The organism is Pseudoalteromonas sp. SCQQ13, from assembly GCF_015864415.1.
Classification (GTDB): Bacteria; Pseudomonadota; Gammaproteobacteria; order Enterobacterales; family Alteromonadaceae; genus Pseudoalteromonas; species Pseudoalteromonas nigrifaciens.
Window position 1 is genome coordinate 1 of sequence record NZ_JADYXG010000017.1, and the last position, 57,671, is coordinate 57,671.

Sequence of the window (57,671 nt, forward strand, 5' to 3'; positions counted from 1 at the left end):
CTATGTGAAAGTAGGACATTGCCAGGCTCCAAATTGTAGAAAGCCCGACTAGAAATAGTCGGGCTTTTTTACGTCTGTAGAAAAGTGAAATGTGGGTGAATAATGTACACAAGTCTCCCGCGTAGGTCGGGCGAGCGTAGCGACACCCGACACTCAAATCATAAAAACATCACCACTAGCGAATGAATGTGGTGCATTTGCACTGTGATTTTCCACCGCTGTGGGCACCACGACATTGCCAGGCTCCAAATTGTAGAAAGCCCGACTAGAAATAGTCGGGCTTTTTTACGTCTGCAGAAAAGTGAAGTGTGGGTGAGTAATGTACACAAGTCTCCCAAGTAGGTTGGACGAGCGTAGCGATACCCGACGATAAAGAGCATCAAAAATAGCTCAAGGAGCCTGTAGCCTTTAACAATCGTTGTATTCTCAAGTTAGAAATTCATTTTTAAAATCATTTTGTTGCAACTTCACTGTTGGTTTAATAAGTGACCTGTGTAAAACTACTGAGGTTAATTCAGTAAATCAGGTGACATGAATGTCAAATATAAAAGCGTGGAAACTTCTCAGCCTGTTTTGTTTGTTTGCGGTGCTTATGGGTTGCCAATCTAAAGAAGAGCAACTGCAAAAAACAATTCAAGAATCGATTAAAAAAGCGGAGGTTGAGCTATCACAGCTAGGTACTGCGCTTGATAATGGTAGTTTGCGTAATGCATTATTACTTAAAGAATACGGTGTTCAGCTTAAAAATCAGCAACCAGAACTTTCAAAAGTTGTTGATGTCATTACCCTTGACGCCACTCGTCAAGGTGCACTTTATAGTGGTTTAACACAGCGACTTAAAGATATTAAGGGCACCTACCTTATTCCTCCTTACGAAGATACTTTGCACAGTATTGACTTATTGCGCGAAGCTGCAAAGCCTACGTTATTTTCAGATGCGTTAACCGATCCTATTAATATGCTTGCGGATATGTCTAAAGGTAATTTAGCGCGTATTGGTGCTATTAGTCAGCAAGCTGAAGGCGCTGGAGTTGGTAACCAAATGGTGGGTAATCCTAATTATGGTAACTGGCAATCTAACAGCAATGGTACTAGCTTTTGGCAATGGTACGGTATGTATCGTATTTTAGGGGATGTATTCAATCGTGTTGAATATGGTAGCTGGAGCCGAGGTCGTAAATATAGTTATTACAATGATTACGGCCGCACGCGCTACTCAAGCCCAAAACAAATTAAAGCGCAGAGCACGCTAGAAACACGTACGCGTCAATCATATCAACGCCAAGGTAAGCAGTTTACTAGCCCTTATGCGAGCAAAAAAACGGGGGCGTCAGGCTTAAGCCGAAGTAGCTACACACCACCTAAAAGTCGCAGTAGTTATTCTCGTTCGAGTAGTTATAGCAATAACTCGGGCTCAGTTCGTAACAGCGGTAGTAGAACCTCTCGTGGCGTGAGCCGTGGTAAGTAAAAGAATAAAGTTGGAGTTAGAGTAATATGTATGAATTTAATGGAATAACAATGTGGTCACTACAAGCGCTGGCGATTGATTTTGCAATTATTGTTTTGCTGTTTGTGAGTCTTAAATATATTAAGGGTTGGGTATCTAACCTGCATGCTAATGATGAAATTACTGAGCGTGATAACTTTGCATTTGGTATTAGTTTTGCTGCGGGTTTAGTTGCATTGGCGATTGTGCTTACAGGTGTAAGCAGCGGTGCTTTTGCAGTGTCATTACAGCAAGAAGCTCTGCAAATGTTGGGCTATGGTGCACTGGCTATTTTACTTATTAAGCTTGGGCATTTCTTTCAAGATAAAGTTGCGCTGCGTAAAGTGAGCTTACATAGCGAAATAGTTAAAGGTAACGTGACTGCGGCTGTTATCGACTTTGGCCACGTTGTTAGTGTCGCCATTGTAATTCGCTCGGCATTGCTGTGGGTGGCTACCGACGGTTGGCATGGTTTACCAATTGTGGTTGCTGCTTTTGTTATTGGCAGCCTAGTGCTGTTGTTAGTGAGCCAATATCGCGTACAGCTGTTTAAGCGCACCAATAAAAGTGGTGATTGCTTACAGCAAGCAATTATTGATGGCAACTTAGCCGTGGGTATTCGTTATGCCGGTTTTTTAATTGGCAGCGCATTAGCCATTACCGCAGCAACGGGGATTGCGCCTTATGTAGCCGATAATATTAATGCGAGTTTGTTGTACTGGGCTATAAGTGCAGTAGTGAGTTTACTGGTATTTATTATTTTGCACTTAGTGACAATTAAAATAATTTTATCTGGCTGTGATATTTCAGATGAAGTGAACCGTCAAAAAAATGTGGGTGTAGCCGCTATTTCTGCAGCGTTATCATTTGCGGTAGGTATAACTATGGCAACACTATTAGGCGCATAATCGAGTGTCATCAACTATAAAAAGCCCAAGTAAATTTAGTTTACTTGGGCACGATATTTTACTTATTACCGTTATGGCCGTACTCGCAGGGTGTGGCCTTATTTATGAATACTTACTGTCTCATTATGCGGGGCGGGTACTTGGCTCAGTAGAAAGCGCTATTTATGCGATGATCGGCACTATGATAGTAGCAATGGGCATTGGCGCATTTTTAGCACGTTGGTTTAAAGATGCATTTACCGCCTTTGCTTGGCTAGAAAGTATAATTGCTTTGATTGGTATGGGCTGTATTTTAGCCATTGCCGGCGTTATTGCTGTTAGCTATTCACTGCCGCATATGTTTTCGAGTATTTTTAATTTACCTCCCGACGTAGTACTCAATGGCTATGTATTTCAAAAGCTACAAGAGTGGTCGCGTTTTTTACCCTATGTATTTGGCCTTATACTTGGCTTGTTTATTGGTATGGAAATACCGCTTATTGCGCGTATTCGTCAGCATGTTTATGGCCGTTTTTTAGAAAATAACGCAGGAACAATTTATGGTGCCGACTATATAGGCGCCGGAATTGGCGCGGCTATTTGGGTTAGCATTATGTTGTCTATGCCCATAATGCAAGCAGCCGCGTGGACTGCGCTGTTTAATATAATTGCTGGGCTTGCTTTTTTATGGCGGTATCACACCTATGTACGCTTTGCCAAACTGTTATTAGCGTGTCACCTGTTATTACTAGTATTATTTGCGTTTATATTGGTATTGGGTAGTAGTTGGATGGATAACTTGAGCAATGTTTTATACAAAGACAAGGTTATTTATTCTCAAGCCACTAAATATCAACATGTGGTACTAACCGAGCGGTTAAGTAAAAATCAGCCGCAGCCAATAACCGATTTATACTTAAATGGGCGCTTACAGTTCTCTAGTGTTGATGAGCAAATATATCATTCAATGTTAGTTTACCCGGCTATGTTGGCGTCAAACCGTCATGAGCGGGTACTGATCATTGGCGGTGGCGATGGGCTGGCACTTAGAGATGTTTTAAAGTGGCCGGTGAGCAAAGTAACCCTGATTGACCTTGATGGGCAATTGCTTAATTTGTTTGGCCATAAAGATGCTGAATTTACTTCGCCTGAAGATATTAGCCAGCGGTTGTTAAGCCTTAATAGCAAATCTATGCATGATCCGCGTGCAGATATTATTGTTGGTGATGCCTTTTTAGAAGTTGAAAAGTTGCTCGATCAGGCAAAGCAATTTGATACTATTTTAATTGATTTACCTGACCCTAATCATCCCGATTTAAATAAAATGTATAGTGACTACTTTTATAATCATGTACGCCAATTACTAGCACCAGATGGCGCAATGGCGGTGCAGTCAACTTCGCCTTATCATGCTAAAAAAGCCTTTTTAAGTATTGCTAAAACGGTTAAAGCGGCTGGATTTGAATATGTAGAGCAGTATCAACAAAACATTCCTTCATTTGGACAGTGGGGCTGGACTATAGCTACCAAAATGGGGCAATCGGCTAGTGGGCGAATCAACGATGTAACCGCAATGCCGATACCATCAAGGTGGATCAGTAAAGAATATTTACTGGCTAGTTTTATTTTTCCGAATAATTATTTCGAACATATTAAAGATATTGAAGTCAATAGGTTAGGCTCTGGCCAACTGTACGATTATTACCGTACAGCATGGCAAATAGAAAGCGAATTGTATAAAAACTAATAAAACATGGTTGACATAATATGTCAGTCATGAGAATCTTAACTCAGACATAATATGTCAAACGACAAAAGGCAGAGACATGGAATTAAATGAACTTTCAATAAAATTAGCTTCTTTTGAAACAGAAGGCGCTAACTTTGAGTCTTTCTTGATTGCTAATCCAGGTGAGCAAGATGTATTACAAGTCATTGTTGATGAAAATGATGAGCTTCCAATTTTTGTTACGCAAACACAAGAGCAGTTATTATGCATTAGCTACTTGTTTGACGAAGATGAAGTTAAGCCGGAATTACGTAACGAGTTAAACGAAACATTACTACGTTTAAACGTGCCAATTCCATTAAGTGCATTTGCTAAAATCGATAATAAATACGCGATTTTTGGCGCACTGTCGGTAAATTCATCATTAGATGACATTACCCACGAACTAGTGACATTAGCCGATAATGCTATTGATGCACTAGAAGCCGTGACCATGTATTTAAACGATTAGTAGCGATTTAGTGGAGTTAAGATTATGAGTATTTTAAAAAAATTATTTACAGCAGTACGTGGCGGCGCGCGTGAAGCAGGCGAAGCAATTGTAGATAAAAACGGTATCCGTATTTTTGAGCAAGAAATTGCAGATGCACAAAATGCTTTGCACCGTGCTAAAAAAAGCTTAACAGAAGTTATGGCGAAAGAAATGCAAACTAAGCGTAAAATTAGCGCTGTAGATGCATCTATTGCTGAGCATGAAGCTTATGCTGGGCAAGCGCTGGAAAAAGGCAACGAAGCTTTAGCATTAGAAATTGCAGAAAAAATTGGCGAGTTTGAAGCTGAAAAAGCAGAGAACGAACAAGTATTATCTGGTTTTAGCAATCATATTGTAGCGCTTAAACAGCAAGTTAAGGAAGCTGAAAAGTCGATTAAAGAAAACCAACGCCAGCTAACTATGGTTAAAACCACAGAAAGCGTGCAACAAGCTACTATGGCTGTAAACAGCACATTAAACACTAACAGCTCGTCTATGACATCGGCTCGCCAATCACTTGAGCGTATTAAGCAACGCCAGCAAGACCGTCAAGATCAGTTAGGTGCAGCTAAAGAGCTTGAAGCCGATGTAAACGGCGACGATTTAAAAGCGAAAATGGCAGAAGCCGGAATTGGCGACAGCAGTCCAAAAAGTGCTGATATTTTAGCGCGTATTAAAGCCAAGCAAAATAGCTAATAATTACGTTCATATTTAAAAAGGTAACCAGGCTTTAGCTTAGTTACCTTTTTTGCTTAGAAGGCAGCCTTCCTATGTTTAATTTTTTCAAATCTAAAAAAGAGCCAGAGCGTCAGCTTAATCATGCCAGTGAGCTTAAAAAAGGTGACATGTTTACTGTCATCGATTCATTTGCTTATCCAGCGTGGTTAAAAGGGCAAACTCTTCGCGTTATTGATATACAAACTTACCAGTATCAACACAGTAGTGACACTGAGTTTGTGTTGGAAAGTGACAGCGGCCAAGTGGTATTTTTACAAATAGAGCAAGAAGATGGTGAGCAATGGGCTAACTTTTCTATAAAAGTACAACGTGATGAAGTAGAAGATATATTTGGCCTTGATCAGTTTGCGCGTATTTTTGATGAAGAGTCTTTAACGCATATCACAGTGCAAAATATACCAGAGCGTTTTACGCAGTTTTTAGCTAACAACTATCAGCAAAGCGAATCGCCATTTGTGTGTTATTTTCATAATAAAGACTATCGCAATCAAGCTCTTCCACGTTATGAGCAAGAAGGTGGTGAGCTGTGTGAAATGATTTGTTTAGAGTCTGATGATAAAGGCTTTGGTTTAAATATTGAGATTTGGGATGGTGGCGAAACCGAAGTATCGCTTACCTTAACGCGGCCAATTACCGACATTGTTGACTTGTTTCCAGGAGACGCTAAGTGAGTGATGCTAAAGAAAAGTGGTTACGCCAAGAGCAGGCAGTGCGTGCCACGCAAATGGCATTTGATCTAAGTAGCGAAGTACAAAAGTCGATAAAAAAGCAAGCGATTGATCAAGAGCTAACACCTTCAGATATGATCCGCAAAATACTCGGTTTGGATGTAAAGTCTAAAAAAACCCGACAGCGTCTATCGTTTAATTTAAACGACGATGAAATAGCACAGCTTGCAAGCCGTTTTGATGTGCAAAGTGATGATAAGCGCGTAGTAAAGCAACGCGTTGCAGAACTTTTGATTGCTCATACAAAAAAAATTAAGTAGTTTTATGTTATAGACGCTATGCCCTTAAACTAAAACGATAAAATAACGAGTTGCCGTGAATATAATTTTAATTGCTTACTTACTAATTTTTGCATTATTTGGTACTGCGGCAAGCTACTTTGTGCGTTTTATTTATGCGTATTGGGTGCTTAACAAAATGCCAATGCACTATATTATTAAGGCGGGGATTTGTTTAGTAATGGTGGTAATTATTTCAGCGTTAATCCCATATTTAGGATAACGCTGAAATTAAATTGTTTGCAGCATTATTTTATTTCAAAAGGTTGGCATTGCTGATTAATACATAGTGATTGTACTTCAAGCACTGATGGGCAGTCAGTTAAGCCTTGTGCCTTATTTAGCGTGTTTTCTTGTGCTGTTATTTGCTGTGCAATCTGCTCAGCTTGTTCTTGTTGGGTATTAAGTGTTGAGTACACCGTATACTTACTTGGCCCACCGCACGCACGGGCACCTACTTCAAGCACTTTACATTGAAAGCTAGCTGTACAGCTATTGTTACTAACAATATCGTTAAGTTGACTATTAAGACTCGCTAAACTCGTTCCGTGATCATTGCTTGACGATGTTGTGCTAGCACAGCCGCTCAGTAACAAAATACTAGTAGCAATACTTACAATTGATAGTTTAATTGCTGATGGCAAACAACTCATAACCTTATCCTTAAAATACACTTACTGCTGAGCCTTCAAGTTTAACACATTTATTTTCTACACACTGCGTGCTTGGCGCAGTTAAATGTTGGCAAATACTGACCATTTGATTTTGGGCATTATAGTTACTTTCAAAAGTAGTGATTTTTTTACTTAATGCAGTGACTTGCTCAGTTGTTGCTGTTGTCGTTGAATACACTATATAACTACTTGGGCCGCCACATGCTCGGCTACCTACAGCTTCTACTTGGCACTGCGTACTGCTATCACATTGTTTATTAGCAATGAGCGTATTTAATTCATTTTTAGCTGTTTTAATGTCATCAAGAGTAACTGTTTTCATGGCAGTATTTGATAGTTTTTCGGCTGGGGCATGTAATTCTGCTTTGTTACTTTTTTGCAGTTGTTGTAGTTTTTGCTGCGATGGCGTTGTTGCTTCGCTGGCAGTTGTTTTTTCTGTTTCTGCTACGGGGTTATCTAAACAAGCGGTTAAACACAGTGGTAAAAATATAGCTAGCAATGGTGTACGCATAACAAATCCTGATAGTGGTGAATTATTCACCACTATCATACACTGTGCATTTGTTACGGCAATAAAAACTCTATTATCAAGCAATTAAAGCCGTTATTAATTACTGTGAATATTTACAGCCCGCCTTGGGTTAACTTGCTGGGGTTAAGTAGCTTTTCGAGCTCGCTGCGCGATAAATCAGTTTCTTGCTCGGCAACATCAATAATTGGGCGAGCTTCTTTATATGCTTGTTTCGCTATTTTGGCTGCTTTTTCATAACCGATCACCGGATTTAGCGCGGTTACTAAAATAGGATTTTTAGCCAGTGCCTTATCAATATTTAGCTGATTTACTGTAAAGCTAGCAATGGCTTTATCTCCCAGTGCTTGGGCGCTATTAGCGAGTAACTCTATACTTTGTAGAATATTATAAGCAATTACCGGCAGCATTACATTTAGCTCAAAATTACCTGCTTGGCCGGCAACGGTAATTGTAGCGTCGTTACCAATTACTTGGGCGCTCACCATAGCTGCCGCTTCGGGGATCACTGGGTTTACTTTGCCGGGCATAATAGATGATCCGGGTTGCAGTGCTTCAAGCTCTATTTCACCTAAACCAGCTAATGGACCAGAGTTCATCCAGCGCAAGTCGTTGGCTATTTTCATTTGCGCTACAGCAAGTACTTTTAATTGCCCTGAAAGCGCGACAATGGCATCTTGCGAACCAATATTGTAAAAAAAGTTACTGCTAGGCGTAAATCTAATACCTACGTTGGCACTGAGATTATTAGCAAATAGCGGTGCAAATTGTGGATCGGCATTAATACCTGTTCCTACAGCGGTACCACCTTGCGCTAGTTCGCAAACACGCTCTAGGCTATGCCTTATACCAGCCGCGGCATGGTTAATTTGCGTTTGCCAGGCACTTAGAGTTTGCCCAAAAGTAACCGGCATAGCATCCATTAAATGAGTGCGGCCGGTTTTTACTATAGCGCCAACCTCGGCTTTTTTGTGTTCTAAATGCTGTGATAGTTTTTCTAGTGAAGGGAGTAATTCGTACACCACATTTATTGCGCTGCTCAGGGCAATGGCAGTAGGGATCACATCGTTAGAGCTTTGCCCCATGTTTACATCATCATTAGGATGAATGCTTTCATCGCCTAGCCGGCTTGCTAAAGTGGCAATCACTTCATTGGCATTCATATTTGAGCTAGTACCCGAGCCAGTTTGAAATATATCGACCGGGAAATGCTCATAATGGCTACCATCAATAATTTCTTGGCATGCTTGCTCTATTGCTTTAGCTTTAGTTTTGCTTAGGTGCCCAAGCTCAAAGTTGCTCTGCGCTGCCGCTTGTTTAATGTAAGCAAGGGCGGTTATAAACTGCTTAGGCATAGCTAAACCACTGATGGCAAAATTATTCACAGCGCGCTGAGTTTGCGCTTGATATAGTGCATTAGCAGGGACTTGTAACTCGCCCATGCTATCTGATTCTGTTCTAAACTGAGTCATAATATTCTTCCTTAAAAGGATTAAACCAGCGGCTGAGAATGCTCATTACGCACTCGCTTGGTAATTATTTATTGTAAGTAAACCTTGTACTCTATCTGTAGGCTGGTGTGGTAAATTGCAAGGGTTATTTGATAATAGTTGTCATTACATTTTGAGCTAGGTGTTTCAATGTAAAGTACAGCTATAAAAGTATAGATTAATTAACTGGCTTTAAAGCGTACATTAGCGCACGACAAAATACGCTAAATTTGTTTTACTGTTGCGCATCAGTCTTTAACCTTGAGAGTAAAAATGATCAAGCCATTCTCACAAGCGTGTGAAAATAATAAACAGCCTATTTTAGCGCAGTTAAAATCTGTGTTAGCGAATGCCAAAACGGTGCTCGAAATAGGCTCAGGTACAGGTCAGCACAGCGTGTACTTTGCTCAGCAGTTGCCGCATTTACAATGGTATAGCAGCGACAGAGCGATTAATCATGAAGGTATTAATTTATGGCACCGCGAGGTTAATTTAACCAATTTACATGCTCCCCTTGAACTTGACTTAAACAATGCGTGGCCAATAGATAAAGTGGATGCTATTTACACGGCTAATACTTTTCATATTGTAAGCTGGCAACTTGTAGAGCATTTTTTTGCGGGTGTAAAACAGCATTTAAATGACCAAGGCATAGTATGTATTTACGGGCCATTTAAATATAAAGGCGAGTTTACTAGCCAAAGTAATAACGACTTTAATCGCTTTTTAATAGAGCGCGACCCACTTAGCGGTATTAGAGATTTTGCAGCAGTTGAGCTATTAGCAAAGCAAGCAGGGCTAACGTTAATAAGTGATATAGCCATGCCTGCTAATAATCAGTTACTGATTTTTAAACGGCAGTAATGCGCTGCATTGATCTTTATAAATATTAATATGCTGGCGTTCACGTTTTAAGTAATCGCTAATTGCGTTGCTAAAGTTATTATCAACTATATGGTGAGCTGAGTAGGTTAATACAGGGGCAAAACCGCGTGCTATTTTATGCTCACCTTGTGCCCCTGAATGAAAACAGCTGAGGTTATGCTTTATTGCAAACTCAATCCCTTGGTAATAGCATAGTTCAAAGTGCAGAGAATCTACCTCTTCGCTTGCCCCCCAATACCGCCCATACAGTGTGTCTGCTCCTATTAGACTAAGGGTTGCGGCAATAATAGCGTCCTCTTTTTTGGCTAGCATAATGACTAGCTTGTCGGCCATTAGCGCATGTAAAAGCTTAAAAAAGGGCATATTTAAATAGCCTAAGTGGCCAGAGCGTTTTAAATAAGTACGTTGATAAAATTCGCAAAATAGCTGCATAATTTCAGGCGTAATTTGCATCCCTTGCAGCCATTCAATAGTAATGTTTTGTTGAGTTATTTTGCTGCGTTCTTTTTTTAGTGATTTACGCTTACGTGAATTAAGCGTATTTAAAAAATCGTCAAAGCATGTAAAGCCTTTATTAAACCACTGAAATTGCACACCCACTCTAAGCATAGCGTGTTGCTCAGTGAGGTGTGTGGCTTGGGCTAAGTTGCAAAAATTAACGTGCCAACCAGACCAGCCTTGCTCTTTGCTGTGCAGGTTTAGTAACTCTGTAATGTATTTATACACTAAACTAGGATTGCTGTGCTCTATAGCAATACGGCTACCTTCAATGGGGCAAAATGGCACACCGCATAACCATTTAGGGTAGTACTCTAAGCCATGTTTCTCGTATGCTTCTGCCCAGGCCCAATCAAACACATATTCACCGTAAGAGTGGCTTTTTAAATAGCCAGGTGCCAGCGCAATAATATTTTCGCCCTCAAAAATAGCTAAGTGATAAGGCTGCCAACCACTTTGTTGATTAACACACTGACTTTGCTCTAATGCGTATAAAAAAGCATGTTGGGTAAATGGCTCGTCGCCAAACAAACGTTGCCAATGCGCTCGCTCTATTTGATTAATACTACTAAACCATTGATGCGAAAATGTCGCCATTACTACTTACCTTGTGCGTGTTCTACGTTTTTTATAAAGGTGCTTATTTGTTTTTTAAGCTCAGGAAAAAAGGGGTTATAGGTTAATCGTTGTAAGGTGGGATATTGCTTTAAGTTAGCAGCTGTACGTTCTCCAAGTTGCGGGCTTTTTGTGGTTTTACAGGTTTTATATAACTTTTCGCCGCCAATAAAACTGCCGCAATTACGATAAGAGGCACTAATACCATAATGCGGATTTTGTGGTGAGTTAACAATGGCAATATGCGATATACCATGGATTTTTAGACATGCTTCGCTGGCACACTGCGGATTTAATACTCTGTAATCTGCTGCAAAATTTGGGGGTAAAATAGTGCTGCTACCATAAAGCACTAGGGTATCGAGTTTTTTATAGCGACTTAAATTAGTATTATGTAGTGCATTTAATAATTTAAGGGTGGCATGGCTATCAATTGTCGCGTCAATATCGCTTATTACGCTAAATACAGGCAATGCCAAAGCAGGGCGCTTACTTAAGTGTTTAATGCTAACCAATGACATTGCATCATATGAGGCTGCTGCAGCATTGAGTGGAAACGACTCATACTTAGCAAAATCAACATCGGCGTCTTTATCTATCCAATTTAAAAATGGGATTAAATCAAGCCACTTGGCTATCCAACCTTGTTTATTATGCGGCTCGGAGCCCGGTGAAAATAACATAAGCGCCGTTATTTTTGATGAAAGCGCTTGCGTGATTGCATAGTCTATAAGTAGTGCGGCCCCCGTAGAGTAGCCCCCTAAAATAACCTCATCAAAGTCTTGTGTTGTGCGCTCTATAGCGTAACGCACAGCTTGTTGCCATTGCTGTAGGTCTACATCTTGTAACGCACTAGCAGCACTGCCGTGGCCGGGTAACAAAATAGTGCGTACGGTATAACCTTGCTGATAATACACTTGGGCTAAATCGTGATAGGTAAAAGGAGAGTCGGTAAGGCCGTGCACGAGTAATACCGCTTTTTTACTTTGTGAATGTTTTAACTCAAAAGGAGCAATAATGTCGGCAATAGTGGGGTTAGGCTTACGACTGCCTTGAGTAACTAGTTGCTGATACGTTTGAGTAAATACAGGGCATGGCATAGCAGCGCGAGGATTAGCTACACTAATATACTGATACGCATGATTGAGGTAGCTATTAAATGGGGCACCCGCTTGGTAATCAAAATACGCTTGGTGGTGATCCTTTGTATAGCGTAATAGGCCTTGCTGTTTACTCTTTTTAATAAATTCAAAATCGCTTGCCTGCGTAATACAATTTTCAGCGACAGCTAAGTGAGGCAAAAAGCTAAGCATACAAGTTAAAAATATTTTTAAAAACACACTATTATTGTTCATAAACCACTGCATATTGAGCAAGACACTCGGTTAGCTTAATTAGTTCAAGCGGTTTTGCAAGGTGTTGATTAAAACCAACCGCCTGAGCGTGTGCTTTGTCTTCGGGCATAACGTCGGCAGTTAAGGCAACAATTGGCAGTTCCTCAGCCGTTTTAAATTGCCTGATCAGTGCCGTTGCTCTATAGCCATCCATTACTGGCATTTGGCAATCCATAAGCACTAGGTCAAAATGCTGTTTTTTTATAATATTAACTGCAAGTTCACCATTTTCAACAACCTGTGGCACAATTTTTAGTGAGCCAAGCATGGCTTTTATAACCATTTGATTAACCGGGTTATCTTCGGCCACTAAAATTTTTAAAGCGGCTATATTAGTATTATCTGTAGGTTTTATAAGGGGTTCTTGCGCTTTAACCGTCTCTATTTCTAATGTAAATGTAAAAGTAGAGCCTTTATCAAGCTCGCTATGTAGCGCTATATTTGCATTCATTAATACACTAAGCTCTTTGGCTATGGCTAACCCAAGGCCGGTGCCACCAAACTGCCGAGAAGTAGAGTTATCGGCTTGAGTAAATGCACTAAATAACTTTTCATGTTGAGTTGCTTTTATACCTATTCCGGTATCAATAACGGCAATTGTTAGCTGTGCTTTATTGGGCGCAATAAGTTGCGTATCTACATTTAAAGTAACACTGCCAGCGTTAGTAAATTTAATAGCGTTACTGCATAAATTAAGCATTATTTGCTCTAATCGCATTGGATCGCCAACAAACCAAGTGTCTTTAGGGATGTTGCTATTTATTTTCCACACAATTGCTTTGCTTGCAGCACTTTGTTCAAACATAGTATTAATGCGCTGAATAAGTGCGGTTAAATCAAATGGAATACGTTCAAGCACTAGCCGTTTTGATTCAATTTTAGATATATCGAGAATATCGTTTATCAAATTTAATAAGCTTTTAGATGACGAATTTATTTTATCTAAATAATCAATTAGGGTATTGGCGTCGTCTTCTTTACGGGCAAGCGAAGAAAAGCCAATAACAGCATTTAGTGGCGTGCGTATTTCATGGCTCATATTAGCTAAAAATTGACTCTTAGCCCGGTTAGCCAAATCAGATTGCTTTTTTGCTTGTGCTAACGAATAAGTACGCTCTGCTACTTGGCGAGTAAGTGCAATTTGCTGCTGATTAAACAGTAGTAAAATCAATAAAATTAATGAGCATACAACTACTTGAAGTATCAGCAGCAGTAAGGTGAGTTGATTATTATGTTGAGCTAAAAAGGCATCTTTAAGTGCCAGTTTTACGATCCATTGTTGCCCGCCAAAATCGACATTAAACGATATTAGCTTACTGCCTTGTGCAACATTAAGATTGTTTGAGTTACTGTAAAATGCGGGTTTGTTTATATCTTCATAAATAGCAATCGAAAACATTTTAGACTGCTGCTCAGTAATGGCCTGCTTAATAATTTGAGGGACTAAAAATACGCCTGTGGCATAGCCTTTAATAGTTTCTTTTTCATTGGATTGAGAATATACAGGCGCAAATAATAAGTAAGCAGCATCAGAGTGCTCAGTTTGTACGAGTTGAATTATTTTAGTTCCCACTGGCTGATACTTTATTGCGGGGTTGAGTAAGGATGCTTTGCGATCTGGGTTTGAATATACATTAAACCCAATTGCTTTTTGGTTGCTATTAAACGGTGCTATATATTTTACAATAACGAGTGGATCGTTTGGCTCTAAAGGTTCACCAATAACATCATAATTTAAGTTATAAATGCTTGAAATTTCTTTAGAGAATGCTTGGCGTTGATGAGATGGGATTTTTACATTCCATGATAAAGCTTTTATAAATGAGTGCTTAGCAAGTAGGGTGTTGGCATATTGATTAAAGTCTTGCTGGCTTAATGTTGGCGATGACTGAACTTGGCTAGCTAAACTTTGCACTGCAATAATGCTGCGATTAGTATAGCGGTACAGGCTGTTTTCTATCACTTGCACTTCGCGCTCAGCAATTTTTATCGCATTAATACGGCTTTCACTATCGTATAATTGTGTGGTGGCCGCTACTGATACAAATAAAATGCAACATACCGAAAGTGTCGGTAGCACCGAAATATTATAGTTATCAGACTTCTCTGGTAATAACGAAAGTAAAAATGGAGTGGCAATTAACACCCCTAAAATATCACCTAACCACCAGTAAGTTGTGTTTTTCCAGTGATTATCTGCACTGTACATTGCATTAAATTGGCTTAGTGCAAACACGCCAAAATTAGCCGAAATTAAACTGACTAAAACACCTACAACTACAATAAAATAAATAATGTTTTGGCGCTTTTTAAGGCGCAGAGGGTGGCCTAACCAAAACTTTAATATTGCGGCCCCAACCATGGCCTGCAATACCACCCCAAAGGCAATATACATAGCCTCGTTTAATGAATTTCCTACCAATACCATTTCATGAGTTGTATTAGCAAAAAAATTTAAATTAAATGCGAGAGCCGCTAAAAATAGCGCAGGAATAAATCGCCACCACCACACAAAGCAGCCAACTAAGGCTATACCAGCAGGTAACCAAACCGGAATAATTTGCGAGTTAAAGGTTAGCTTGGTAAGTATTACTCCTACAAAAAAATAGGCTAAAGAAAAAATAATGTAAAAAACACTAGAGTAATACTTGGAGTTAAAATTTTTCACATAAATCCCTGTACAAGTAATATTCCCAATTTAAAATATCAGTATAGCTAACAGTAAGTTATTTGCGGTATTTTTTATAATGGTAATTGTTTTTTGCTAAAAGACTGCTTTAACACCACGGTTGATTCTATATTAGCGATACAGCTTAAGCTCCCTAGTTGATGCTTAACAAACTGCTCATAGCTTTCTAAATCATGCGCAATTATTTTTAGTAAATAGTCGTAACTTCCCGATATTACCGAACACTCTAGCACATGAGTGAGCTTTTCTACGTGTTGCTCAAATTGCCGGGCAGCACTGGCCGAATTTTGATTTAAACGTACAAATGCATACACCAAAACGTTTAGTTTAAGTGCCTTTGGGTTAATAGCAGCGTGGTAGCCGGTAATAATACTAGCTTGTTCTAGCTTTTTAATTCGTCTAAGGCAGGGCGTATCTGAGAGGCTAATATGACTGGCAAGATCTGCAACAGACATTCTGGCGTTGGCTTGTAAGGCAATGAGCAATTGCTGATCTTTTTTATCGAGCATATATAGATTCTTATTAATTATTTTTATATTTGTAGTGATTATTGCTAATGATGTTGATAATTACTAATTTTTTTAGCGTTTTACCCTCATTAAACTCTGTTAGCATTTAGTGATAACTATAATAACAGGAAACAATAATGAGCACCCATACAGCCATTTTTGATCGATGGATAAGAAGCGCCTTCCCACAGATAAACAGCGAGCTTGAGCAACTTTACTGGCAACAAGATGATAAAGCCAATGTAGAGGGGTTGGGAGAGCCTTTAAAACAGCAATTAAAAGATGAAGGTAACGCATTAATAAGTAATTTATTAGCGGAGGGAAATACCGATGAAGGTTTTGATAGTGCGTTTGATTTGCTCGGTAATGTAGGGCTTTTTATGGCGGCGTGTCGTCGTCATGAAATTACCGAGCCAAGCCGTGAGACCACATCGCCATTGGTAGAAGCGTCGGCACTAGCAATGCATATAGGTGCCTCTATTGGAGTAACGCCACGCTTTGCGACTGCCCATTTAACCACGCACAATAAAGCGCTAAATGGCACGTATAAACGTTTTACTAATTTACCCGACGAAAAACTATTTATTGATTACAACACCCAAGGTATTTTGGCATATAAACGCGCCAGCGATGCATTATTAAAAATATTACCATTAGGTATTTCGCACCCCACCTGTGCCGAGCTATTAAAAGTAGCAAAACAAGCGTTAATAGATGTAATTGAATCGAATAATGCACTTTATACCCAGTTAGACACAGAGCGCTTTTTTAATTGTGTGCGCCCTTATTATAAACCGCATCGAGTAGGCAATGAGATATACAGAGGTGCTAATGCGGGAGATTTTGCCGGCATAAACGTTATCGATATGCTACTTGGGCTGTGTAGTGCCAACGAGCCAAGTTATTCACAAATGCTGGTGGATAAGTTTTTATATATGATGCCAGAAGATCAGCAAATATTGCGCGAAGCAATGCGCATGCAAAGCTTTATGGATGACTTTTTACAGGCGCAGCAATATAAAGACAATGACTGGTTTAAATACCACGCAAAGCTATTTATTCAGGTGTGTAAATTACATGGTGACACTGCAATCGGTCATCATAATCAATTGGTTGAAAAATTTATTGCGCAACCGTCAAAGCAAATGCAACAGCAACATATGAGTAAAGTAACAGCCAGTGGCCCACCATTACATGTTTTGCTCGATTCGTTAGAAAAACTCCGTGATAAACGTGCCAGCGCTAAACGCGACGATATAAAAACACGTTACGACGATATAAACTTGCTAAAACAGTGGATTAAATAAGATGAATCAACACGATTTTTGTATGGCCGAAGGCTGTTATTTATTAAGCCACTCAGTAGGGCGTCCACTGAAAAATAGTCAGCAGCATTTAGCGGCTCATTATTTTTCGCCGTGGGAATCGTCAAATAAAGAACCCTGGCAGCAATGGTTACCTGCAGTCGAGCAATTTAATACCGCATTAGGGCAGTTATTTAATGCGCCTAGCGAGCAATTTTGTCCACAAGTTAACTTATCCAGCGGCTTAACCAAATTGTTAATGTCGCATCCGCGATTACAGCAAAAAAATTGCAAAGTATTAATGACGCAAAGCGACTTTCCAAGTATGGGCTTTGCGATGCAAAAAGCTTTGCCAAAATGCGCGCAAATAACATTTATTCCTGAACATGAAAACTTAACCGATATTACCGTTTGGCAGCGTTATTTAACGGATAACATAGATTTAGTTTTTATCAGTCACGTATATTCAAATACAGGGGTACAAGCCCCTGTACACGATATTGTTGCTTTGAGTAAAAAAACGAATAGCTTATCAATCATTGACGTTGCGCAATCTGCAGGGGTGATACCGCTTGATTTAACCGCCTTAAATGCTGACTTTATGATTGGCTCTAGCGTTAAATGGCTATGTGGCGGCCCTGGTGCTGCTTACTTATGGGTTAACCCACAGCAAATAGCTGTTTGTGAGCCTAAAGATGTTGGCTGGTTTTCTCATCAAAATCCCTTTGAGTTTGATATAAATCATTTTATTTATAACAAGGGAGCGCTTAAATTTTGGGGCGGTACTCCCTCAGTTGTACCTTATATTATTGCAGCCAATAGTATTGCCTATTTTGCCGCATTGGGAATTGATAAAGTTAGGTCGCATAATTTAGCAATGCTTGCGCTTATTCAGCAACAGTTGGGTAAATATGTTGTGTCGCCCACGCTGCAGCATCAATGCAGTGGTACTGCTATTTTAAACTTTAACATGCAGCAACAACATGTATTGAATGAGCTTAATAGTGCAGGGATTAGTGTGGATGCCAGAAAGCTTGGTATACGAGTTTCACCGCATATATATAACAGCGCCGACGCAATACATAAGTTTATAGCGGTTATAAAAAAAGCGATTAAGGTTGTTGATTAAGTTGTTCTTTTTGCTGATTTAACGCCTCTATTTGTTGCTGTGCTTGCCCAATTAAAGCATCGTATGACTGTTTAAGAGCTGATGTTTTAGTTGCAATCGCATTGGCAATAGAGGAGGCCCCTAAACGATTGGCTTTATCTTGCGTCATGTAATCAATTTGCTGTTTTTTTTCTGTGTATTGCTGCTGATATTGTTTAATAGCCAGTTGGTAGCGTTTTATATCACGATTAATTTGCTGCGTTTTTAAGTAATCATCAACAGAAGTATCTGTAATTTTACTGCTAGCAGTTGTATTGCTATAGGCTGTGGTTACATTAACATTTTTTAGCGTAATGGCTTGTGCATCTAGAGCACAGGGCAGCTGGCTAAATGTAGGAACACCTTTAATAACGCATTTATAAACAGTAATGTTTTCTGCCAAGCTAAAGGTTGGCGCGGTTAAGCAAATTGATAGCAATATAACCCGGATCATAGTTAAACCTAAATTGGCTTAAAGTTAAGTTAATCATGCCCTAAGTTATAGTTTGGTACAATTTGTTTAGTTTTATAAATTTTAGGCATAAAAAACCACAACTAAGTGGTTTAAATTAAGTATGGTGGAGAGGGAGGGATAGACTTGCTTACATCCATGTAATCAATCGCTGCGCGACGCTTGCAGCGGCCCAAAATGTTCCCGACATTTTGTTGAACCCTGTCGAGGGATCTCACCCTCCCAATTTAGTCTTGGTGTTAAATTATAGGCACAAAAAAACCACAACTAAGTGGTTTAAATTAAGTATGGTGGAGAGGGAGGGATTCGAACCCTCGATAGAGCTACAAACTCTATACTCCCTTAGCAGGGGAGCTCCTTCGGCCACTCGGACACCTCTCCAACGCATAACCGTTTTTTTATTGATGGAAGTAAAAATTAAAGCCACCAATATAAATGTGGTGGAGAGATAGGGATTTGAACCCTAGATAGGCTACAAACCTATGCCGGTTTTCAAGACCGGTGCATTCGACCACTCTGCCATCTCTCCGTGACGCAGAATAATACTTAGGTCATACGCATGTGTAAATAGCAAAAAGACTGTTTGCTTAAAATTTAGGCTAAAATGAGGTTTTTTTTGTAAATAAGGGGAAATAAAGACAATTTTAGTAAAATTAAATAGGTTGCAGCAAGCAGTGGGAGCTAAATAAGAAGCTTTATTTAGTGGTTGGGTGCTTGCTGCACCGTATAAATAGTCATGGTTGTGTGACTATTTATATTGAGCTGTGCTACCAAGAGCGAGTCTTTTACCGAAGCGATTAAGCTTTGCTAACATTTTAGCTTTACGATTTGTTGGTTTAACGGCAATGTGAGTAGCAGCTGTTTCATTTAATGTGTTAATTGGGTTCATTACTTAACTCCGAGTTGTGGTTGGTGAAAACGGGGGCATTCTGCCTCTTAATTGTTTAAAAATAAAGCGATAAAAATTGAGCCCGAAGCATTAGTTATTTTAATCCGAAAGGATTTTATTAACCTGCCGTTCACTTGGTGGGTTTGGGTGTTTTTGCATTTTTATTCACGCCGTTAGTTTTTAAATCCCTTTTGTTATGGGGTCTCTGTGTTTGTTTTTATTTTTAATGCGATAAAAGCATTCTTTTTTGGTTATTTATTCAGATTAAATTATTTTAATTAAATGATTTTTTATGCTGTTTAATTAGTGTTTATAAAATTAACTTTATGAGCGTTAAAAAAATTCCAGTAAAGTTCTAAAAAAAGTTGGTGTAATGCACTTTATATTTGCATTGCATGGGTGAATTACTTAGCTTTTTAGCAAAATGGTGTTTTTAATAAAGTTAGTATTACTAGGAGTTATAACGAACACTTGGCAGCTGTTTTTATATTAACCAATAAAAAAGCGCCTACTTTACAGTAGGCGCTTTTGCGTTAGTTGCGTTAATAACGCGTCTAACTGGGGACAGAGCCTCTTCTAGCAACCGCTCTGTTTGCTAAAAAGGCATTAATTCGTTTTGTTGGGGTAAGCACTATGGCGTTACCAAGTAGTACTAAGCTAAACCCTGCAAAGGTATTTGCATGCCATTCAAAGCCTTCATAAAAGCTGCTTAGTGTTACCGCAACTAAAGGAAACAGTACGATGACATAGCTGGCTTTTTCGGGGCCAATATTTTTTAACAGTGCAAAGTAACAAGCAAAGGCGATTACAGTGCCAAAAATAGATAAGTACAATAACGACAGCCAATAGCTAGTAGGTGCAGTGAAATTAAATTGCACGTCGCTTATAAATACATATAAGGCTAAGCCAATGGCACTGTATAACATGCCCCAAGCATTACCTTGTAACACACCAATTTGTTTGCGTGAATTACGTACACTTACCATGTTTCCTAATGAAGCCACAAAGGTGCCTCCAAGAGCAAGTAGTAACCCGACGAATGCACTGTTACTCAAGTTGAGTTGCTGTAATTGTGGCCAAAACAAGCAGGTGATACCTAAAATGGCAAGTACAGCACCGGTATAAATTCGTTTTGAAATAGGTTTGCCAAAAAATAATCGGGTATTAACTATATTCATTACTAATAGCATTGAAAAAGCAATCGAGGTCATTGCAGAGCTAAGGTGATTTTGTGCCCAGTAAAGCATTAAGTAATTTAGGCCAAAGTTAAACAGGGCCAATAATACGAAAAAACCATGATCGACTAAATTAAATCGCATTTTAGGTTTTTTGTATGCCACATATAACCACATTAATAATGCCGCGATTGCAAAACGATAAAATAGCGATAGTTCAACAGCAATATCGCCTAGCTGAAACTCTATGGCCAACCAGGTTGAGCCCCAAATTAAAACAGTTGTTATATATAGCGCTGCACTTTTCAATACTGCTCTCCAAAGTCGATTAAGCTGCTATTTTAAAGCTTATCTGTATACTTACCATATACAGAAAATGGAATATGTAACCTATACAGATTGAGGGTGTAATGATTTTAAAAGCGGTTAGCCATCAAGGTCATGAGTTTTTGTACCAGCAAGTTATTCAACTGATCAGGGATATGAGTGCTCAACAGGCTTTATTGCCCTCAGAAAAACTGCCGTCTTTACGTAAAATGGCTAGCAACCTTAATATAAGTATTCCTACGGTAAAGCAGGCCTATCAAGCGCTAGAGGATCAAGGGGTTATAGAGGCACGCGAAAAGTCAGGCTACTTTTTAAAAGCCGTTAACATGGCAAGCAGCTTACCAAAACGAGTTAAGCTGAGCCGCGAGCCCGTGATTGTTAACAAGCAGGCGCTGATTGAGCAGGTATACACAGCCATTCATCAGGCCCATGTGGTGCCTTTTGGAGTGGCTAACCCGGTTGCTGCAGCACCAACCGATAAAGCCTTAGCCAGAAATATGCGCCGAGTAATGACGCTTGCTGGTAGTAGCGCTATTAATTACGGGCCACTGGATGGTTATGCACCGTTAAAAAAGCAACTTATTCACCGCTATTTAAACTTTGGCATTGGCATTAATATGGATGAAATGGTGATCACTAATGGTGCGCAAGAAGCACTGGCAATTGCACTCAAATGCGTAACTAAGCCCGGTGATGTAGTGGCCATAGAGAGCCCTTGCTATCACGGAATTATAGAGTTAATAGAAAGTTTAGGCCTTAAAGCACTTGAAATACCTTTATGCCCAGATAATGGTATTTGGCTAAACGATTTAGCGCAGGCGCTTAATGAGCACGATATTAAAGCGTGCTTATTTTCTACGGCTATTAGTAATCCGGTTGGTAGTTTTATGCCAGATAAAAATCGAGAACAGCTGGTGGAACTAGTTGAAAGCCATAACGTAGTGCTCATTGAAGATGACGTATATGGCGACCTATACTTTACACCCAAACGAGGTACACCTGCTATAGCGTATTCCAAAAAAGGCTTGGTGCTAAGTTGTTCGTCTTTTTCTAAAACGGCTGCCCCTAGTTATCGTGTTGGTTGGCTTATTGCGGGGAAATTTGCAGGGCAAGCTAGGCGTTATAAAAGAGCATTGAGTTGTTCTACCTCACTAATTAATCAATGGACGTTATCAGAATTTGTTTTTAGCGGTGAATACGATCGTAATTTAAAAGTACTTAGGCAGCGTTTACGTACGAATAAAGAGCATATGCGACGTTGCTTACAGCAAGCCATGCCAAAAGGTACACGGATCAGCGATCCACAAGGTGGCTGTGTTATTTGGTTAGACTTAGGCTGCGAGTATGATAGCCAAAAGCTATTTTCATTAGCGCTTGAGGTAGGTATAAGCATTACTCCAGGGTTGATATTTTCAGCTTCAAATAAATACAAAAGCTGTATAAGGCTAAGCTATGGTGTGCAGTGGAGTGAGCAAATAGAGCAAGCAATTGTCACACTAGGTAAACTTACCTTACTAGCAAAAAAGTAGCCTAATTTAAAGGGGAACAACAGCTTGTAACAAGTTTTTCGGCACAATAAAAAACAGCCGTTAAGTTAAGCGTAACGGCTGCAGAGGGATGTTAAATAATTACCTAAGTGAAGTTTGTAAACTAGTTTTGTTTAAAGCTAAATAATTGGTAACCTTTAAGTTCAGGTACTTGTACTACTAGCTGTTCTTCTTGTTTAGCTATATTGGCAAAATTTTCGCATAAGGCATTGGCACGTTTTTCGAGCGCATCGGCATGCTGCTCTACTTTTTCTTCTATTTGCGTACCCATATTTTCCATACGTTGTTCAAAGGCTTGCATGTCGCCTCCTGAGCCAAGTAATTCAGAACCTAAAGCAACTAAAATACTCCCCATAGATTGCATTACAGCAGACTCAACAGCGGTCTCTATTTGTTGTTCAAACTGCTGCTCAAAGTTTTCACCAAATTGGTTAAAGCTTTGCTGGCCCATAACAAAGGTGTCTTGTTGATAAAAAGTATTTTGTACTTCAAGTTTAATGTCGTCCATTAACGATGAGATATTATCGAGGCCATCAATATTAAAAGCATTAGCAACTTCTTGCAGTGCAACACCTGCAATTTTAACGCCTTCTAAGGCTATATTTGCTACTTCGGGTAATTGCGTGCGTAAACTATCTGAATATTGAGTTAGCGCCTTTTGCTGGGAATGATTAAGCGCTACCGATTCACCATTAATGGTTAAATTGCCATTGGTATTAAATTGCATAGTTTGCTTATTGGCGGTAAAAATCTCTAGTTCGTCAGGCTTAATACGTACATCATTTTTAAATTCTACATTACATTGCTCATTATTAAATGACACTGTTGAATCGTTATCATTATGTGCCACAACGGCAGGTGCACATATTAAAGTGCTCATTAATAGTAATTTTTTCATATTTATTCTCAGTTTTTTATTGATGATAAATAAGTAATAACAAGTTTAGTGCCAATGTTTTTTTATTATATTAAACAATAGGTTGGTTTTATTTTTAGTATTGTCTATAGCAAAGGTTTATTATAAAAAAACTATTTTTTAGTCAAATTGGCTAAAGCTAGAGCAGTAATTAATTTTATTTATCGATACGATAAAAAACTCTCACTTTCCATAAAGCGAATTTAGCGCTATTTATTCACAGTATTGACATGGAGGCTATTTAAGATAGCTACATGGCTTTATTTTGGCGCTAAACTGCATTGCACTTTATGTGTCGAACATTTTAATTTTACCGATTATTGCGATTATAAAATCCTTGGTTGGTCTCAAACACTTTATGGAGTGGGTTGTGGGTAAGACATTTAGTTACGATGCGCTAGATGACGATTTTGTTGAAGACGAGTACGAAATGCTCGGGCGTAATCAGCACGATAAGAACAAGCAAAAGGTTAAGAAAAAGTTGGAAGACTACCTTGAGCAAAAGCGCTTGCGTAAAAACCTAGGCGAAGACGATTTAAGCGATTACACCGATTAAATTGCGCTAGTATAACTAAAGTACCAATGTGAATTAGACTCTAAATGTACGCATTTATGTATGTTTAAATTTTGATTAGATTGGCAATAAAGAGGCCGTGTGCCTCTTTATTACTTTTAAGCGGCGTTACTTATTACTTTGTTGCAGTGCTTTTTGAATGGTGAGCTCTAGCTTTTCTGGCTTGGTAAAGGGTGCATAGCGTTTAATTGGTGAGCCGTCTGCTGCGATTAAAAACTTAGTAAAGTTCCACTTTATTTTGCGAGTTAAAAAGCCAGGTTGTGTCGATTTCAAATAACGAAATACCGGATGAGCATGCTCTCCGTTTACCTCTACTTTAGCGGCCATTAAAAAATTAACCCCGTAGTTTATTAAACATCCTTGCTCTATCTGCTGTGCATCTCCGGGTTCTTGCTGATTAAACTGATTACACGGAAATCCTAAAATTACTAAGCCTTGGCTAGCATATTTATTATGCAAAGCCTGTAGTGACTCGTACTGGTAGGTAAAACCACACTTGCTTGCCGTGTTTACAATAAGCACGACTTTACCAGCAAACTCGCTAAAATTAATGGTGTTACCTTGCAAACTGGTGGCGCTTAACTGATGAAACTTGTGCATTATTTATGCTTTACCTTATCTTTGTTGATGCTCAATTTACTCTTTTAAGTACATTGCTTAATATGGTTGTTGTATATATTAAGACTATTTTTTAATTTAAAATTAAAAATAATCCCATACTCGCAATCGTAGTGTAGTAAATATTATGGGTTTTATAAGCCACAATAATAGCTACTATAGCCGCACTTAAATAAGGGTTTTGCCAATTTAAATTAATGCCATCATCGTTTAAAAATACAATAGGTACCCAAATAGCCGTAAGTACCGCTGGTGCACTAAAGCTTAAAAATTGTTGCATTTTAGGCCCAACTTTAAAGGGTAAAGCGCGGTGCAAAAATAAGTAACGGGTAAAAAAGGTAATACAGGCCATTAGTAAAATAGTGGTCATCATAAGTTGCGCTCCTTTTTGGCAGTTATTCTTGCTGTAAAGTATCCTGCGCTCATGGCCAGTAATGCAGAGCTCACCAGCCATAACTCAAATCCGGTACTTTTAAACAGTGTAGCGCTAATGCCTGCGACTATAACTGTAACGAGTGAGGCGAGGCTTTTAACACCCGGAATAACTAAAGCTATAAATGTAGCGGCTATAGCAAAGTCGAGGCCCAAATGGGTTAAATCGGGGAGCATAGTACCAGCAACAATGCCTATAAATGTCCATAAATTCCATGCAATATAAAAGCTAAAACCGGCGCTAAGTGCGTAAATTAAACGTATTTTTGTACGATAGGCTTTAGGGTGGTGCGAAAATGCAAACAACTCATCGGTCAATACAAAGCTTACAGGTAGACGCCAGCTCAAAGGTTGATCAATTACTTTATGACGTACCGCTAAGCCATATAAAAAATGCCGAGAGCTAATTATAAAGGTAGTAAACAAAATGGTGAGTAGTGGCGTATTTCCCGCAATTAACTCAATAGCGACAAGCTGCGCAGACCCCGCAAACACTAATAAAGACATCGCTTGAGTTTCAAGGGCAGTAAAACCATTTTGAATAGCCAGTGAGCCACAGAGTATTCCCCAAGGGATCACCGCCAAACAAAGCGGTAACATGTCAACAAAACCTTTTAAAATTGCACGCGATGGTCTGTTCATTTGCAGAAATATTAGCCAGTAAAATTAATTGCTTAAGTGTGCCATAAAGCATGCTTTAAATAATAGGTTTAATGCAAATCTAAACAAAGTTTGAAATAATGAAACAATAACTTAATTAGCGAGATAACTAATGTTTAAAGTAAAAGTATGGGATGGCTTTGTCAGAAGCTTTCACTGGTTATTAGTGTTTAGTATTGCTGTGCTCTATTTTAGTATTGAAGAAGGTATGATTGAACTGCACTTTATTGCTGGCTTTTTTACCTTAGCACTTATTTTAACGCGATTAATATGGGGGATTATAGGCAGTAAAACAGCTAAGTTAAGCGCGTTAATACACTCCCCGCAAGCGGTAATAACCTCACTTAAAACTAATAAAACTCCGCTTGGGCATTCTGCGCCAGGTAGTTATATGGTGTTGTTGTTTTTTATACTTATTATTACTCAGCTTGTTAGTGGCTTAATGAGTAGTGATGGTATTTTAACTGATGGGCCTTTAGCGCAGTACGTGTCGAGCAGTACAGTTGATTTTGCTAATTGGTTACATAGTTTAAACTTTGATATTTTACTTTATGCGATAGGTTTGCATGTTTTAGCAATTGTAATTTATAAGATTAAAGGCAAGCCTTTAGTGAAAGCGATGATCACCGGAACGAAACAACAGCCAAATGAAAAGCCAGCAATACTTACAAAAGCACCTTGGTTAGCTTGGGTCGTATTTTTAATATTGCTTGTAGTGCTTATGACAACTTGGGGCAGTGAGCCACTTAGTTATTTACTTAACTTGGGTTAAAAATAAAAAGGCGCCTATTTAAATCCGATTATGAATTAAATAGGCGCCTTTATTATTTAAAAACTTAGTCTTTAAATTGCGTGTGGCAATCTTTACAGCCTTTGGCCCATGCGCCAAACGCTTTACCAATAACAGCTTTATCGCCAGACTGTGCAGCTACAGCAAGTTCATCTGCGTATTGCTGAAATGCAGTTGCTTTTTTCATAAAAGTGTCGTTTTCAGCCCAAACAGCGGCAAGTGCAGCAGTATCACCCTTATCAGTACCTTCGTAAAACGCTTCCCATGGCATTTTTGCCAGTGCAGCTGCGTTATTTGCACGTGCTTTAAATTTATCTGCATCAAAAGGAATTTTGCCTTTAAGCATAGCGCCCATGTCACTAATTTGTACTGAGAGCATAGAAAATGCAGCTTGACGATATTCAATAGCGTCGCTTGGCTCTTTAAATGCAGAATTTGCTGATACGCTAAGTGCGCATGTTGATAATAATGCCCCGATAAATACTTGCTTCAATTTCATTAAACTTATCCCTAGTAAAAGTTTCTAATTCTATCTTTGTATCTTAGCTGCCACTTTTATTCAAGTGAAAGCGATAGTTTGGTTTGCTTGAGGCTTAATCGTTAATATCGACGTCGGCGAATATCATGCCACGGCGCATACTGCGAGTGGCTAAAAACACTTCGCAAAGTAGCGACATAAAAGCAAATATAAGCAAAGCCATAGCAGCTACAAAACAGCTACCTATCGTTACGCCTAAGTTAACTGATTGAATATGCGATAAAAATAATAACATAACAACCGCACAAACCAACAATGCACTTAACACACTCAAGCTAAATGCAAGGTGTATACAACGAGAGCGCTTTAGCAGCGCTCTTAGCTCGGTGGTTAACGACAGATTAAAGTCATCATCAGTGCTTACTTTTAGTCTACGTTCAAGCAAACGAGCTCTATCTGTTATACGCGCTAAACGGTTTGATAAAACCCCTAAAGTGGCAGCAATACCTGTAATTAAAAAGACGGGAGCAACCGCGGTTTGAATCACTTTGGCCATGCTTAAAATATTAATTACTTCGTTATCCATTTACATCTCAAAATAAGTGTTGGTTGTTTACAATCATTCACAAACTTAATTTCTTTCTTTTCCCTTTGGAATCAGTTTGTTGCTAGTGTTTTCTCTGTTTTTATGTGTTGCTTGTAACTTAAATGTAACTAAGGTGTTGCTCACGTATGGGTTTAAGTTTTATATTTAAGCCCATGGTTGAATATAGTAAATACAATAATACATAACCTATCCTAGGGGAAATGATGTCTAAAAATATAATAAAGAAAACAGCAATTGCCACTGCTGTCTCAAGCGCATTTATTGCAACACTTGCAAGTGCAAGTAACTTACCTACGGCTAATATTACTTATCAAAAAGCTGAAGCAGTAAAAGAACAAGTTGCAGATAAAAAAGAACCATCGGCACATATGATTGTATTACGCGCTACAACATCAGTAGACGCCTATGTTGCAGGTACTTACCAGCAATCAAATAATCGTGAAATTACAGCTAATATAGAGCAACTTCAAGACACTATGACTCTTGAGTTAAATAGCTTAGATTTTGATGCGAAAATAATTGGTAAAACCAAAATATTAGCACCTACGTTAATCGTTCAAGCTTCGGCTGAAGCACTTGCTAAAATTGCTAAAGATTCACGAGTAGCAAAAGTATTACCTATGTTCGATAGCGAACTGCATGTTGCAGCAAGCTCTGACTATATTAACGCAAAACCACTTATTGTAGACGGTATTGCAAGCGGTAAAGGTCAACGTGTTGCGGTATTAGATACGGGTATTGATTACACTCACCAAGCATTTGGTGGAGCAGGTACAGTTGAAGCATATTTAGCAGCGCAAGCAGATCCTACTACAGTGGCTTGGCCTCAAGGTGTTGTTAAAGGTGGTTACGACTTTATTAATGAAGACGCTGATCCGATAGAGAACGATCCTGCTAACTCTCCAGTAACAGGAGATCCAACAAACCACGGTACTTCATCTTCAAACTCAGTAAATGGTATTGCGCCAGACGTTGAACTTTATGTTTACTCTGTATGTGGTGGCGGTTGTCCAAGTGCCGCACAGGCTGCAGCACTAGAAGCCGCAATGGATCCTAATGGCGATGGTGATATTTCTGACCGTGTAGATGTAATGAATATGTCGCTTGGTGGCGAGTTTGGCGACACATATACTGGCGGCGGTACACAATACTTAATTCAGCGTGCTGTTGAATTAGGCGTTAATATGGTCATTTCTGCGGGTAACGATGGTGATAACCCATTCCGTATAGGCGGCCCAAGTACCACACCTAATGCCTTATCTGTAGGTGCAATGACGCACCCTACAACTGAAATAGGTGTTGCTACAGGTACTATTGCTGGCGTTGAAGGTAATATTCAGCCATCAGGTTTTGGTCCTCAAGAAGCTTACACAATAACAGGTGCAGACATTGAGTTAGTTTATCCAGACGCTAATCAAGATGGCTGTGTTGCCTTTGCCGCCGATGTTGATTTTACCGGTAAAGCTGTATTAATAGACCGTGGTGCTTGTGCATTTACCGACAAAGTATTAAACGCACAAATAAATGGTGCAGAGTTTGTGATGATTGCAAACAATACTGATGATGGTACACCAGCTCCTATGGGTGGTTTTGATGCTGCTGTAACAATTAAAAACGTAGGCATTAATTTTGCTGCAGGTGCGGCTTTAAAAGCACAGTTAGCAGCAGGTGGTCCGGCAACATTTGATATTAGCATTGACATTAAAACTACATCTGGCGCTGTAGCTACGTTCTCATCTCGTGGTCCTTCAATGGATGGTTTATTAAAACCAGAAATTACCGCACCAGGTACTAGTATTGATGTTGCAGCAGCAGGTACTCAAACTGGTACTAACCCAGTTTCAGGTACATCTTTTTCAGGTCCAATTACTGCTGGTGCTGTTGCGATGATTCGTGAAGCACATCCAGATCGTAATGCCTTTGAAATTAAAGCAACAATAATGAATGCGGCTAATTTAAATGTAACAAACGAGCCGTTAGCAATTAATCCTGCTTCAGAATTAGCACCTATTAGTATGATTGGCGCAGGTTTAGTTGATGTAGCTAAAGCGGTTAATTTACCGGTTGCTGCATGGGTAAATAACGCTAAGTTTAATACCAAGCAAGCAGCGCTTTCATTTGGCTTAGAAAGCATGACAGAAACTGCATCGTTAACTAAAACGGTAACAGTTAAGAACTTCTCAGCTGACGCTAAAACTTATAACTTACGTACAGAAGCGCGTTACCAGAGCGATATAGATACTGCGGCTATTAGTTGGGATTTCCCTGCATCAATTACTGTTCCTGCAGGCCAAGCTATTAATTTTGACGTAGTATTAACCGTTGATCCAGCTAAGTTACCAGAGTGGAATCTAAATAACCCATTTAGCGCAGAGGAAGTTGCAGCAAGAAGTGCAGCATTAACCTCAGTAGAGTTTGATGGTGCTTTGGTGTTTGATGATGCCAGCACAGATACTGACCATGATTTACACCTTGTTTATCATGCAATGCCTAAAGCTGCTACTGAGCTAAGCGTTTCATCGCAAATCGTCGATAGTGAAATGGCTCTTGTTGTTACAAATAGTGGTCAAACTGAAATTATGCCACAAGCAGAAAGCATTGTTGCAGTGGGTGTTGAGAAAACATTTGCAGAAGCTGAATTTAATATTCTAGCAACTACTTTCTCGGCGTTTAATGCAGAGTTTTGTGACTCAGGCATATTTGTTACCTCATCGATTCAACTACGTGACCCACTAACGCATACCTTCCAAGCGGGTTACAGATTAGAAATTGATACCGATAATGACGGTGTAGCAGATCAGTTTATGACAAACTTAAACGACCGTGGCCGCGATACAGCGTTCCCTGGGCGTAGCCGTACGCTAATTGGTGAGACAGATGGCGCGGGTAATGATTCATGGGCGTGGGGTACTCCGCTTTATCACTCTGCGGGAGAGGACACCATTACCTTCTCTGGTTGTTCTGAACTACTTAATATAGATGGGACACTACTAGGCGAGCAGATGAACTTTAAAGCATCTGTGGGTTATGCTGCATATCAAAGTGGTGTATTTACAGAAACTGATAGTGTTACAGGTTCAACTGTATTTGGTATGCAACCTCAAGTAGCATTTACCTCGCTTGAAACAGGTGAAGCAGTTACAACACTTAAACCAGGTGAAAAAGCAGTTGTTACAGCAAGTGGTCCATTTGCGCTAACACAGGCTTCAGGCTTAGATGTTGTTAAAGTGATGGCAGCTGCTGATTTAGAGGTTCCAGATGTTTCAGCGCCAGCGCTTGTTGGTGGTGAATTTACTGTTTCTGAAGATGCAGCAAACGGTACCGTTGTAGGTGCTTTAACAGTAACAGAGTCTGAGTTTGATTTAGCTATTTCAGAGTACTTTGTTCAGTCAAATACTCACCAAGGTTTGGGTGTTGATGCCGATGGTCAAGTTGTTGTTACTAACACAGCTTTACTGACAGGTGATTCTTCAGCCCAGATACAAGTAGTGGCAATTGATACGCGTGGTAATGTATCAGAGCCTGCAATGGTTACGGTTAGTATTACTAAAGTAGTACCACCACCGGTTGTTGTAACACCAGAGCCAGAGAAAAAATCTTCGGGTTCATTAGCTTGGTTATTACTTACTGCGCCGCTTGCATTTATGCGTCGTCGTAAGCAAAAGTAAGCTTATAACTTAATTGTTACTTAGAGGGAGCTTCGGCTCCCTTTTTATTTAGCTTCACTAAAGTAAAGGCTTTATCTTATGAAACATATCCCTTGTGTTCTAGCTATATCATCTTTAGCTATTTTAAGTGGCTGCAATCAGGCGCCCGAAGCAGTCCAAACAAACGTTATAAGTACTACAGCAGAGCAGTTACCTCAAGTTGTTGCACCTATAGCTAAAAAAGTACCGCACGCCATGACTATTCATGGCGATACCCGCATTGATAATTACTATTGGCTGCGTGACGATGAACGCAAAGCAGCCGATGTTATTAGTTACCTTGAGGCTGAAAATAGCTATACAAATACCATGCTTGCTCATACTCAAGCGCAGCAAGCTAAACTTTTTGCCGAGCTTAAAGGGCGTATTCAAAAAGATGACGATTCAGTACCGATAAAAAAAGGTGATTATTATTACTCGTCGCAAACTCGTGGCAATAACGAGTACACTACTTATGTGCGTAGCAGTGACTTTTCAGGAGCTAACCAACAGGTTATTTTAGATGTAAATGAACTTGCTAAGGCTCATGACTATTATGCTATAAGTGGTTTAGATGTGAGTCCAAACGGTAACTTAATGGCTTACGGTGAAGATACTCTCAGTAGACGTATTTATACCGTTAAAATTAAAGATTTAAGCACCGGGAGGCTACTCCAAGATACGCTTGAAGGCACAAGTGGTAACCTTGTTTGGGCAAACGATAACAAAACACTGTATTACATTAAAAAAGACTTACAGACTTTGTTAGGCTACCAGGTTTATCGCCATACTTTAGGTACGCCGCAGGCCAATGACGAACTAGTTTACGAAGAAACAGACTCAAGCTATTACACCGGGTTAAGTAAAAGCAAAGACGGTACTGAAATTTATATTTGGCACAGTAGTAGCACTGCATCAGGTATGTCGGTGCTTAGCGCAAATAACGTTAAAGCAATGCCTCAACGCTTAATTAAACGCCAAGCGAATCTTGAGTATAGTATTTCTAAATTAGGTGAGAGTTATTATATTGTCACTAATTTAAATGCGGTTAATTTTCAGCTAATGAAAGTCGCTATTAATAAAGCACATGATCAAGCAAACTGGCAAACGCTGATCCCAGCACGTGATGATATAAAGCTAGAAGGGATAGAGTTATTTAATGACTATTTGGTTTACCAACAGCGTGAAATGGGGCAATCGCGACAAATAATACGCAATTTAAGCACTAATCAAGAGCAGTTATTATCTTTTAACGACAGTGCCTACACTATTAGTGCTTATGGTAATAACGATATAAACAGCAATAAGTTACGTGTTTACTATACGAGCATGACCACGCCGGGTTCATCTTACGATATAAACCTAAAAACAACGGATAAAACGCTTTTAAAACAACAAGCTGTGCTAGGCAACTTTAATGTTGATAATTACGCATCTGAACGTATATTTATTAACGCCCGCGATGGTGTAAAAGTCCCCGTAAGCTTAGTTTACCGTAAAGATAAATTTAAAAAAGATGCGACGAACCCATTGCTACAATATGGTTATGGCTCGTATGGCGCCACTATGGATCCAACTTTTTCAAGTGCGCGTTTAAGTTTACTTGATCGTGGTTTTGTGTTTGCTATTGCCCATGTTCGAGGCTCGCAAATGTTAGGTCGTCCCTGGTATGACGATGGTAAATTACTTACTAAAAAGAATACGTTTAATGACTTTATAGATGTGACTAAAGCACTGGTAGAGCAAAAGTATGGCGCTAAAGACAAAATATTTGCCCAAGGCGGTAGCGCTGGTGGCTTATTAATGGGCGCAGTAGCAAACCAAGCTCCTGAACTTTACAAAGGTATGGTTGCCGCAGTACCTTTTGTGGATGTGGTTACAACCATGCTTGATGAAAGTATTCCACTAACAACTAACGAATATGGTGAGTGGGGAAACCCAAATGAAAAAGAATACTATGAGTACATGCTATCTTATTCGCCGTACGATCAAGTGTCTAAGCAAGCGTACCCTAATATGCTAGTAACTACGGGTCTGCACGACTCGCAAGTACAGTATTTTGAGCCAGCAAAGTGGGTTGCTAAGCTGCGTGACTATAAAACAGATGACAATAAGTTACTGTTTAAAATTGATATGGAAGCAGGGCATGGCGGTGCATCAGGGCGCTTTAAGCGCTTAGAAGATACCGCGCTAAACTATGCATTTATGCTCGATTTAATGGGTATTAAAGAGTAAGCAAAGTACAACCATTGAGTAATAAGCTAAAGGCATCATTTAAAAGTGATGCCTTAATTTATTACTAAGTTAGCTTTAGTTACTAAATAAGTTTATAAACTGAGTTATAGTTATGAGATACACACTTACACTCACGCGAAAATAGTAAATATAAGGATAGCGTTATGCATGATGAGCAACAGCTGGAACCCGTCAAAAAAGATGACCGCACATGGGCAATGCTTTGTCATTTAAGTGCCTTGTCTGGATTTATTGTGCCATTAGGCTCTGTAATTGGGCCGTTAATTGTGTGGTTAATAAAAAAAGATGACATGCCGATTGTTGATGTTCATGGCAAAAAAGCACTCAACTTTCAAATCACTATGATGATTGCTTACCTTGTGTGTTTTCTTTTAATGTTTGTTGTTATTGGTGTAATTTTACTGCCAATAGTCGCTATATTTTCGTTTGTAATGGTGATTATTGCCGCGGTTAAAGCCAATGATGGTAAAGAGTTTGACTACCCGTTGAGTTTAAATTTGATAAAATAGCAATGTCGGTTTGTTAATAGCGTATTTTAAACCCAGCTTTTGCTGGGTTTATTTTTTATTTACTTCCTATTGTTAAGGATACTATGCTTTATCTCACGCTATTTTTTAGCGCTTTTATATCGGCTACTTTATTGCCCAGCTCGTCAGAGGTGGTAATGGTAGCTATGATGACCCAAGGTAAAGTAAATTTATTGTTGTTATGGCTAGCTGCCACTTTGGGCAATGTATTAGGGAGCTGCGTTAATTACTGGTTGGGTACTCAAGTACTGCGCTTTAAAGATAAAAGCTGGTTTCCAGTGTCAGAGCAGGGGCTTGAAAAAGCACAAAAGCAGTTTAATAAATACGGTGTATATAGTTTATTATTTGCCTGGCTACCTATAGTTGGCGATCCGCTTACCGTAATAGGGGGAATATTTAAAGTGCGTTTTAGTACGTTTTTATTGTTGGTAACACTAGGTAAGGGGGCACGCTACTTAGCCGTTATCGCCCTTACCTTAGGTGTCGAAAAGCTTATTTAAGCTTTCTTATTTATTCTAAATCAATTGATCCACACGTATTATTTAGCCCAATCTAACGTCAAAGACACAGAATCGGCAAAGCGTAATGCATGCGGTTTATCTACGCGAGCCTTAGCATAATGAACACTTGGGTGTGAATGACAAACAGCAAGAATTTCAGCAACCAGTTTTTCGAGTAATAAAAAGTCGCCTTGTTCTACTAAAGTGATTACTTCTTTGGTAATTACTTTGTAGTTTAGTGCTTGATCTACTTCATCGGTTTTACAGGCGTCGTGTGCAGGGTAATGAATTTCTAAGTTAATCACTACATCCTGCTTTTTCTCGCGCTCTTCTTGGTTAAAGCCAATAAAAGTACGCAGTCGTAAATTGGTTACGTTAATAATTGCATTAGCCATAAGTTAGCCTTTTATTAGCTGCAAAAACTCATTACGTGTTTTTGGATCGGCTCTAAAGTTACCCAGCATTACAGAGGTACGCATACTTGAATTTTGCTTTTCTACGCCGCGCATCATCATACACATATGTTTAGCTTCAACAATTACGCCAACCCCGGTTGCACCCGTTACTTCTTCAACGGCTTTAGCAATTTGATGAGTTAGTTGCTCTTGAATTTGAAAACGACGGGCAAACATGTCAACAATACGGGCAAACTTAGACAGTCCCAATACTTTGCCATTGGGAATATAAGCGATATGACAACGGCCAGTAAAAGGTAATAAATGATGCTCACACATAGAATAAAGCTCTATGTCTTGTACTAATACCATGTCGTCTGCATCTGAGGTAAATACGGCGTTATTAGTAATTTCTTCTAATGTTTGACGATACCCTTGAGTTAGGTATTCCATTGCTTTAGCAGCACGTTTTGGCGTGTCGAGTAAGCCTTCTCTGTTAGGATCTTCCCCTACAGCGGTAATAATATTTTCATAGCTTTGTTTTAATTCGTTATGCATAAATTTCTCAGTTAATTTAGTTTGGTTTACTTTAAATGCCGACCACCATCTACAGGTATAGCGCGGCCTGTGATGTAGTGGCTATGTAATAGTAAATCAATACTATTGATTATTTCTTGGCATCCTGGTTCGATACCCATTAATGACTTTTTCAGCGTTTTAGCACGATATTGTTCATCATCATGCTCATTAAAAATAATTAACGATGGTGCAACCGAATTTACTTTAATATTAGGTGCGTACTTAGCACTGAACGACTTTGTTAAGTTATCAAGCGCTGCTTTACTTGCTGCATAAGCGACATGTTTTGGGCTACCTGTTTCTACTACGTAATCGGTAAGATGAATAATATCTGCGGGAGTATTCATCTCAGTTTGATAATTTAGTAATAACTCTGCACACAGTAAATTAATTAAATAAGGTGTTTTTGCATGAATTCGCATCATATTGTCAAACAGTTGCGCAAAGTTGGCGTTATTAGCTTCGCAGTCCCAACTGGAAGCATTATGCAAAATAGCGCGTAGTGAGTTGGTATGCTCTTTAAGTGCTTTAATAAAAGTGCTAATACCATCATCAGTACTAAAGTCTGCATAAATGCATACAGCGCCCTGCTGCTCCAGTAAATCAACTGCAGCGTGGCGAGTACGATAGGTAATAATTATCGGCTGCCCTTGTGCAATAAAATGTTTAGCTAAAGCAAGGCCAATGCGTTGCCCAGCACCTGTAATTAAAATCGGTGGTGTCATATATACTACAAAACTCTCTTTTGGCAGGGGATCAGCGTTAATACCAATTTAATTAAAATCTTACGTAATACTTTAAGCGGTCGATCAGTCAAATTACTAAGGTATCGTACGATAATTACTGTATTAAAGCTCATCGTATATAGTTGGCACTGGTTGACGCTTATGTTGCGTACGCTGATAAATAGCGCTAAGTGTTTGTTCAACCTGTTGCGTAACCGGTTTACCTTCTAAAAAGTCATCAATTTGCTCATAACTTAAACCTAACGCTTCTTCGTCGGTAAGTCCTGGGCGATCACTTTCTAAATCTGCGGTAGGTGCTTTATTAACTAATACAGACGAAGCACCTAATGTACTACCTAAAGCGCGCACTTGGCGTTTAGATAAGCCAAAAAGCGGTGCAAGGTCACAAGCGCCATCACCAAACTTGGTATAAAAGCCGGTAATATTCTCGGCACTGTGATCGGTGCCAACTACTAAACCTTGGCAAAATGCAGCAATTTCGTATTGTGCAATCATGCGTTGACGGGCTTTAACATTACCCTTAATAAAATCAATTTTTTCTTGCTCAGGGAGTGATTCACCGTTACCAACAATAGCCGCCATTGTTTGTTCGTGTAGCGCATCGGTTGCGGGCTTAATATTTACCGTCATGCGGCTGCTAGGTTGAATAAAATCAACCGCTAGTTGCGCTTCATTTTCGTCGGCTTGCACACCGTAAGGTAAGCGTACCGCAACAAATTTATAATCAGTAGTGCTTTGCTCTTGGTTAAGTTCATTAACAGCAAGTTGGCATAAACGACCGCACACTGAAGAGTCGACTCCACCACTAATACCTAATACCAAAGACGTTGCATGGGCTGCTATTAAGCGGGCTTTAATAAAGTTAACACGACGGCTAATTTCAGCATTTACATCAATAACTGGCTGCACTTTCATTGCAGCCATAATCTCGGCGCGCATGGCCAACTCCTTAGGGTTAAATAATTATTTCGCTCAGCAGAGCACTTGTATTATGTGATTTAGGGCTAACAAATTAAAGCCCTAAGTGAGCTTTAATTTTTTGTAACTCGGTTTTTAACTCGTCTACTTCGGCGAGTAACTCATTGAGTTCTTCACTTTTTAACTCATCAGTCGTTTGCTCTGCAGGGCGTGTTATTTCACTTATTGGCTGCTCGCCAAGCAAATGCATATAACGACAGTCACGTTTACCCGATTCGCGCGCGAGTTTGGTTATTATGTCATTTTCAATTAATTTATTAAGTGCAAGCTCAACGTCATCTACACTATTAAAATTTGCTAATCGTGCGCATCGCGTTTTTAATTCTCCGGGAGTTTGTGCACCCCGTAACAGTAACAAGCAAATAATTGCGCGCTGCTGCGCACTAAATTTTAAGCTACTAAACTCGGTGTTACAAAAACGGTGGTCGTATTTATTTACTCGCCCAGAAAGCCCTTCATCAATGGTAACCAGTCGAGCATTTATTAATTCATCGAGTGCAATTTGCACTTCGCTGTCGGTTAAGTTTAAAACCGGTGCACGATTTGATTTTTGATTACACGCATTAGTTAGCGCATTTAACGACAAAGGGTAGTGTTCGGGAGTTGTACTTTGCTTTTCTAGTAAACAGCCAATAATACGCTGTTGATTTGCTGATAATTGCATAACTCATCTCAACTAATAAACTATATGATTAGCTTACACTTTTATTGAGTGCCAAGCCATTGCTGAAGTTTAGGGTGCAGTGCACTAAAATCGAGTGGCTTACTTAAGTAATCATTCATACCCGCTGCTAAGCACTTTTCTTTGTCTCCCTGCATTGCATTGGCTGTTAAAGCAATAATAGTTATGTTTTGATAATGCTTACCCGAGTCGCCATTTCTAATCGCTTTAGTTGCTTGGTAGCCGTCCATTTCAGGCATTTGGCAGTCCATTAAAATTAACTGGTAAGTATTAGCGGGTTGCTCATTTAGTTGCTTTATCGCCTCTCGTCCATTCTCAGCAATATCAAATGAAATACCGGCTTGTTTTAATAAAGCCCCAGCAACAACTTGGTTAATTTTATTGTCTTCTACTAATAAAACTTGTGGCTCATTTGTATTAACTAATGGCGTTTCAGTGAGTTTATTTTGTAGTTGTGCCTGTTGTTGCTGTTGTTCTATGTATTTATCATTAGCAAGAGAGTCAAATAAGTCTGAGGGTGTTAATGGCTTAAAAATCATTGAGTCTACTTTTAAACTTAGCGTAGAGTCATCTTTGGAATAGCTCATAGGTGCCATTATTATTAGCTTACAACTGTGCTTAGCTAGGTAATTTTTAACCTCAGTAATTTGCGATTGCGGCGCTTGTTCAAAAAAATAATAGTCGATTAAAATAGCATCGAGGGTTGTAGTTGCCTGATCTTTAAAATACGCACTTACAGCAGTGTAGTCGGTTAAGGTATTGGCATTTGCTTGCCATATTATCAGCTGCTTTTTAGCAATGGTTGAGTTTAATAAGCAGCTATCAATAATTAAAATATGTTTGTTTTTAATTAAATGGCTAGGTAGGTCTTGCTGCTTACTTAATTTAGGTTTTATTTTTATTGAAAACGAAAAAGTACTGCCTTCGTTTAGCATACTGGTTACGCTTACTTCACCTCCCATCAGCTCACATAACTGTTTTACAATAGCGAGCCCTAAGCCAGTGCCACCATATTGGCGTGTTGTTGAGGTATCTGCTTGGGTAAATGAGTCAAATAATGTGGAGTGTTTTTCTGGCTTTATGCCAATACCGGTATCAATAATGGAACAAACTAAAGATGTACCATCGGTTGTTTCATCAATTTTTGCGGTGACTACTATTTTTCCGTTAAATGTAAACTTAACCGCGTTACTAATTAAGTTACTTAATATTTGTCGTAACCTATTAGGGTCGCTAACTATTTCGCTGACGGTGATGAGGGTTGCATCTAAAATTAAGATGGTATTATTTTGCTCCGCTTTAAGCGCAAATGATTCAACAACCTCACCTAACAAACGTGGTAAATTAAATTGAATTTTTTCAATATCTAATTTACCAGCCTCTATTTTAGAAAAATCTAAAATATCGTTAATAATATTCAGTAATGATTGCGCCGACGACTGAGCAAGCTCTATGTGGTGCATTTGTTGTTGATCTAACTTTGTGTTTTTAACAATATTAAGCATCCCTAGCACGCCATTCATAGGGGTGCGAATTTCATGACTCATGCTCGCTAAAAACTCACTTTTAGCAGCTACAGCTTGCTCTGCGGTTTCTTTGGCGGTTACTAGTTGTTGCTCTGTTTCTATACGCTTTTGGCTAGAGTAAAGGCTGCCAATAAGTGCTGCTACAGCAATTAAAAAGCTTTCTTCGTTGTGCGCCCAAGCGCGGGTTGTATTGCATTGCTCGGCGCAAACCATACCTATGATCCCACTTCCGGCAGGAATAACTGCACACAACATGGCATTTATTTTTAGTGGCTTTAGGTAGTGCTCTTTAATTGGCATTAAAATAGGGCACTGCTGTGCATCTGCTGCACTAAATATGGCTTTGCGCTCTATGGCTTCAAAAAAATCAGGAATATCTTTTTGTAACCATGGTTCATTGTTGTTATTTGTTGTGGTGTTTATATTATGAAAGGCAATAGGCTTGAGCTGGGTTCTATTTTCGCTAAATAGCCAAATACTGGCTTGATCTACGTTGAGCGCCTGACAAATTGCTTGAGTAATCACACCTTTAGATTGGCTTAATTGTCCGTTTAAAATTTGATCGTTAACGGTTAAAGACGCCAAGGCTTCGTTAAATAACGATATTTTATTATTTTCTAATTCTATTTTTTTACGGGTATCAATATTTTGTAATGAGCCAAATATTCTTATACAGCGATCATTTTTATGCTCAGCTTCACCGTGCACCAATACCCAAATAATATTACCTTTAGCATCAATAACTTCAAGTTCAGCTTCGTAGCTCTCACCAAATTTAATTGCTTGTTCAATTAATTTAGCTGCTTTTTCTCGGCTTTTTCCGGGCTTAAAGTAGCCAAGATCCTTTGGCCATTGTGGTTGTTCGTCAGGTGAATATTTAAATATTTTTTTGGTCATATCAGACCAATACGCTTGTTTATTTTCTAAATTAAACGACCAAGCGCCTACTAGAGCCAGATCGCTCATAACCTCTAGCATTTTTTCATTTTGTTGTTGGCGGTTAAACATTTTTAAAAAGAATAAAAACGCCCAAATTAATAGGCCGCATATAATTATTATAGCTACACGCAAAGGCCAAATAGAAGAACTTACAGGGCTCCAGCCCTTTTTAGGAGCAACATAAAGTTGCCAATTACCGCCTTGAAAACTTAAAGAAAACTCAAGAGGATCTTGCTCTATTATGGCGGGCTCACCGTAAAAAAAATCGCCTTTTGTGCCTAAGCCATGGCGTCCTTGAATAGCAACGTTGTATTGTTTTTCGAGTTCATTAATACCTGCGTTTGCATATACTTTTTCAAGATCTAATACCACAGAAAGCAGCCCCCAAAAGGATTTATCCGCTTTATAAACAGGAACGCGAGCAATGAGTGCAGAACCACCTTGTATTAACGCTAATGGGCCAGCCATTACAATTTTATTTGTGTCTCTGGCTCTAATTGCATCGATACGTTGAGCTTCATTGTCTAAAAAGTTAAGGCCTAGGGCTTGTTCGTTACCGGCAAGCGGATAGATCATGTTAATTACCATGTCGGGTGCGCCACCAATATTTCGTAGTTCGTTTGAGGTCTCAAATAAGGGGGCAGCAATTTGCGCAAAGCGTGCTTGCTGTAAATTTGGTTCTGCGGCAACAGCAACACCTAAACCACGAATTAGCTGAATATTAGACACTAAAATAGCTTCAAGTTGTGCTCGGTAAGTGCTTACTTCAGAGAGTATTTGTAATCGGTGTGCATCTTTTGCTCGGTTATAGTTAATCCGATCAAGTACAACACTTACTAATACAATAAGAGTAAGTGATAGCCAGAAGGTCAGCTTAAAATTATGAACTTTATTATTTTTACTATTATTCATTGGCGACATTAGCTACATTTTGCTTTTATATTAGACAGTATCCACTATAGCTAATTTATTGTACAAATAAAAATGGCGCATCAGATTATGCGCCATTTTATTTTTATAATTAATAGTTTAACTAAATTACGAGTCACTAACCTCGCGTGCCCAATGCTGCTGTTTAGCTACATGGAGCTTGCGATAACCATCGAGTAATGCAGCATGCTTTGTAAAGCCAGTAAGCGATAAGCCTGGGAAGGTTAAACCGTTAAATAATTTACGGCCTTCAGCTATTTCAATTGCGAGCGTTACATTGGCAGTACCAAACATTAAGCCTAATGCATCTTGATAGTCTGCATATTCGCGTTCGTCATCGTATTTTATTTCTAAAATAGCTTTTAAACAGCGAAAGTGACGCATTGCATCTTCGTTTACTTGCCCGGTATGTAATATCCAGTCAACCCAATCAATGGCTTCTTCGTTACCTGCGGCTAGGCAAAGGTGCGCTTTTAGTTCACCAATACGCAGCGTATCCCAAGATGTATCAGGGTCGGTTACTAAACCAATAAACTCGGCAGCGCGAATGATATCGCTATGGCCCGCTTCCTCTAGTGAGTCATAAATTTCCATCCATTGCTCAACGTCGTACTGATCAAGTGATAAAAATGTTTCGCGGAACTTAGCGCCTTCGTTGTTGTTACGCCAAATTAGTTCATCAACTGGGTAAATGTCTGACATACCAGGGACTAAAATACGACATGCATATACGTTTAAGTGAGTGTAATCCATGATGTAAATATCATGCCCCATGCTATGGATTAAGTCGGTACAAAAGTTATATTCTTGCTCAGTTGTGCCGCTAAAGTCCCAATGCACAAAGTCAAAGTCGGCTTTTGCGCGGAAAAAGTCATGAGAAATTAAGCCGCTAGAATCAATAAAGTGCAGTTCAGTGTTTTCTGGAGAGGCAACTTCATCATTATCAAAAGTAGCAGGTTGGAACACATCAAGTTGATCTAAACGACGACCTTGTAATAGTTCTGTTACGGTACGCTCAAGTGCCACTTCAAATGATGGGTGAGCACCAAAAGAAGCAAATACAGAGCCATCAGCTGGGTGAATAAGGGTAACGCTCATTACTGGGTATTTACCGCCTAGAGAGGCATCGGCAATACGTAAATGAAAACCATGGCTGCGTAACTCTTCACACGCTTCATGAATTTTAGGATACAGCTTAACTACTTCTTCAGGCACGATAGGCAGACACAAGCCCTCAGTAATAATGCGGCTTTTTATAGCGCGTTCAAATACTTCGGATAAGCCTTGTACCCGTGCTTCAAATTTAGTATTGCCGGCACTCATACCGTTAGATACAAAAATATTACCAATAACGTTAACCGGAATATACACATCTTGGTTATCGCTTTGGCGGGTGTATGGCACAGTACAAATACCACGCTTAACATTACCAGAGTTAAAATCGAAAAGGTGCGATGCATTAAGTTCGCGCTCTGGGTCAAAGTAGTCCCATAAGCTTTCATCCATAATGCCCTCAGGCACTTCATCGTTTGTTACTGTAAACCACTTTTCGGTTGGGTAATGGGTAAACTCTGCATGGGCAAATTCTTCACCTAAATAAAAGTCAGCAAAAAAGTAGTTACAGCTTAAGCGTTCAAAGTATTCGCCTAATGCCGAAGCTAACGATGCTTTGTCGTTTGCGCCTTTACCATTGGTAAACATTACGCCACAGTCTTGGTCACGAATATGTACCGAATAACAGTTAGCTACAGGGTTAAGCCATAACGCTTCCTCAATATTAATATTAAGGGCTTTTAGCTTATTTTGCATAGTAGAGATCGACGATTCTAAATCGCGGTCTTTACCTTTTATAAATGTTTTATCAGTCATACTCATCTCAACTAGGGCTGCACAATATGTGGATTAGCTATTATCGTGGATTTTGAGGTTTATTTCATCCTTTGCGCCGCAGAATATGACTTTTTAATAGAAGGATAGTAAATATATGTTAATAATACTTTATTAGAATTTTTAAAGGATAGCTGGATGTTTAAAGTAATCAAGCGCTTGCTGCTGTTAGTAGTGGTTTTAGGGCTGGCCGGTACTGCGGTTGTTTATGGTGTACTTAGTTTGAGTTTACCAGCGCTTGACGGCAAAGGTCATAGCGAAGCGATTAATGAGTCGGTCATTATTTCGCGTGATGTACTTGGTCAAGCTGTTATAAAAGCACAAAGCCACAACGATGCCGCTTATGGTTTGGGGTATGCGCATGGGCAAGACCGATTTTTTCAAATGGACTTACTCAGACGTAATGCCGCTGGTGAGTTGAGCGAAATTTTTGGTAAGGCGGCGCTAGCACTAGATAAAAAAATGCGTTTTCATCAATTGCGTAAACGCAGCCAAGTTATTTTAAAAAATCTTCCTGAGTCGGATAAGCAATTACTTAAAAGCTACGCTCAAGGGGTTAACGAAGGGTTAGCGCAAATAGGTTACTCAAGCTTTGAATATTTGCTCACTGGTGCACAGCAAAGGCCATGGCAAAGCGAAGACAGCCTATTAATAATTTTTAGTATGTATCTTGATTTACAAAGTGCCACCTTTGAGCGCGACCAAGCATTAATTCAAATTGAGCAGCAATACGGCAAACATATGCTCAAATTTTTAACGCAACCTAGTCAATACCAAGCTGCGCTTGATAGCAGCCAACTAGCACCTTACAGCGCAGGCATACCTAAACTACCAATACCCAAGCAACAAACGCAGCAATCATCCACTGTGCAATCATCAACACCAGCAATGTATGCATTTAATTCTTTTGCAGCAAGCCAAGAGCGCGGCAGTAATAACTGGGCAGTTACCGGCGCATTAACTACAACCGGAGCTGCTATGCTCTCCGATGACATGCACCTAGCAATGGCGGTGCCTGTTATTTGGTACAAAGCGCAACTAAATTATGTACATAACAATGTAAAAACCCAAGTTACGGGCGTATCGTTACCGGGTGCGCCAGCTATTGTAGTAGGCACTAATAATAATATCGCATGGGGGTTTACCAATGGTTATATTGATACCGCGGATTGGGTTGCGCTTACAAGTAACAATAAAACGTGGCAAGTAGATGAGCAAATTGCATTACCTAATAATGAAGCCGAAACTTACACACTTACCCTGAGCGAATATGGCCCGGTAAAATATATTAACGGGCAAGCTTATGCACTGAGCTGGACGGCGCATCAAAGTTATGCGGTTAATATGCAATTATTACAGCTCGAACAGGCTACCGAAGTTGATGATGCCCTTGCTATAGCCAGCGATGTAGGTATTCCGGTACAAAATTTAATTGTAGTTGATAGCCAAGGCAGTGCCGCATGGAAGTTAATGGGGGGAATTCCTGGGCGTAAAACACCCAGCGAGCTTAGTGTGAAAAGTACTGATTACTCGCCGCTTTGGTTGCAAAATGAAGCGCAGCGCCCCGTGGTTAAAAACCCAGTAAGTGGACGAATATGGACTGCAAACTCACGGGTGGTAAGTGCTCAGGATAACGAGCGCTTTGGTAACGGCGGATATTCACTTGGCGCGCGTGCAACACAAGTGCGCGACCGCTTGTTTGAAAAACAAAAATTTGTTGAGGACGATTTTTATCAATTACAGCTTGATAACCAAGCACGATTTTTAATTCCTTGGCACGCTTTATTGCTCAAGCAACTCAAAGCCGGTGAAGGTAATAACGCCGCGTATATTAGCGCTGTTGAAAACTGGCAGCAGTGCGCGTGTGCAAGCTCAGTAGGTTATACCTTGGTAAAGCATTATCGCGATGAAGTGATTAATATTACCTTTAGTACGTTGCAGCAAAGCTTAAGTGAGAAAAATGGCACGTTGAGCTACGTAAGGCGTGACTTAGAACCGGCAGTTTGGCAGCTTATTAACGCGCAACCAAGCAGTTGGCTCAATCCACAATTTTCAACTTGGGAGCAGCAGCTGCAGGGGGCATTTAGTCAAACTATTGCTAAACTCAGTACGCAATACGGTAATAACATTCAAGGCTGGCAGTGGGGCAAAGTAAACGAGCTGGTTATAGAGCATCCGTTTGCTAAACAAATACCAATACTTGCCCGCTTTTTAAATATGCCAAAAACGCCAGGGTTTGGTGATAGTTACATGCCAGCAGTGCAGGGGCGTAGCTTTGGTGCTTCACAGCGCTTTATTGTACAGCCCGGACATTTAGAAAACGCCATTTTAACCGTACCTGGCGGGCAGTCGGGGCACCCGTTATCAAACTTTTATCGTGCCGGTTTTAGTCAATATATTAATGCAGAAAACACGCCATTATTACCACAAGCGCTAGTACATCAAATAATAATATCGCCAAAAGGCAAGTAGCTGTTTAGTGAACTAAGCTAGAGCTTGTTTATCTTTCGAGATTAAATTTACAGCCGTATGTTTGGTTTTTAGGTAAGGCAGAGTCTATGTCGTGTAGTTATTCTTCATAAATAGACGATAATTAATTATAAATATAAGTGAGCACTAAAATGAAAAAATTACTTCCCGCATTAATCACTGGTTTGTTGTTAAGTAGTGCGGCTTATGCCGATGAAAGTGTAGTTAAAACGCAAAAACTGAGCGAGCATATTTATATGCTACTTGGTCAAGGAGGCAATATTGCTGTAAGTGTCGGCGACGATGGTATTTATATTATTGATGATCAATTTGCCAAGCTTTCAAGCGATATTAAAAAAACGATTAGCGATTTACAGCCCGGCAGTACTGAGTTTGTAATTAACACCCATCATCATGGCGACCACACCGGAGGCAACGAAAATTTTGCTAAAGCAGGTGCCCACGTTATTGCTCACGATAATGTGCATAAGCGCTTAGTAGCGGAGCATGGTGAAGGGTCAGATTTTTTACCACGGATTAGTTTTAGCCACGATTTAAAGCTGCACTTTAACAACGAACATGCTCATGTAATGCATTATCAGCATGCACATACTGACGGTGACGCAGTCATATTTTTTAACAAGGCTAACATTGTACACATGGGCGACATTTTCTTTAACTTTGGCAGCTTACCGTTTGTAGATGTAGACAGTGGTGGCAGTGTTGATGGTATTTTAGCGGCTGTAGATGACGTAGTGAAACAAATTGACGATAATACAAAAGTGATCCCAGGACATGGTCCGCTAAGCGATCGTTCAGGGCTGGTGGTGTATCGTAAGCTGGTGCAAAAAGCCAAAGATGTTATGCTTAAAGCAATGCAAAACAAGGCAAGCTTAGAGCAAGTACTTAACGCCGACCCATTGGCAGAGCTTGGCCTTGAATACGCTAGCTGGTTACCTAAAGAGCGTGTAACTACACTTTTTTATCGTAGTTTAAAACAATAAAAATGAATTAAGTAATAGCACATCAACTATTTTATTAAGCTGGGCGCATGTTCGGCTTTTTTATTCCCCATTCCTCAAGGAGTTGTGTATGACGGTAGAAAAAACCCATCTCGAAATTTGTAATTTAACTAAAGAGCAATACCCACAAATTAAAACCTTGATGGATCAAGCATACCCAGATTTAGGTGGTGCATGGCCTAGCCATACAATTTTTAGATTAATAGACCAGTTTCCAGAAGGGCAAATAGGCATTGTGGATGATGGTGTGCTGGTAGGCTTAGCATTAAGCGTGCAAGTAGACTATGCCCGCTTTTCTAACCCCCATACCTATGAAGACATAGCCGATGGTCATGACCGCGTATTTAGTGATACCGCTGGCGATGCACTGTATGGCTTAGATGTTGCGATTAGCGAAACGCACAGAGGTATGCGCCTTGGGCGTAGGCTGTACGATGCCCGAAAAGAATTGTGCCGCCAATACAACTTACGCGCTATTTTAGCGGGTGGTCGTATTCCGCGTTATTACAATCATAGTAATGAAATGACCCCAATGGAATATATAGCTAAAGTAGATCAAAAAGAGCTGTACGATCCTATCTTAAGTTTTCAGCTAGCAAACGATTTTCAAGTTAAACGCTTACTTAAAAAGTATTTACCCGAAGATCAAGAATCAGTAGGTTATGCCACATTACTGGAGTGGAATAACATATTGTACGAACCAACCGACACCGTTATTAATATAGTAAAGTCGATTGTGCGTGTAGGTGCGGTGCAGTGGCAAATGCGTAAGGTGGAGTCGGTAGAGGAAATGCTCAAGCAGGTCGAGTATTTTGTTGATACGGTTTCTGATTATCAAAGTGACTTTATTTTATTCCCTGAGTTTTTTAATGCCCCGCTAATGGGCTTAACTGAGCAAGTTAATCAAACCGAAGCGATCCGCAATTTAGCCGAGTACACAGAAACCTTTAAAAATGCTATGTCGCGTATGGCAATTGAATACAATGCCAATATTATTACCGGCTCAATGCCAGTAGCCGACGGGGATAAAATTTATAACGTCAGTTATTTATGTCACCGCAGCGGTAAAATAGATGAGCAACGTAAAATTCATATTACCCCGCATGAGCAAAATGACTGGGTTATTCAAGGCGGCGACAAAATAGCGGTATTTGAAACTGATGCTGGGCGTGTTGGTATTCAAATTTGTTACGATGTTGAGTTTCCAGAACTATCTAGAATTATGGCCAAAGAAGGCTTAGAAATTTTATTTGTACCTTTTTGGACTGATACTAAAAATAGCTATTTACGGGTACGTCATTGTGCTCAAGCACGCGCTATTGAAAACGAATGTTATGTGGTTATAGCAGGCTCTGTTGGTAACTTACCAGAAGTAGAAAGCCTAGATGTACAGTTTGCACAATCGGCAGTACTTACACCGTCTGACTTTTCATTCCCACATGATGCAACACTCAATGAGGCAACCACTAATACCGAAATGTTGTTATTTAGTGACCTTGATATGGATAAATTAAAAATTCTTCACAGCGAAGGGACAGTACGTAACTTAAAAGATCGACGTGAAGATTTATACGACATAATGCTAAAAAAAGTGAGCGACGATAAAAAGGTTAGTGCGGATAAGCAAAAAAGTAGCTTTTAATCACTACAAAATAGGTAGCTTATTAAAGTGTGAGCTGGTTAATTATCATTAATCTTGTTTATTGCTGTTAATGAATAAATTAGCTCGCTAAAATACCGCAAATTTTTAATAGAGTGAGTGCTTTAAGTGGCTTGGATGTATTTAATAATTGCGGGCTTGCTTGAAATTGGCTGGCCAATAGGCTTAAAAATTTCGCAACAAAGTGACAGCCGCTGGTTAGGTATTGGCATTGCGGTTGCATTTATGGTGGTTAGTGGTTTTATGTTGTGGCTAGCCCAACGTGATATTCCTATGGGTACATCTTATGCGGTATGGACAGGCATTGGCGCTGCTGGCACATTTATTGTGGGCATTTTGTTTTATGGTGATGCCGCCACTTTTGGCCGTATTGCCGGTGTATTAATGATTATTTGCGGTGTGATCACACTTAAAATAAGTCATTAAAAAGTAAACTCAACGCGGTTTAATCAAAAAAGCGCAGGCTTTTAATCCTGCGCTTTTTTTTGCCAGTAATTAATTGGGCAGCATGACTAAAATAGCGGCAACAGCAATAAGTAATAACCCGGCGCTGTCTTGTTTTTTAAGCGGTTGTTTTAGCCACAGTACGGCAATGAGTATGGTAAAAAACACCTCTATTTGGCCAAGCGTTTTTACATAGGCAACATGCTGCAAGCTCATGGCGCTAAACCAACCAATAGAGCCCACACAGCTAAAAATACTAATCGCGACAGTTGTGCCCTTATATTGCCAAAGTTTACTGAGGGTGTGTGGCTCTTTTAATAATAAATAACCCAGCAATATTAGAGTTTGTAAGCTAATAACAAAAAGCAGTACCCAAGCAGCAGAGTGAGGAAATAATAGCCCTGAATTTAAACTGCCCTCACGTACCCATAATGAAGTAAGCGCAAAGCAAGTACCGCACGCAAGCCCTAATAAAGCTGTTTTGGCATCGAAGCGTTTAATGCTGGTTATACCGCTCATTAGCAGTACGGCAATAGCCCCTAAAAATACCCCCAACCAACCCAATAAGGTTAACGCCGAGCCAAAAAATAATACTCCTAAAATAGCGGCAACCAAAGCCTCACTTTTTGCAAGCCCAGCGCCCACAGCGTAATTATTCATTTTAAATAATTTAACCATTAAGCCAGTAGCAAGAATTTGCATAATACTTGCGCCAATAATAAAGCCCCAAAAAGCATTATTAAAACTAGGCATAGCGGTATCTTGGTATTGATATAAACCATACAAATACACAGCAGCAATAGGGCCTGCAACAATAAAACGCGATAGAGTAACGCCAGCTACGCTCACATTACTACTTAACTTACTTTGTAGTGCATTGCGCCACGCCTGCATAAAAGCGGCTAAAAAAGTGAAAAATACCCAAGTCATAATAACAATACAAAAATAATAGAGGGCGATAAGTTAACAAGGTATACAAAGTAAAGCGATAGTGCTTTAGGCTCAGCTGCGACAATATGCCGCAGTTTAACTGCCGTAAATTAGTTTATAGTTGGCTTGATGTTACTGTTTAGCCGTCAGGTGCTTATCTGGCGGCTTTTTTATAGTGGGTGTGTTATTTTAAATAATTAACAATAACAAAGAACCGTACTATGACTATTTTAATCGCTTGTGCTTTATTGGCCGTTGTAATGCCTTATTTAGCAAGAATACCCGCAGTAATCGAACTTAATAAATTGGGCGGCTACGACAACAAGCATCCGCGCCAACAACAAACTCAATTAACCGGTTTAGGAGCGCGCGCTTTAGCTGCACACCAAAACTGTTTTGAGTCGTTAGCAGTATTTGCCGTTGCACTTGCGGTGGTATTAGGCACTAATAATGTTAATGCGGTAACCGAAACCTTGGCGATGAGCCACATTGTAGCGCGTGTTTTATTTTGTGCTTTTTACTACCTTAACCTAGATATTATGCGCTCAATTATGTGGTTTGTTGGTATAAGTACAGCTATTGCAATGATTGCAGTGAGCTTTTAAATTTATTTTAAAACCCCAAAGCGTTTTAAAAGGCGCTTACTTTATAATATCGCTTTTATTAATTGCAATATATTGCCCTTGGGCAAGGTTTAGCGTTTGCAGGGTTAGCTCGCTAATTTGCTCGCGATACAAGTCAATTACCTTGTAACCACAATAGTGTGCCATTTTTCTAATTTGCCTATTAAGCCCTTGCTTTAAAATAATACTAAATTGTTTGTCTGCTATTTTTTCAACGCTACAGGGCAAGGTTATTTGCTTATCTACCGGTACACCTGCGGCCATTTTTGTACAAAACTCGGCATCAATGCTTTTATTAACGCTAACTAAGTAACGTTTTGGCTGGTGGAAGTCGGGATGAATTAGTTGGTTACACAACTCACCATCGTTGGTTAATATAAGCAAGCCACGGGAGTCTTTATCAAGACGGCCAATAGGGTAAACCCGCGTAATAGTAGGCAGGTGGTGATAAAGGCTAGCAGGGTCATTCTGATCAAGCTTGCAGTCAATACCTACAGGCTTATGATAAGCAAAATAAATTAACTCAGCAGTGCCTTTAATAATTTGCCCGTTAACTGTTATTTGGTCTTGCTCATCAACATGGTCAATATGATTAGCCGGGCGGTTATTTACTATCACTGCACCTTCGTCAATTAAGCGTGAGGCTTGTTTACGCGAGCAAACACCAGCATGGGCAATGTATTTAGCGAGTCGAATTTTGGTGCTCATAAATGGTTGCTGTTAGTCATTGGCAAAAGTGTGCAGCAGATTATAGCAAAGCTGCCAAGTAAACATTACTGAAGGTGGGTAAATAGCTATAAATTTAGTGTTAGGCGCTACAGAATATGCATTTTTATAAGCAGCTGTTGGTTTAATAATTTTTAATTTTATAAATATTAGAGGCGTTAATGTATCAATTATATGCAAATAATGACGATTGCTTAAATCAGGCGCTTCGTCAAAAAATAGTGGCGTTTAATAGCGCGCATTTTGATGCTGAGCGTATGCCTATGGGTTATCAGTTTTTAGACGCACAAGAGGAATTGGTCGCTGGAATTAGTGGCTGTGTATTTGGTAATTGGTTGCAGATAAATTGGCTTTGGTGCAGCGAGTTAGTACGTGGCAATGGCTTGGCGACTAAGTTATTAGTCGCACTTGAAGCGGCTGCAGTTGAGCTTGGGGCAACGAGGGGGCAGCTCGATACGCTTGATTTTCAAGCCAAGCCTTTTTATGAAAAGCACGGTTACCAAGTTAAGTATCAACTTAATAATTATCCGCGCACGGGTACTCGCTATTTTATGGAAAAATCGCTTATTTAACCCTTGCAGGGTGATTAAATAGCTTTAAGTGGCTCGCCAGTAAAGGTTACGCCTAAAAACGGGGTCACTTCAGGAGCAAGCATAAAGGTGCGAATATTCATATGATCGCTACCTTTGGGGTTGTTAAGCACATCTTGATGATAAAACTGACCAAAGCAATCGAGCGTATTTTGTTTACTAAGTTGGTTTAGTTTTGCAAAAGCGAAAATTTTGCAAGAACCATTGTTCTCGCTCGCAGCACTAAGTAAACCATGATTATTAAATGCGCAAGGGGTGAAGCGGTAATGTGTATCGATAATTGCCATAGTGTCGGTAAATTCGATGCTTTTTGGCTCATTTGCCAATTTTTCTAGGTAGTCACTTAGAGTCACTTTCTGTCCTTAGGATTATTTTTATACTTAACTCTAACCTATCTGTTTACTGATTTATATTAAACTAGTACACGTGCACTTAAATTAAGTGTGATAAGGCATTAATGTTAGTTATTTCAATATCGGCAAGGCCTTTGTAAGTATAGTTGGCAGCTTGGTTATTTAACCATACAGATTGGCAGCCGGCATTATTAGCGCCTTGCACGTCGCTATCTAGGCTGTCACCAATGTGTAAAATAGCTTTGTGTGGCACCTGTAAATGTGTAGCTGCTTGATCAAACAAGTTATTGTGCGGTTTAGCTTTACCGTGTAAACCCGCTTGCAGTACCAAGTTAAATTTATTATTTAAATTAAACTGGCTCACATCGGCATTGCCGTTGGTTATGGCTATAAGGGTAAAGCGAGTAGCGAGCTTATCGAGTAAGTTCAGTACGTCATCGGTCACGGTTATATTACTGCGAGCTTGAGCAAATACCTTGTACGCAGCACTTGCAAAGTGTTTTGCGTCGTCGGCATTAAAGCCTTGCTTAGCAAGAAGTAAGCCCAGTGTTTGCAATCGCCACTGCGTTACATCTTCAATTAATTTTGGCTGCTGTTGCAGTGCACAATCACGACAATGCAGCCATTGCTGCAAGCCCTGATGTTGATAACCCGGCAGGGTATTTAAATAATCAGTTTGCGCTTGTACGGCGGCTTTTATAATTGGGCGATTGTCGTAAAGGGTATCGTCTAGGTCGAAGCTTAATACCGACACAGGTGCAATGGCACGATTAAAGCGGATCATATTATGGTTTCCTAATCAGTTCGCTTTTTTGCCCTTGGGTGCGTGTTGTCGTACACCTTGGCTAAATGCTGAAAATCTAAATGAGTATACACTTGAGTGGCCGACAAACTACTGTGCCCGAGCAGTTCTTGTACCGCGCGTAAATCGCCAGATGACTCTAAAATATGCGAAGCAAACGAGTGGCGCAATTTGTGCGGATGCACTTGCGAGCTAATGCCTTGCTTGATGCCCCATTCTTGCATTCTTAAACGTACTTGGCGTACCGAAATGCGATTTTTTTTGCTACTTAAAAACACCGCCACTTCGTCAGGGTTTGCAAATTGAGGGCGTATTATGAGCCATTTTTTTAGCGCGTTTAACGCTTTACTGCCTACCGGAATTAAGCGTTCTTTATTGCCTTTACCGCGTACTAATATTTCACCATTTGCGGCGCTTATATCTTGTAGGTTAGCACCAACTAATTCGCTAATACGTAAACCTGATGAGTACATAAGCTCCATCATGGCTTTATCTCTAATGGCCAGAGGTTCGTCGTCGGGTATTTCGAGCAAGCGTGCCATTTGATCTACATCGAGATTTTTAGGTAAAGGCTTAGCAAACTTAGGCCCTTTTATGCCTACCGCTGGGTTATGGTAATGCGCTTGTTTAGCAATATTTTTGGCTTTTAAGAATTTATATAAACTGCGAATACAACTGAGCTTTAAACTAATAGTGCGGCCACTTAATTGTTTTGAGCGCAGTGCCATGCTGTAACGGCGAATATGCTCACCCTGTACGCTAAACCAGTCGTCGCAGAGTTTACTAAAGTAAAGCGCTGCAAAGCCAAGCTGGCTGACATATTGGTTAACAGTGTGCGCTGAGTACTGCCTTTCAAATTTTAAATAGTCGCTAAATAAAGTAATAGGCGTGCGCCAGTTATCGCTTAAGTCGCTGATATTTGGCGCAGGGTTGTCAATCATGCAAGTTCCAGCAACCTTGACTGCAGAGCGACTACAAAGTCTAGTACAAAAAGGGTGTCTTGTGCGGGCTCAAAGTGGTTGGCGTTGTTGCTGGCAAAAGCCAAAATAGCAATTGGCTTGTTAATATCACCAATTAAATAAATAGCCGTTGATTGCGCCGTATCGCTAAATAACAAATCTCGTTCTTGCTGATTAATACGCCCTAAATAGTGCCCTGAATTACTCAGGCGATGCTCAACAAGTTGAGCATATTTAGTGTCGTACTTTACTAACCGACAGTCGCTAATAGCTGGATTGCTACAAATAATATCTTGTAAGTTACTGGCAAGCGCATCGAAGTCGTTATTACTGCAAAGCTGTTGATGGCATAGGCTAAATAAGCGATACACTTGCTCATTTTGTGCAGCGTATTTGCTCATGCTGGCAATTTGATTTTTTAACAACGTATTGTGCTCGCGCAATTGCCGCTGCTGAATATGCACCAAAGATGTTGCACCTTGGGCTTGTTGTTGCAGCTCAAGCTGAGCAAGTAGCTCAGGGTGCTGAATTAAAAAATCAGGGTGGTGTTGTAAATAATCTACCACTTGCTGCGCGTTTAGCTCACTCATAGTGCCACTTGTCCATCAAACACATGCTCTGCTGGGCCGGTCATACGTACTGGGTGGCCTTCACCGTTCCAGCGAATTTGTAAACTGCCACCGGGTAAGTCTACTTGTACTGTGCTGATTAATTTATTTTGAATAAACCCAATAACCATTGCTGCACAAGCGCCTGTACCACATGCTAATGTTTCGTTTACACCGCGCTCCCACACTCGTAATTTAATATGCTCTTTGGAAATAACTTGCATAAAACCAATATTAGCTCGCTGCGGAAAACGCTCATGGTTTTCAAGTAACGGACCCAAAATATCAACTTGTGCGGTAGTAATATCGTCAACTTCTAATACACAATGTGGGTTACCCATAGAAACCGCGCCACTAAAAACAGTATGCTCTTCGGTACGAATAATATAGGTCAGTTCGCGCTTGGTTGCTTTGAGTGGGATTTTACTTGGCTCAAAATTAGGATGGCCCATATTTACAGTTACTTGGCCGTCTTTTTCTATGTATAGGGTTAAATTACCCGACTTAGTAGACACAGTGATTTTGTGTTTATTGGTAAGGCCTTTCATACGTACAAAGCGGGCAAAGCAACGTGCGCCATTGCCGCATTGCTCTACTTCGGTGCCATCGGCATTAAAAATACGGTAATGAAAATCGAGATCAGGGGAGTATGGTGCTTCAACCATTAGCAGTTGGTCAAAGCCAATGCCAAAATGGCGATCGGCCAGTTTTATTATTTGATCTCGCGACAAAAAAACGTTTTGTGTAATATTATCAATCACAACAAAGTCGTTGCCTAAGCCGTGCATTTTGGAAAAATTAACTAACATAGCGCTCTAATTCGGTTTTGCTCTGCGCTAATCATGCCACAGAGCAGGGACTTACAAAAACGTTTAAGGTAAAATTTTCTCACCTTGATACAGGCTCTCTATGGTTTCGCGTTCGCGAATAAGATGATGTTGACTGCCATCTACCATTATTTCTGCAACACGCGGACGAGAGTTATAATTTGAACTCATAGTAAAGCCATAAGCACCGGCACTTCTTTGTACCAGTAAGTCGCCTTGTTTAAGTGCTAACTCGCGGTCTTTACCTAAAAAGTCACCAGTTTCGCAAACAGGGCCAACAATATCAAAGTTATGAGTAGGGGTTTCGTCGTCGCGTACCGATACCGGAATGATTTTTTGCCATGCTTGATAAAGCGCTGGGCGCAGCATGTCGTTCATGCCTGCATCAACAATAGCAAAGTACTTATCTTGGTTTTGTTTAATAAATTCAACTTGAGTAACTAAAACTCCTGCGTTAGCAGCAATGGCGCGACCGGGTTCAAATATAAGCTCAAGGTGGCGATAATTAACTAGGCGCTCAGTAACTTGCGCTGCATATTCGCTAGGGTGCGGAGGTTGCTCGTCATTATAAGTTACCCCTAAACCACCGCCTATATCTAAATGGGTAAGCTCGATGTTACACGCTTTTAATTCATCTATTAGCGTTAGTAGCTTATCAAGTGCTTCAAGAAAAGGTCTGGTTTCGGTGAGTTGCGAGCCAATATGGCAATCAACGCCAATAATGTTTAATCCAGGCAGTGAAGCGGCATGCTGATACACGCTCACAGCTGTTTGAATATCTATACCAAACTTGTTTTCTTTTAAGCCGGTAGAAATATACGGATGCGTTTTTGCATCTATATCGGGGTTAACGCGAATAGAAATAGGCGCTGCTAAATTTAGCTCACAGGCCACTTCTGAAATACGTTCTAGCTCCGAGACCGACTCAACATTAAAGCATTTAATTCCGAGCTTTAATGCATAGGCTATTTCGTCTGCTGTTTTAGCCACACCCGAAAACACCACTTTGGAGGCGTCGCCACCGGCTTTAATTACTCGCGCCAGTTCACCCTTAGATACAATGTCGAAGCCCGACCCTAAACGCGCTAATATATTGAGTACCGCAATATTAGAGTTGGCTTTAACGGCGTAGCACACCAGGGATTTATGGTTTTTAGTAGCATTAGCAAAGGCTAAATAATGGCGCTCAAAGGTGGCTCGCGAATAAACGTAGCATGGCGTACCATATTGCTGAGCAATACTTGCAATGCTTACGTCTTCAGCAAATAATTGATTGTTTTTATAATTAAAAAAATCCATTTATTGCTCCTGCTTTTTAGGTGTATTAGTTTGCTCAGTTTGAGTTGCTGGATTAGCTACGTCTTGAGGTTTATTTTGTTCTGCTTTTTGCTCTGGCAAATAGAGCGGACCGCTTTGACCACAGCCAGCTAATGCGCTTAGCAGTACAGTGCTTATTAATAGTTGCTTAAATTGTGAAGTATGTATCGCTTTCATTAGATTAATAGTGTTGCTGGCTTTATAATCGCAGAGTAACAGAATATCTAAAAAATGCAGCTATTCGCGGATGATTTTATTCCTGTTACACTAGCTGTACAAAAACGCACCCACTATTAGGCGGCTCGCCTGCAAAGGAAATTAACCATGACTGATCATGAATATCACCAATTAGCCGAAGCACTTATGTTCACAATTGAAGAACAAGTTGATGATTGTGAAGCAGATTTAGATTATGAGTCGGCACAAGGTATTTTAGAACTAATTTTTCCTGACAACAGTAAAATTGTGATTAACAAGCAAGCACCTTTACACCAAGTATGGGTTGCGACTAAGTTTAACGGACATCATTTTGAATTACGTGGTGATAAGTGGATAGATAATCGCTCTGGCGCAGAGTTTTGGCAGTTTATTAACGAGGCATCAACTCGCCAAGCTGGCCAAGACGTTAAATGGCAATCATCGTTATGAGTTTAGAGTTTGTAGAATATCCGGCTCAAGGTGAGCATAAAGCAACCGTTATTTGGTTGCACGGTTTAGGTGATTCGGGGGAAGGTTTTGCACCCGTAGCACCACAGTTACAATTACCAAATGAACTAGGGCTGCGATTTATTTTTCCGCACGCGCCTGTGCAACCGGTCACCATAAATGGTGGCATGGAAATGCGTTCTTGGTATGATATTAAATCAATAGAATTAGATAAACGTGCCGATGAGCAAGGTGTAAGAGATTCTGCCGCTAAAGTAGAGCAACTTATTAACCAAGAAATAGCCAATGGTATTGCTGCTGATAAAATTATTTTAGCGGGTTTTTCCCAAGGTGGCGTTGTAGCCTTGCATTTAGCCCCACGTTTTGAGCAAAAGCTGGCGGGTGTAATGGCGCTTTCAACCTATATGTGTGTACCAGAAAAGCTGGCAGATGAAGCACTACACACAG

58 protein-coding genes and 2 tRNA genes (1 of these 60 running past the window's edge) are annotated in these 57,671 nt (G+C 39.9%); 26 read left to right on the top strand and 34 right to left on the bottom strand.

Annotated features, from left to right (window positions below; genetic code table 11):
• Window positions 1-535 precede the first annotated feature (535 nt).
• From I6F41_RS13485 to I6F41_RS13520, 8 genes are all read left to right on the top strand, one after another.
• On the top strand, window positions 536-1,468 hold the full coding sequence (locus I6F41_RS13485) for a hypothetical protein (protein WP_011326766.1): 933 nt from the start codon (window positions 536-538) through the stop codon (window positions 1,466-1,468).
• 26 nt (window positions 1,469-1,494) lie between these two features.
• A complete protein-coding gene (locus tag I6F41_RS13490) occupies window positions 1,495-2,394 on the top strand; it encodes a DUF350 domain-containing protein (RefSeq protein WP_011326767.1) in 900 nt (299 codons plus the stop codon).
• Between the two features lie 4 nt (window positions 2,395-2,398).
• Window positions 2,399-4,120, top strand: coding sequence for a polyamine aminopropyltransferase (locus I6F41_RS13495; protein WP_011326768.1), 1,722 nt, complete (start codon window positions 2,399-2,401; stop codon window positions 4,118-4,120).
• A 79-nt stretch (window positions 4,121-4,199) separates the two neighbouring features.
• Complete coding sequence (locus I6F41_RS13500) at window positions 4,200-4,613, top strand: YjfI family protein (protein ID WP_011326769.1); 414 nt, start codon at window positions 4,200-4,202, stop codon at window positions 4,611-4,613.
• Between the two features lie 24 nt (window positions 4,614-4,637).
• On the top strand, window positions 4,638-5,330 hold the full coding sequence (locus I6F41_RS13505) for a PspA/IM30 family protein (RefSeq protein WP_011326770.1): 693 nt from the start codon (window positions 4,638-4,640) through the stop codon (window positions 5,328-5,330).
• Window positions 5,331-5,404: 74 nt separating this feature from the next.
• The gene (locus I6F41_RS13510) at window positions 5,405-6,043 is read left to right on the top strand and encodes a DUF4178 domain-containing protein (RefSeq protein WP_179807273.1); all 639 of its coding nucleotides are present in this window, start codon (window positions 5,405-5,407) and stop codon (window positions 6,041-6,043) included.
• Entirely contained in the window at window positions 6,040-6,360 is a 321-nt protein-coding gene (locus I6F41_RS13515) for a hypothetical protein (protein WP_041454305.1), read from the top strand. Before I6F41_RS13510 ends, I6F41_RS13515 begins: the two co-directional genes overlap by 4 nt.
• A gap of 55 nt (window positions 6,361-6,415) precedes the next feature.
• Complete coding sequence (locus I6F41_RS13520; protein WP_011326773.1) at window positions 6,416-6,601, top strand: hypothetical protein; 186 nt, start codon at window positions 6,416-6,418, stop codon at window positions 6,599-6,601.
• Between the two features lie 25 nt (window positions 6,602-6,626).
• On the opposite strand, the gene I6F41_RS13525 is transcribed toward I6F41_RS13520, so the two are convergent.
• From I6F41_RS13525 to I6F41_RS13535, 3 genes are all read right to left on the bottom strand, one after another.
• A complete protein-coding gene (locus tag I6F41_RS13525) occupies window positions 6,627-7,031 on the bottom strand; it encodes a hypothetical protein (RefSeq protein WP_011326774.1) in 405 nt (134 codons plus the stop codon).
• A 10-nt stretch (window positions 7,032-7,041) separates the two neighbouring features.
• Window positions 7,042-7,563, bottom strand: coding sequence for a hypothetical protein (locus I6F41_RS13530; protein ID WP_011326775.1), 522 nt, complete (start codon window positions 7,561-7,563; stop codon window positions 7,042-7,044).
• Between the two features lie 113 nt (window positions 7,564-7,676).
• Window positions 7,677-9,053, bottom strand: a complete 1,377-nt coding sequence (locus tag I6F41_RS13535; RefSeq protein ID WP_179807272.1) for a class II fumarate hydratase — start codon at window positions 9,051-9,053, stop codon at window positions 7,677-7,679.
• 291 nt (window positions 9,054-9,344) lie between these two features.
• Between I6F41_RS13535 and I6F41_RS13540 the strand changes: the two genes are divergently transcribed.
• Complete coding sequence (locus I6F41_RS13540) at window positions 9,345-9,935, top strand: DUF938 domain-containing protein (RefSeq protein ID WP_089367530.1); 591 nt, start codon at window positions 9,345-9,347, stop codon at window positions 9,933-9,935.
• On the opposite strand, the gene I6F41_RS13545 is transcribed toward I6F41_RS13540, so the two are convergent.
• The 4 genes from I6F41_RS13545 to I6F41_RS13560 all read right to left on the bottom strand — a co-directional run bounded on the left by I6F41_RS13545 (window position 9,912) and on the right by I6F41_RS13560 (window position 15,661).
• Window positions 9,912-11,051, bottom strand: coding sequence for a GNAT family N-acetyltransferase (locus I6F41_RS13545; protein ID WP_011326778.1), 1,140 nt, complete (start codon window positions 11,049-11,051; stop codon window positions 9,912-9,914). The genes I6F41_RS13540 and I6F41_RS13545 overlap by 24 nt on opposite strands.
• 2 nt (window positions 11,052-11,053) lie before the next feature.
• Window positions 11,054-12,424 (bottom strand): alpha/beta hydrolase, encoded by a 1,371-nt coding sequence (locus I6F41_RS13550; RefSeq protein ID WP_182684254.1) that lies wholly within the window; start codon window positions 12,422-12,424, stop codon window positions 11,054-11,056.
• The gene (locus tag I6F41_RS13555) at window positions 12,414-15,131 is read right to left on the bottom strand and encodes an ATP-binding protein (RefSeq protein WP_182684255.1); all 2,718 of its coding nucleotides are present in this window, start codon (window positions 15,129-15,131) and stop codon (window positions 12,414-12,416) included. The genes I6F41_RS13550 and I6F41_RS13555 overlap by 11 nt, the downstream gene beginning before the upstream one ends.
• Before the next feature lie 74 nt (window positions 15,132-15,205).
• Window positions 15,206-15,661, bottom strand: a complete 456-nt coding sequence (locus tag I6F41_RS13560) for an Lrp/AsnC family transcriptional regulator (protein ID WP_011326781.1) — start codon at window positions 15,659-15,661, stop codon at window positions 15,206-15,208.
• Between the two features lie 137 nt (window positions 15,662-15,798).
• Here I6F41_RS13560 and I6F41_RS13565 point away from each other — a divergent pair, with 137 nt between their 5' ends.
• Both I6F41_RS13565 and I6F41_RS13570 read left to right on the top strand, forming a co-directional pair.
• On the top strand, window positions 15,799-16,968 hold the full coding sequence (locus I6F41_RS13565; RefSeq protein ID WP_011326782.1) for a PrnB family protein: 1,170 nt from the start codon (window positions 15,799-15,801) through the stop codon (window positions 16,966-16,968).
• Between the two features lies 1 nt (window position 16,969).
• The gene (locus I6F41_RS13570) at window positions 16,970-18,094 is read left to right on the top strand and encodes an aminotransferase class V-fold PLP-dependent enzyme (protein ID WP_182684256.1); all 1,125 of its coding nucleotides are present in this window, start codon (window positions 16,970-16,972) and stop codon (window positions 18,092-18,094) included.
• Here I6F41_RS13570 and I6F41_RS13575 read toward each other — a convergent pair.
• The 5 genes from I6F41_RS13575 to I6F41_RS13595 all read right to left on the bottom strand — a co-directional run bounded on the left by I6F41_RS13575 (window position 18,078) and on the right by I6F41_RS13595 (window position 20,957).
• Window positions 18,078-18,566 carry an RNA-binding protein gene (locus I6F41_RS13575; RefSeq protein WP_182684257.1) on the bottom strand — a complete coding sequence of 163 codons (489 nt, stop codon included), beginning with the start codon at window positions 18,564-18,566 and terminating at the stop codon, window positions 18,078-18,080. The two genes, I6F41_RS13570 and I6F41_RS13575, sit on opposite strands and share 17 nt — an antisense overlap.
• 306 nt (window positions 18,567-18,872) lie before the next feature.
• A tRNA-Ser gene (locus tag I6F41_RS13580) sits at window positions 18,873-18,965 on the bottom strand.
• A gap of 57 nt (window positions 18,966-19,022) precedes the next feature.
• Window positions 19,023-19,113 (bottom strand) — tRNA-Ser (locus I6F41_RS13585).
• A 219-nt stretch (window positions 19,114-19,332) separates the two neighbouring features.
• Window positions 19,333-19,473, bottom strand: a complete 141-nt coding sequence (locus I6F41_RS13590) for a hypothetical protein (protein ID WP_167376929.1) — start codon at window positions 19,471-19,473, stop codon at window positions 19,333-19,335.
• 554 nt (window positions 19,474-20,027) lie between these two features.
• Window positions 20,028-20,957 (bottom strand): DMT family transporter, encoded by a 930-nt coding sequence (locus I6F41_RS13595; RefSeq protein WP_011326785.1) that lies wholly within the window; start codon window positions 20,955-20,957, stop codon window positions 20,028-20,030.
• A 101-nt stretch (window positions 20,958-21,058) separates the two neighbouring features.
• Here I6F41_RS13595 and I6F41_RS13600 point away from each other — a divergent pair, with 101 nt between their 5' ends.
• Entirely contained in the window at window positions 21,059-22,504 is a 1,446-nt protein-coding gene (locus I6F41_RS13600) for an aminotransferase-like domain-containing protein (RefSeq protein WP_011326786.1), read from the top strand.
• A gap of 121 nt (window positions 22,505-22,625) precedes the next feature.
• Here the strand turns inward: I6F41_RS13600 and I6F41_RS13605 are convergent, their stop codons facing one another.
• On the bottom strand, window positions 22,626-23,420 hold the full coding sequence (locus I6F41_RS13605) for a YggN family protein (RefSeq protein WP_089367535.1): 795 nt from the start codon (window positions 23,418-23,420) through the stop codon (window positions 22,626-22,628).
• A gap of 388 nt (window positions 23,421-23,808) precedes the next feature.
• On the opposite strand from I6F41_RS13605, the gene I6F41_RS13610 reads away from it, so the two are divergent.
• The gene (locus tag I6F41_RS13610; protein WP_007579801.1) at window positions 23,809-23,994 is read left to right on the top strand and encodes a PA3496 family putative envelope integrity protein; all 186 of its coding nucleotides are present in this window, start codon (window positions 23,809-23,811) and stop codon (window positions 23,992-23,994) included.
• A 126-nt stretch (window positions 23,995-24,120) separates the two neighbouring features.
• Here I6F41_RS13610 and I6F41_RS13615 read toward each other — a convergent pair whose 3' ends face one another.
• The 3 genes from I6F41_RS13615 to I6F41_RS13625 all read right to left on the bottom strand — a co-directional run bounded on the left by I6F41_RS13615 (window position 24,121) and on the right by I6F41_RS13625 (window position 25,704).
• Window positions 24,121-24,612: a glutathione peroxidase gene (locus I6F41_RS13615; RefSeq protein ID WP_011326789.1), complete on the bottom strand. Its 492-nt coding sequence runs from the start codon at window positions 24,610-24,612 to the stop codon at window positions 24,121-24,123.
• 91 nt (window positions 24,613-24,703) lie between these two features.
• Complete coding sequence (locus tag I6F41_RS13620) at window positions 24,704-25,003, bottom strand: AzlD domain-containing protein (RefSeq protein ID WP_182684258.1); 300 nt, start codon at window positions 25,001-25,003, stop codon at window positions 24,704-24,706.
• Window positions 25,000-25,704, bottom strand: coding sequence for an AzlC family ABC transporter permease (locus I6F41_RS13625; protein WP_089367537.1), 705 nt, complete (start codon window positions 25,702-25,704; stop codon window positions 25,000-25,002). Before I6F41_RS13625 ends, I6F41_RS13620 begins: the two co-directional genes overlap by 4 nt.
• 130 nt (window positions 25,705-25,834) lie before the next feature.
• Between I6F41_RS13625 and I6F41_RS13630 the strand changes: the two genes are divergently transcribed.
• The gene (locus I6F41_RS13630; protein ID WP_086997074.1) at window positions 25,835-26,494 is read left to right on the top strand and encodes a cytochrome b/b6 domain-containing protein; all 660 of its coding nucleotides are present in this window, start codon (window positions 25,835-25,837) and stop codon (window positions 26,492-26,494) included.
• 64 nt (window positions 26,495-26,558) lie between these two features.
• Here the strand turns inward: I6F41_RS13630 and I6F41_RS13635 are convergent, their stop codons facing one another.
• Both I6F41_RS13635 and I6F41_RS13640 read right to left on the bottom strand, forming a co-directional pair.
• Window positions 26,559-27,011, bottom strand: a complete 453-nt coding sequence (locus I6F41_RS13635) for a c-type cytochrome (protein ID WP_011326793.1) — start codon at window positions 27,009-27,011, stop codon at window positions 26,559-26,561.
• 94 nt (window positions 27,012-27,105) lie between these two features.
• Window positions 27,106-27,576 carry a DUF2721 domain-containing protein gene (locus tag I6F41_RS13640; RefSeq protein WP_011326794.1) on the bottom strand — a complete coding sequence of 157 codons (471 nt, stop codon included), beginning with the start codon at window positions 27,574-27,576 and terminating at the stop codon, window positions 27,106-27,108.
• A gap of 224 nt (window positions 27,577-27,800) precedes the next feature.
• On the opposite strand from I6F41_RS13640, the gene I6F41_RS13645 reads away from it, so the two are divergent.
• The 4 genes from I6F41_RS13645 to I6F41_RS13660 all read left to right on the top strand — a co-directional run bounded on the left by I6F41_RS13645 (window position 27,801) and on the right by I6F41_RS13660 (window position 34,566).
• The gene (locus I6F41_RS13645; RefSeq protein WP_182684259.1) at window positions 27,801-31,265 is read left to right on the top strand and encodes a S8 family serine peptidase; all 3,465 of its coding nucleotides are present in this window, start codon (window positions 27,801-27,803) and stop codon (window positions 31,263-31,265) included.
• Between the two features lie 78 nt (window positions 31,266-31,343).
• The gene (locus I6F41_RS13650) at window positions 31,344-33,518 is read left to right on the top strand and encodes a S9 family peptidase (RefSeq protein ID WP_182684260.1); all 2,175 of its coding nucleotides are present in this window, start codon (window positions 31,344-31,346) and stop codon (window positions 33,516-33,518) included.
• A gap of 164 nt (window positions 33,519-33,682) precedes the next feature.
• Entirely contained in the window at window positions 33,683-34,048 is a 366-nt protein-coding gene (locus tag I6F41_RS13655; RefSeq protein ID WP_182684261.1) for a DUF4870 domain-containing protein, read from the top strand.
• An 83-nt stretch (window positions 34,049-34,131) separates the two neighbouring features.
• Window positions 34,132-34,566: a YqaA family protein gene (locus I6F41_RS13660; RefSeq protein ID WP_089367541.1), complete on the top strand. Its 435-nt coding sequence runs from the start codon at window positions 34,132-34,134 to the stop codon at window positions 34,564-34,566.
• 38 nt (window positions 34,567-34,604) lie between these two features.
• On the opposite strand, the gene folX is transcribed toward I6F41_RS13660, so the two are convergent.
• The 7 genes from folX to ycaO all read right to left on the bottom strand — a co-directional run bounded on the left by folX (window position 34,605) and on the right by ycaO (window position 43,210).
• Window positions 34,605-34,961: a dihydroneopterin triphosphate 2'-epimerase gene (gene folX, locus I6F41_RS13665; RefSeq protein ID WP_011326799.1), complete on the bottom strand. Its 357-nt coding sequence runs from the start codon at window positions 34,959-34,961 to the stop codon at window positions 34,605-34,607.
• A 3-nt stretch (window positions 34,962-34,964) separates the two neighbouring features.
• Window positions 34,965-35,519 carry a GTP cyclohydrolase I FolE gene (gene folE / locus I6F41_RS13670; RefSeq protein WP_058372272.1) on the bottom strand — a complete coding sequence of 185 codons (555 nt, stop codon included), beginning with the start codon at window positions 35,517-35,519 and terminating at the stop codon, window positions 34,965-34,967.
• Window positions 35,520-35,545: 26 nt separating this feature from the next.
• Entirely contained in the window at window positions 35,546-36,265 is a 720-nt protein-coding gene (gene folM / locus I6F41_RS13675; protein ID WP_011326801.1) for a dihydromonapterin reductase, read from the bottom strand.
• Window positions 36,266-36,388: 123 nt separating this feature from the next.
• A complete protein-coding gene (gene nadE, locus I6F41_RS13680) occupies window positions 36,389-37,225 on the bottom strand; it encodes an ammonia-dependent NAD(+) synthetase (protein WP_011326802.1) in 837 nt (278 codons plus the stop codon).
• Between the two features lie 73 nt (window positions 37,226-37,298).
• Entirely contained in the window at window positions 37,299-37,928 is a 630-nt protein-coding gene (locus I6F41_RS13685) for a YceH family protein (protein ID WP_089367542.1), read from the bottom strand.
• A 41-nt stretch (window positions 37,929-37,969) separates the two neighbouring features.
• Window positions 37,970-41,332 (bottom strand): ATP-binding protein, encoded by a 3,363-nt coding sequence (locus I6F41_RS13690; RefSeq protein WP_182684262.1) that lies wholly within the window; start codon window positions 41,330-41,332, stop codon window positions 37,970-37,972.
• A gap of 117 nt (window positions 41,333-41,449) precedes the next feature.
• A complete protein-coding gene (gene ycaO, locus I6F41_RS13695) occupies window positions 41,450-43,210 on the bottom strand; it encodes a 30S ribosomal protein S12 methylthiotransferase accessory factor YcaO (RefSeq protein ID WP_086997093.1) in 1,761 nt (586 codons plus the stop codon).
• A 156-nt stretch (window positions 43,211-43,366) separates the two neighbouring features.
• Between ycaO and I6F41_RS13700 the strand changes: the two genes are divergently transcribed.
• From I6F41_RS13700 to I6F41_RS13715, 4 genes are all read left to right on the top strand, one after another.
• Complete coding sequence (locus I6F41_RS13700) at window positions 43,367-45,700, top strand: penicillin acylase family protein (RefSeq protein ID WP_182684263.1); 2,334 nt, start codon at window positions 43,367-43,369, stop codon at window positions 45,698-45,700.
• A 149-nt stretch (window positions 45,701-45,849) separates the two neighbouring features.
• Window positions 45,850-46,701 (top strand): MBL fold metallo-hydrolase, encoded by an 852-nt coding sequence (locus tag I6F41_RS13705; protein WP_011326807.1) that lies wholly within the window; start codon window positions 45,850-45,852, stop codon window positions 46,699-46,701.
• Between the two features lie 88 nt (window positions 46,702-46,789).
• Window positions 46,790-48,361 carry a bifunctional GNAT family N-acetyltransferase/carbon-nitrogen hydrolase family protein gene (locus I6F41_RS13710; RefSeq protein WP_011326808.1) on the top strand — a complete coding sequence of 524 codons (1,572 nt, stop codon included), beginning with the start codon at window positions 46,790-46,792 and terminating at the stop codon, window positions 48,359-48,361.
• A 126-nt stretch (window positions 48,362-48,487) separates the two neighbouring features.
• Window positions 48,488-48,805, top strand: coding sequence for a DMT family transporter (locus I6F41_RS13715; RefSeq protein ID WP_041454308.1), 318 nt, complete (start codon window positions 48,488-48,490; stop codon window positions 48,803-48,805).
• Between the two features lie 69 nt (window positions 48,806-48,874).
• On the opposite strand, the gene I6F41_RS13720 is transcribed toward I6F41_RS13715, so the two are convergent.
• Window positions 48,875-49,753, bottom strand: coding sequence for a DMT family transporter (locus tag I6F41_RS13720; protein WP_179807257.1), 879 nt, complete (start codon window positions 49,751-49,753; stop codon window positions 48,875-48,877).
• A 221-nt stretch (window positions 49,754-49,974) separates the two neighbouring features.
• On the opposite strand from I6F41_RS13720, the gene I6F41_RS13725 reads away from it, so the two are divergent.
• Window positions 49,975-50,358 (top strand): MAPEG family protein, encoded by a 384-nt coding sequence (locus tag I6F41_RS13725; RefSeq protein ID WP_086997040.1) that lies wholly within the window; start codon window positions 49,975-49,977, stop codon window positions 50,356-50,358.
• 36 nt (window positions 50,359-50,394) lie between these two features.
• Here the strand turns inward: I6F41_RS13725 and I6F41_RS13730 are convergent, their stop codons facing one another.
• Entirely contained in the window at window positions 50,395-51,084 is a 690-nt protein-coding gene (locus tag I6F41_RS13730) for a pseudouridine synthase (protein WP_011326812.1), read from the bottom strand.
• A 179-nt stretch (window positions 51,085-51,263) separates the two neighbouring features.
• Between I6F41_RS13730 and I6F41_RS13735 the strand changes: the two genes are divergently transcribed.
• Window positions 51,264-51,674 carry a GNAT family N-acetyltransferase gene (locus I6F41_RS13735; RefSeq protein ID WP_179807256.1) on the top strand — a complete coding sequence of 137 codons (411 nt, stop codon included), beginning with the start codon at window positions 51,264-51,266 and terminating at the stop codon, window positions 51,672-51,674.
• A 14-nt stretch (window positions 51,675-51,688) separates the two neighbouring features.
• On the opposite strand, the gene I6F41_RS13740 is transcribed toward I6F41_RS13735, so the two are convergent.
• The 7 genes from I6F41_RS13740 to lptM form a co-directional block, all read right to left on the bottom strand.
• Window positions 51,689-52,045 (bottom strand): HopJ type III effector protein, encoded by a 357-nt coding sequence (locus I6F41_RS13740; protein WP_011326815.1) that lies wholly within the window; start codon window positions 52,043-52,045, stop codon window positions 51,689-51,691.
• A 79-nt stretch (window positions 52,046-52,124) separates the two neighbouring features.
• Complete coding sequence (locus I6F41_RS13745; RefSeq protein WP_011326816.1) at window positions 52,125-52,829, bottom strand: HAD-IA family hydrolase; 705 nt, start codon at window positions 52,827-52,829, stop codon at window positions 52,125-52,127.
• Window positions 52,830-52,840: 11 nt separating this feature from the next.
• Window positions 52,841-53,785: a tyrosine recombinase XerC gene (locus I6F41_RS13750; RefSeq protein WP_182684271.1), complete on the bottom strand. Its 945-nt coding sequence runs from the start codon at window positions 53,783-53,785 to the stop codon at window positions 52,841-52,843.
• Window positions 53,785-54,396, bottom strand: a complete 612-nt coding sequence (locus I6F41_RS13755; RefSeq protein WP_182684264.1) for a DUF484 family protein — start codon at window positions 54,394-54,396, stop codon at window positions 53,785-53,787. The genes I6F41_RS13750 and I6F41_RS13755 overlap by 1 nt, the downstream gene beginning before the upstream one ends.
• Window positions 54,393-55,223, bottom strand: coding sequence for a diaminopimelate epimerase (dapF, locus tag I6F41_RS13760; RefSeq protein ID WP_011326819.1), 831 nt, complete (start codon window positions 55,221-55,223; stop codon window positions 54,393-54,395). The genes I6F41_RS13755 and dapF overlap by 4 nt, the downstream gene beginning before the upstream one ends.
• A gap of 63 nt (window positions 55,224-55,286) precedes the next feature.
• Window positions 55,287-56,540 carry a diaminopimelate decarboxylase gene (gene lysA, locus I6F41_RS13765; RefSeq protein WP_011326820.1) on the bottom strand — a complete coding sequence of 418 codons (1,254 nt, stop codon included), beginning with the start codon at window positions 56,538-56,540 and terminating at the stop codon, window positions 55,287-55,289.
• Window positions 56,541-56,735 (bottom strand): LPS translocon maturation chaperone LptM, encoded by a 195-nt coding sequence (lptM, locus tag I6F41_RS13770; protein ID WP_011326821.1) that lies wholly within the window; start codon window positions 56,733-56,735, stop codon window positions 56,541-56,543. It lies immediately after the preceding gene.
• 147 nt (window positions 56,736-56,882) lie between these two features.
• On the opposite strand from lptM, the gene cyaY reads away from it, so the two are divergent.
• On the top strand, window positions 56,883-57,206 hold the full coding sequence (cyaY, locus tag I6F41_RS13775; protein WP_011326822.1) for an iron donor protein CyaY: 324 nt from the start codon (window positions 56,883-56,885) through the stop codon (window positions 57,204-57,206).
• Window positions 57,203-57,671 carry the 5' portion of an alpha/beta hydrolase gene (locus tag I6F41_RS13780; RefSeq protein WP_041454309.1) on the top strand. Its footprint extends 188 nt past the window's final position, so only the first 469 of its 657 coding nucleotides appear in the window; the start codon lies at window positions 57,203-57,205; its stop codon lies beyond the right edge, outside the window. The genes cyaY and I6F41_RS13780 overlap by 4 nt, the downstream gene beginning before the upstream one ends.

Coding starts and splice junctions, on each gene's coding strand:
- I6F41_RS13485 (WP_011326766.1), top strand. CDS start 536: ATGTCAAATATAAAAGCGTGGAAACTTCTCAGCCTGTTTTGTTTGTTT.
- I6F41_RS13490 (WP_011326767.1), top strand. CDS start 1,495: ATGTATGAATTTAATGGAATAACAATGTGGTCACTACAAGCGCTGGCG.
- I6F41_RS13500 (WP_011326769.1), top strand. CDS start 4,200: ATGGAATTAAATGAACTTTCAATAAAATTAGCTTCTTTTGAAACAGAA.
- I6F41_RS13505 (WP_011326770.1), top strand. CDS start 4,638: ATGAGTATTTTAAAAAAATTATTTACAGCAGTACGTGGCGGCGCGCGT.
- I6F41_RS13510 (WP_179807273.1), top strand. CDS start 5,405: ATGTTTAATTTTTTCAAATCTAAAAAAGAGCCAGAGCGTCAGCTTAAT.
- I6F41_RS13525 (WP_011326774.1), bottom strand. CDS start 7,031: ATGAGTTGTTTGCCATCAGCAATTAAACTATCAATTGTAAGTATTGCT.
- I6F41_RS13530 (WP_011326775.1), bottom strand. CDS start 7,563: ATGCGTACACCATTGCTAGCTATATTTTTACCACTGTGTTTAACCGCT.
- I6F41_RS13535 (WP_179807272.1), bottom strand. CDS start 9,053: ATGACTCAGTTTAGAACAGAATCAGATAGCATGGGCGAGTTACAAGTC.
- I6F41_RS13540 (WP_089367530.1), top strand. CDS start 9,345: ATGATCAAGCCATTCTCACAAGCGTGTGAAAATAATAAACAGCCTATT.
- I6F41_RS13545 (WP_011326778.1), bottom strand. CDS start 11,051: ATGGCGACATTTTCGCATCAATGGTTTAGTAGTATTAATCAAATAGAG.
- I6F41_RS13550 (WP_182684254.1), bottom strand. CDS start 12,424: ATGAACAATAATAGTGTGTTTTTAAAAATATTTTTAACTTGTATGCTT.
- I6F41_RS13560 (WP_011326781.1), bottom strand. CDS start 15,661: ATGCTCGATAAAAAAGATCAGCAATTGCTCATTGCCTTACAAGCCAAC.
- I6F41_RS13565 (WP_011326782.1), top strand. CDS start 15,799: ATGAGCACCCATACAGCCATTTTTGATCGATGGATAAGAAGCGCCTTC.
- I6F41_RS13570 (WP_182684256.1), top strand. CDS start 16,970: ATGAATCAACACGATTTTTGTATGGCCGAAGGCTGTTATTTATTAAGC.
- I6F41_RS13575 (WP_182684257.1), bottom strand. CDS start 18,566: ATGATCCGGGTTATATTGCTATCAATTTGCTTAACCGCGCCAACCTTT.
- I6F41_RS13590 (WP_167376929.1), bottom strand. CDS start 19,473: ATGAACCCAATTAACACATTAAATGAAACAGCTGCTACTCACATTGCC.
- I6F41_RS13600 (WP_011326786.1), top strand. CDS start 21,059: ATGATTTTAAAAGCGGTTAGCCATCAAGGTCATGAGTTTTTGTACCAG.
- I6F41_RS13605 (WP_089367535.1), bottom strand. CDS start 23,420: ATGAAAAAATTACTATTAATGAGCACTTTAATATGTGCACCTGCCGTT.
- I6F41_RS13615 (WP_011326789.1), bottom strand. CDS start 24,612: ATGCACAAGTTTCATCAGTTAAGCGCCACCAGTTTGCAAGGTAACACC.
- I6F41_RS13620 (WP_182684258.1), bottom strand. CDS start 25,003: ATGATGACCACTATTTTACTAATGGCCTGTATTACCTTTTTTACCCGT.
- I6F41_RS13625 (WP_089367537.1), bottom strand. CDS start 25,704: ATGAACAGACCATCGCGTGCAATTTTAAAAGGTTTTGTTGACATGTTA.
- I6F41_RS13630 (WP_086997074.1), top strand. CDS start 25,835: ATGTTTAAAGTAAAAGTATGGGATGGCTTTGTCAGAAGCTTTCACTGG.
- I6F41_RS13635 (WP_011326793.1), bottom strand. CDS start 27,011: ATGAAATTGAAGCAAGTATTTATCGGGGCATTATTATCAACATGCGCA.
- I6F41_RS13640 (WP_011326794.1), bottom strand. CDS start 27,576: ATGGATAACGAAGTAATTAATATTTTAAGCATGGCCAAAGTGATTCAA.
- I6F41_RS13645 (WP_182684259.1), top strand. CDS start 27,801: ATGTCTAAAAATATAATAAAGAAAACAGCAATTGCCACTGCTGTCTCA.
- I6F41_RS13650 (WP_182684260.1), top strand. CDS start 31,344: ATGAAACATATCCCTTGTGTTCTAGCTATATCATCTTTAGCTATTTTA.
- I6F41_RS13655 (WP_182684261.1), top strand. CDS start 33,683: ATGCATGATGAGCAACAGCTGGAACCCGTCAAAAAAGATGACCGCACA.
- I6F41_RS13660 (WP_089367541.1), top strand. CDS start 34,132: ATGCTTTATCTCACGCTATTTTTTAGCGCTTTTATATCGGCTACTTTA.
- folX (WP_011326799.1), bottom strand. CDS start 34,961: ATGGCTAATGCAATTATTAACGTAACCAATTTACGACTGCGTACTTTT.
- folE (WP_058372272.1), bottom strand. CDS start 35,519: ATGCATAACGAATTAAAACAAAGCTATGAAAATATTATTACCGCTGTA.
- folM (WP_011326801.1), bottom strand. CDS start 36,265: ATGACACCACCGATTTTAATTACAGGTGCTGGGCAACGCATTGGCCTT.
- nadE (WP_011326802.1), bottom strand. CDS start 37,225: ATGCGCGCCGAGATTATGGCTGCAATGAAAGTGCAGCCAGTTATTGAT.
- I6F41_RS13685 (WP_089367542.1), bottom strand. CDS start 37,928: ATGCAATTATCAGCAAATCAACAGCGTATTATTGGCTGTTTACTAGAA.
- I6F41_RS13690 (WP_182684262.1), bottom strand. CDS start 41,332: ATGTCGCCAATGAATAATAGTAAAAATAATAAAGTTCATAATTTTAAG.
- ycaO (WP_086997093.1), bottom strand. CDS start 43,210: ATGACTGATAAAACATTTATAAAAGGTAAAGACCGCGATTTAGAATCG.
- I6F41_RS13700 (WP_182684263.1), top strand. CDS start 43,367: ATGTTTAAAGTAATCAAGCGCTTGCTGCTGTTAGTAGTGGTTTTAGGG.
- I6F41_RS13705 (WP_011326807.1), top strand. CDS start 45,850: ATGAAAAAATTACTTCCCGCATTAATCACTGGTTTGTTGTTAAGTAGT.
- I6F41_RS13710 (WP_011326808.1), top strand. CDS start 46,790: ATGACGGTAGAAAAAACCCATCTCGAAATTTGTAATTTAACTAAAGAG.
- I6F41_RS13720 (WP_179807257.1), bottom strand. CDS start 49,753: ATGACTTGGGTATTTTTCACTTTTTTAGCCGCTTTTATGCAGGCGTGG.
- I6F41_RS13725 (WP_086997040.1), top strand. CDS start 49,975: ATGACTATTTTAATCGCTTGTGCTTTATTGGCCGTTGTAATGCCTTAT.
- I6F41_RS13730 (WP_011326812.1), bottom strand. CDS start 51,084: ATGAGCACCAAAATTCGACTCGCTAAATACATTGCCCATGCTGGTGTT.
- I6F41_RS13735 (WP_179807256.1), top strand. CDS start 51,264: ATGTATCAATTATATGCAAATAATGACGATTGCTTAAATCAGGCGCTT.
- I6F41_RS13745 (WP_011326816.1), bottom strand. CDS start 52,829: ATGATCCGCTTTAATCGTGCCATTGCACCTGTGTCGGTATTAAGCTTC.
- I6F41_RS13755 (WP_182684264.1), bottom strand. CDS start 54,396: ATGAGTGAGCTAAACGCGCAGCAAGTGGTAGATTATTTACAACACCAC.
- dapF (WP_011326819.1), bottom strand. CDS start 55,223: ATGTTAGTTAATTTTTCCAAAATGCACGGCTTAGGCAACGACTTTGTT.
- lysA (WP_011326820.1), bottom strand. CDS start 56,540: ATGGATTTTTTTAATTATAAAAACAATCAATTATTTGCTGAAGACGTA.
- lptM (WP_011326821.1), bottom strand. CDS start 56,735: ATGAAAGCGATACATACTTCACAATTTAAGCAACTATTAATAAGCACT.
- cyaY (WP_011326822.1), top strand. CDS start 56,883: ATGACTGATCATGAATATCACCAATTAGCCGAAGCACTTATGTTCACA.